Genomic DNA, 55,515 nt, shown 5'->3' on the forward strand with positions numbered 1-55,515 from the left:
GATCACCCAGGCCATTGCCAACATCGACTCCCAGCGTGCTGACCTCGGTGCTGTACAAAACCGTTTCGACAGCACCGTGGCTAACCTGCGCAGCATCTCGGACAACTCCACCGCTGCTCGTGGTGTGGTCCAGGACGTTGACTTCGCGTCGGAAACCGCTCAGCTGACCAAGCAACAAACCCTGCAACAGGCTTCCACCGCGATCCTGTCCCAGGCGAACCAACTGCCATCCGCTGTACTGAAGCTGCTTCAGTAATCCCAGCGCTTGGTAACTGACGGAAGGGCGCGTTTACGTGCCCTTTCGTCTTTTCCGTGATGAGGAGATTTAGCATGGACATGAGCGTCAAGTTGAACCTGTCTTATCCACCCGTTGCCCCTCAGGGTCCAACGCCGATAGAGGCTGAAAAACCGGGTCAGCCCAAGACTGAACCTGTTGCGTCATCGGGTACGGAATCCAAGCGCGAGGATCTGGAGAAAGCAGTCACCGATATTCAGGAGTTCGTCCAGGCTGCACAGCGCAAACTGGATTTCTCCATTGATGATTCCTCTGGGCGGATTGTGGTCAAGGTCATTGCCACCGAAACCGGTGATGTGATCCGGCAGATCCCCTCGGAAACCGCGCTTAAATTGGCGCAAAGCCTGTCGGACGCCAGTCACTTGTTGTTTGACGACAGGGTCTAAGCTGGCATGATTTTTGTTGTTGTCGCTGTTTAAGGCGATTTTAGTCAAAATAGCGGCGGCTACTGGATATGGAGAAGGATGATGGCGGGTACAACGGTTAGTGGTATTGGTTCGAATATCGATACTCAGGCGATCGTGGCGTCTTTGGTAGCTGCCGAAAAGGCGCCGAAGCAGACGCAGATCAACAACCAGACGTTGAAAGCGACCACCTCGCTGTCGTCTATCGGCAAAATCCAGGCGGCGCTGGACGCTTTCCGTGGTGCGTTGGACAACATGAAAACTGCGTCCAGCTTCAGCGGGCTGACCGGTTCGTCGTCCGATGAAAAAGTCGCTACGGTCACCACGAGCAATGGCGCGGCAGCCGGTAGCTTTGCGCTGGTGGTCGACAAATTGGCCACGGCGTCGAAGATTTCCACCAAGGTTTTTGCGACGGGGGCTTCTTCGGTGGTTAACGCCGGTGCCACGCCTACCACGCTGAACATAAAGCAGGGCAGCGACACGTTTACCGTCAGTGTGGCTGCCGGCGCGACGTTGCAGCAGGTCCGCGATTCGATCAACTCCCAGTACGCCAACAAGGGCTTGAGTGCCAACATCGTGACCGATGCCAGTGGCTCGCGAATGGTGCTGACATCGACCACTACCGGTGTGGGTTCGGATTTGACCTTGACCGGTGATTCGGGCCTGGAAACCGGGACGTCGGTCTTGGGTGTACCGCAGAATGCCCAGTACAAACTCGATGGGCTGGCGATGGAGTCCAAGACCAACACCATCGCCGACGCGGTGAGCGGCGTAACCCTCAAGCTGACGGGGGTTTCGGTGGTTCCCTCTGGCGGTACGGCAACACCTGCCACCATTTCGGTGACGGCCAGTGGCGCGACACTGAAGTCGTCCGTGAAGGGGTTTGTCGATAGCTACAATGCTTTGATCAAGGCTGCCAACGCTGAGACGCAAGTCACCACCAATGCCGACGGCACGGTGACGTCCGGTGCGCTGACGGGGGATGCTTCGCTGCGTTCGATGTTGTCGGCGGTGCGCACCGAGTTGAATTCGATGGCGGGCACAGGCCAGTTGAAAGCACTGTCCCAGTTCGGCGTCCAGACCGACCAGAAGACCGGCATGCTGTCGATCAATGACAAGCTGTTTGATGCAGCGGCATTGACCAATGCGGCTGACATCAATGGGATCTTCTCGGGCGATACCGGTTTGTTGGCGCGCATGAAGTCGGCCACTGACAGCTTCGCCCTGAGCAAGACCGGTGTTTTTGCCGCGCGTTCGGCGAGCCTGAGCGATAGCCTGACGGCTTTGAAAAAGCAGCAGGATGCGCTGGATGCTCGAATGGCCAGCCTGCAAACTAGCCTGTCCGCCAAATACACCGCCATGGACTCCCTGGTTGCCAGGCTGCGGGCGCAGGGTGATAGCGTCATGGCTACCCTCAATGCGCTCAATAAGTCATCGAAGGACAGCTGATCCAGGTCCGGCGTAGAGACCCAGGCAGACTGCTGGAGCAGTGCCTGGGTTTTTTATGGGTGGTGGGTTTTCGTTAAAGTTATGGTTTGCTCAGTCGACATAAAGAACAGAGCGTCCCTTTCAGTTGTTGTCTGTCACGAGGTAGAAACATGAATCCCATGAGAGCCCTTCGCCAGTACCAGAAGGTTAATTCCCATGCTCAGATCTCTGAAGCCAACCCCCATCGCCTGGTACAGATGTTGATGGAAGGTGGGCTGGATCGCATGGCTCAGGCCAAGGGCGCCTTGGAGAGAGGGGATGTCGCACTCAAGGGGCTGCTGTTGGGCAAGGCTGTGGACATCATCATCGGCTTGCGTGATGGCCTGAACCCGGAAAAAACCGAGGATCCGGCGTCTCTCCAGCAACTCGACAATCTGTATGCCTACATGATGACGCGCCTGATGGAAGCCAATCGCAATAATGATGCAGCGATCATCGATGAAGTCTCGGGCTTGCTCGGCACGTTGAAAAGTGGTTGGGATGCCATTGCCGATCATGCGGTTGCCAATCAATAGGCCGATGGGCCAGAGGATGACGTGATGACTCAAGCGCTGCAGCGAATCGAACAAACCCGTGACGCCTTGGTCGATGCGCTGGCCGAGCGTGATTGGGAGGCGATCAGTCAACTGGACATGGCCTGTCGTTCCTGCATGGAAGACGTCTTGAGCGAAGCTGGCGTAGATGAGGCGGCGCTGCGGACAAACCTTGAGGCGTTGCTGGGGGTCTATCGGCAATTGCTGGAGGCGGCGACGGGAGAGCGTCAATCAATCGTCGACGAGATGCAACAGATCAATCAAGCGCAAAACGCGGCAAAGGTTTACCATCTGTTCGGTTAATACTCAGTTAATCCGAATCTGGTGCGCCATAAATTTGACTGTGCACGGTTTTTTGACTTAACTAGTAGCTGTTTACTGATTTCAGGCGTCTACAGGCGTGACAAGTCTGCAAGCGTCGAGCTTGCCCCCTAATTTCGGGTATTGAGTTGACTAGGGAAGTTGCTATTGCATGTGGCGTGAAACCAAAATTCTCCTGATCGATGACGATAGCGTCCGCCGCCGCGACCTGGCGGTGATACTGAATTTTCTTGGTGAAGAAAATTTGCCCTGTGGCAGCCATGATTGGCAGCAGGCTGTCGGCTCCTTGTCATCCAGCCGTGAAGTCATTTGCGTCCTGATCGGGACCGTAAATGCGCCGGCCACTCTTTTGGGCTTGCTAAAGACACTCTCAACCTGGGATGAGTTCCTTCCGGTTTTGTTAATGGGCGAAAATTCTTCCCTTGACCTGCCTGAAGACCAGCGCCGCCGGGTGCTTTCCACCCTGGAAATGCCGCCCAGCTACAGCAAGCTGCTCGATTCGCTGCACCGCGCCCAGGTGTATCGCGAGATGTATGACCAGGCTCGCGAGCGCGGCAGGCACCGCGAACCCAACCTTTTCCGCAGCCTCGTCGGCACCAGCCGGGCGATCCAGCACGTGCGCCAGATGATGCAGCAGGTGGCCGACACCGACGCCAGTGTGCTGATCCTGGGCGAGTCGGGCACCGGCAAGGAAGTGGTAGCGCGCAACCTGCACTATCACTCCAAGCGTCGCGAGGCCCCGTTCGTGCCGGTCAACTGCGGCGCGATTCCCGCCGAGTTGCTCGAGAGCGAGCTGTTCGGGCACGAAAAGGGTGCCTTTACCGGCGCAATCACCAGCCGTGCCGGGCGCTTCGAGCTGGCGAACGGTGGCACGCTGTTTCTCGATGAAATCGGCGACATGCCGCTGCCGATGCAGGTCAAGCTGTTGCGTGTCCTGCAGGAGCGCACCTTCGAGCGCGTGGGCAGCAACAAGACCCAGAGCGTGGACGTGCGAATCATTGCTGCGACCCACAAGAATCTCGAGAGCATGATCGAGATCGGCAGCTTCCGCGAAGACCTTTATTACCGCCTCAACGTGTTCCCGATCGAGATGGCGCCGCTGCGTGAGCGGGTCGAGGACATCCCGTTGCTGATGAACGAGTTGATCTCGCGCATGGAGCACGAAAAGCGCGGCTCGATCCGCTTCAACTCGGCGGCGATCATGTCCCTGTGCCGTCACGGCTGGCCGGGCAACGTCCGGGAGCTGGCCAACCTCGTGGAGCGCATGGCGATCATGCACCCGTACGGGGTGATTGGCGTGACCGAGCTGCCGAAGAAATTCCGCTACGTCGACGATGAAGACGAGCAGATGGTCGATAGCTTGCGCAGCGACCTGGAAGAGCGTGTGGCGATCAACGGCCATACCCCGGATTTTACCGCCAGCGCCCTGTTGCCGCCGGAAGGCCTGGACCTCAAGGATTACTTGGGTGGCCTGGAACAAGGGCTTATCCAGCAGGCGCTGGACGACGCCAACGGCATCGTGGCCCGCGCAGCGGAGCGCTTGCGCATCCGGCGTACCACCCTGGTGGAAAAGATGCGCAAGTACGGGATGAGCCGTCGCGAAGGAGATGAACAGGCGGATGATTGACGCCTGTTTTGCAACCACCTGATTTACAGGTGGTTTTTTTTCGGCACGGGTATTGCTACACCCCTCGCAACGTTCCGTTTAACTGACGGTCAGCCAAGCGAGAGAGCACGATGACCCACGCCGCCCAGATGTCTGTTGTCCCCGAGCTGGAGCGCCTGCCGTCCGCCGAGCAGGCGAGCCGGCTCGGACTTGAGCAGGCGTTTTCGCTGTTCAACCAGATGTCCAGTCAGTTGACGGATTCCTACAGCCTGCTCGAGGCCCGCGTCACTGAGCTCAAGGGTGAGCTGGCGGTGGTCAGTGCCCAGCGTATGCAAGAGCTGGCAGAGAAGGAGCGTCTGGCGAATCGTCTGCAAAACCTCCTCGATCTGTTACCTGGTGGCGTCATCGTCATCGATGCCCATGGCCTGGTGCGCGAAGCCAACCCGGCGGCCTGCGAACTGCTCGGTCTGCCACTCGAAGGCGAGCTGTGGCGACACATCATTGCGCGCTGCTTTGCCCCCCGTGAAGATGACGGTCACGAAGTCTCTCTCAAGGACGGTCGACGCCTGTCCATTTCGACGCGTTCGTTGGACGCCGAGCCTGGGCAGTTGGTACTGCTCAACGACCTGACCGAAACCCGTCACCTTCAAGACCAATTGGCCCGCCATGAACGCCTGTCCTCCCTGGGGCGGATGGTGGCGTCATTGGCTCATCAGATTCGTACCCCCTTGTCTGCCGCTCTGCTGTACGCCAGTCATCTGACGGAGCAGGCGTTGCCGATGGAAACCCAGCAGCGCTTCGCCGGGCGCTTGAAAGAACGCTTGCATGAGTTGGAGCACCAGGTGCGCGACATGCTGGTGTTCGCGCGTGGCGAATTGCCCCTGACCGATCGAATGACCCCCAATGCCTTGTTGCAAGCCTTGCAGGCTGCGGCATTGACCCATGTACAGGATCTGCCGATCCGTTGGCAATGCGACAGCCACGTCGGTGAAGTGCTGTGCAACCGCGACACGCTGGTGGGGGCGTTGTTGAACCTCATTGAAAACGCGATCCAGGCCAGTGAGGGCGATGTCCGGCTGAAGGTGCACGTCTATGCCCGCGGCAGCACGTTGCGTGTGTGTGTCAGCGACAATGGCTGCGGCATCGAGCCGACGGTACTGGCGCGCCTGGGCGAGCCGTTTTTTACCACCAAGGCCACCGGGACGGGGCTCGGCCTGACCGTGGTCAAGGCCGTGGCACGGGCCCACCAGGGCGAGTTGCAGCTGCGTTCGCGACCTGGGCGCGGCACCTGTGTGCAGGTGCTGTTACCGCTGTTTTCCAGTGCGCCGGAGGGAGAGTGACGGCAATGGCGATCAAGGTGTTGCTGGTGGAAGATGATCGAGCCTTGCGCGAGGCACTGGCCGATACGCTGCTGTTGGCCGGGTACGACTACACCGCCGTCGGTTCGGCGGAAGAGGCGTTGCTGGCGGTGGGTCGGGAGTCGTTTGGCCTGGTGGTCAGTGACGTCAACATGCCGGGCATGGACGGCCATCAATTGCTCGGCCTGTTGCGAGCCCGCCAGCCTCAACTGCCGGTCTTGCTGATGACTGCCCACGGCGCCGTCGAACGCGCGGTGGATGCCATGCGCCAGGGCGCAGCGGATTACCTGGTCAAGCCGTTCGAGCCCAAGGCATTGCTGGAATTGGTCGCGCGCCACGGGTTGGGCGGTGTTGCTGTCGAAGGCGAAGGGCCGGTAGCCATCGAGCCGGCCAGTGCGCAATTGCTGGAGCTGGCTGCGCGGGTGGCTCGCAGCGATTCGACCGTATTGATTTCCGGCGAGTCCGGAACGGGCAAGGAAGTGTTGGCGCGCTATATCCACCAACAATCGCGGCGCGCCAACGAACCGTTCATTGCCATCAATTGCGCAGCAATCCCTGACAACATGCTCGAAGCGACGTTGTTCGGTCATGAGAAAGGTGCCTTCACCGGCGCCATTGCGGCCCAGGCCGGCAAGTTCGAACAGGCCGACGGCGGCACTATTCTGCTCGATGAAATTTCCGAAATGCCCCTGGGCCTGCAGGCCAAGCTGTTGCGTGTCTTGCAGGAGCGGGAAGTGGAGCGGGTCGGTGCGCGCAAGCCCATCACCCTGGACATTCGCGTGCTGGCAACCACCAACCGTGACCTGGCGGGTGAAGTGGCGGCAGGGCGTTTTCGGGAAGACCTTTATTACCGGCTGTCGGTGTTTCCGCTGGCCTGGCGCCCGTTGCGCGAGCGCACCGCCGATATCCTGCCGCTGGCCGAGCGCCTGCTGAACAAGCACGTCAATAAAATGAAGCACGCGATGGCGACGCTGTCGCCCGAGGCCCAGGCTTTCCTGGTGGCCTACCCTTGGCCTGGCAACGTGCGGGAGTTGGACAATGCGATCCAGCGTGCGTTGATCCTGCAGCAGGGCGGTTTGATCCAGCCGGAAGATTTTTGCCTGGCCGGGCCGGTCGCTTGCGCGCCGTTGCCGACGCCGTCTTCGAGCCCGATGCCCGTGCCGTTGGTAGAAGTGGAAGGCGAATCGGCCGGGGGGCTGGAAGATGACCTGCGTCGCCGGGAGTTCCAGATGATCATCGATACCCTGCGCGCCGAGCGCGGCCGTCGCAAGGAGGCCGCCGAGCGCCTGGGGATCAGCCCGCGCACGCTGCGCTACAAGCTGGCGCAGATGCGTGATGCCGGCATGGATGTGGAGGCTTATCTCTTCGCCAGTTGAATCGTTGAAACCCGAACACCGTCAGGTCCTGTGGGAGCGAGCCTGCTCGCGAAAGCCTATTCAGGCGATGCAGATGTTGCGCGGCTGATGGCTATCGCGAGCAGGCTCGCTCCCACAGAGGGAGTCGGGCGCGCATTTGTTTCTTGTTGCCATGGAGCTGGCACCCTTGTTGCTAATACCTGAATACCCGCTGAGCAAGTGTCAAAAAAATGCGGGCCGCCAGAGAGAATAGACCATGAGCCAAGGTATTGAATTTAATCGGTTGATGTTGGACATGCGGGCCATGCAGATGGACGCCATGGCCCAGCCTAAATCGGTCGCGGTCCCCCAGGTGGGTGGCAGCAGCTTTTCCGACATGCTCGGTCAGGCCGTCAATAAAGTGAACGACACCCAGCAGGCGTCGAACCAGTTGGCCAGTGCTTTTGAAATTGGCAAAAGTGGCGTCGACCTGACGGACGTAATGATCTCCTCGCAAAAAGCCAGTGTCTCGTTTCAGGCGTTGACCCAGGTTCGCAACAAGCTGGTTCAGGCTTACCAAGACATCATGCAGATGCCGGTTTAAGGAAATTATTGAGTCATGGCAGAAGCAGCCGTTGATAACGTTCCAGCCAAGGCCACTCTGGTAGACGGCGGCAAACCGCCGTTGTTCGGTCTGTCTTTCCTGGAAAATCTCTCTGAGATGACCATGCTGCGTCAGGTCGGCCTGTTGGTCGGCCTGGCGGCCAGCGTGGCGATTGGTTTTGCCGTGGTGCTTTGGTCCCAGCAGCCGGACTACCGTCCGCTGTACGGCAGCCTGGCGGGCATGGACGCCAAGCAAGTCATGGAAACCCTGGCTTCCGCCGACATTCCTTATACCGTCGAGCCCAACTCTGGCGCCTTGCTGGTCAAGGCGGACGACGTTGCCCGTGCGCGCCTCAAGCTCGCTGCGGCTGGCGTGACGCCTACCGATGGCAACATCGGTTTCGAGATTCTCGACAAGGACCAGGGCCTGGGCACGAGTCAGTTCATGGAAGCGACCCGTTATCGTCGCGGCCTGGAAGGTGAGCTGGCACGTACCATTTCCAGCCTGAACAATGTCAAGGGCGCTCGCGTGCACTTGGCGATCCCGAAAAGCTCGGTCTTCGTGCGTGATGAACGCAAGCCGAGTGCTTCGGTGCTGGTGGAGCTGTACCCGGGCCGTTCCCTGGAACCGGGTCAGGTCCTCGCCATCGTCAACCTGGTGGCGACCAGCGTTCCCGAATTGAGCAAGTCGCAGATTACCGTGGTCGACCAGAAGGGCACGCTGTTGTCCGATCAGGCGGAGAACTCCGAACTGACCATGGCCGGCAAGCAGTTCGACTACAGCCGTCGCATGGAAGGCATGCTGACCCAGCGGGTGCACAACATCCTGCAACCGATCCTGGGCAATGACCGCTATAAAGCCGAAGTTTCCGCGGACGTGGATTTCAGCGCCGTCGAGTCGACGTCCGAGCAGTTCAACCCGGATCAGCCGGCGTTGCGCAGCGAACAGTCGGTGAATGAACAACGTACCGCCAGTAATGGCCCGCAAGGCGTGCCGGGTGCCCTGAGCAACCAACCGCCGACGCCGGCCAGCGCTCCGCAGACCACCGGTGGGGCAGGCGCAGCCGCCGGCATGGTGCAACCCGGCCAGCCGCTGGTTGATGCCAACGGCCAACAGATCATGGACCCGGCCACCGGCCAGCCAATGCTGGCACCGTACCCGGCCGACAAACGTCAGCAGTCGACCAAGAACTTCGAACTGGACCGTTCCATCAGCCACACCAAGCAACAGCAGGGTCGTTTGAGTCGCCTGTCGGTTGCGGTGGTGGTGGACGATCAGGTCAAGGTCAACCCGGCCAATGGCGAAACCAGCCGTGCGCCGTGGAGCGCCGACGAATTGGCGCGCTTCACTCGCCTGGTGCAGGACGCCGTCGGTTTCGACGCCAGCCGTGGCGACAGCGTCAGTGTGATCAACGTGCCGTTCTCTTCGGAGCGCGGGGAAGTCATCGCCGATATTCCGTTTTATTCGCAACCCTGGTTCTGGGATGTGGTCAAGCAAGTATTGGGCGTGCTGTTCATCCTGATACTGGTGTTTGGTGTACTGCGTCCGGTGCTCAACAACATTACCAATGGCGGCAAGAACAAAGAGCTGGCCGCGTTCGGCGATGTCGAGCTGGGAGGCATGGGTGGCCTGGATGGCGAACTGGCTAACGATCGCGTCAGCCTCGGCGGGCCGCAGAGTATTCTGCTGCCAAGCCCGAGTGAAGGTTATGACGCCCAGTTGAACGCCATCAAGAGTCTGGTGGCAGAAGATCCGGGTCGCGTGGCCCAGGTCGTGAAAGAGTGGATTAACGCAGATGAGTGATAATCGAGCCGCTGTTGCCAAACTGACCCGGGTCGACAAAGCCGCGATCCTGCTGCTGTCCCTGGGGTCGACCGACGCCGCCCAAGTGCTGCGCCACATGGGGCCCAAGGAGGTCCAGCGGGTGGGCGTGGCCATGGCCCAAATGGGCAACGTGCACCGCGAGCAGGTCGAGCAGGTCATGAGCGAGTTCGTCGATATCGTCGGCGACCAGACCAGCCTGGGCGTCGGCTCCGACGACTACGTGCGCAAGATGCTGACCCAGGCCCTGGGCGAGGACAAGGCCAACGGCCTGATCGACCGGATCCTGCTGGGTGGCAATACCAGCGGCCTGGACAGCCTCAAGTGGATGGAACCGCGTGCGGTTGCCGACGTGATCCGTTACGAGCACCCGCAGATCCAGGCGATCGTGGTGGCTTACCTCGACCCGGACCAAGCCGGTGAAGTGCTGGGCAACTTCGACCATAAAGTGCGCCTGGACATCATTTTGCGCGTGTCCTCGCTCAATACCGTGCAACCGGCGGCCCTGAAGGAATTGAACACGATCCTCGAGAAGCAGTTCTCGGGCAACTCCAATGCCTCGCGCACCACCTTGGGTGGTATCAAGCGCGCGGCGGACATCATGAACTTCCTCGACAGTTCGATCGAGGGCCAACTGATGGACTCGATCCGCGAGTTCGACGAAGACCTGTCCGGTCAGATCGAAGACCTCATGTTCGTGTTCAACAACCTGGCCGATGTCGACGACCGTGGCATCCAGGCGCTGTTGCGCGAAGTGTCCTCCGACGTGCTGGTCCTGGCCCTCAAGGGTTCGGACGAAGGCGTCAAGGAAAAGATCTTCAAGAACATGTCCAAACGGGCGGCCGAACTGTTGCGCGACGACCTCGAGGCCAAGGGCCCGGTGCGCGTCAGCGACGTGGAAACCGCACAGAAGGAAATCCTCACCATCGCCCGCCGTATGGCCGAAGCCGGAGAAATCGTGCTCGGTGGCAAGGGCGGCGAAGAGATGATCTAAGGTCGTTATGTCTGCCAAGAGTGAAGATTCACCCAGCGACCTGATCCGTGCCCGTGACGTTGCTGGCTTCGACCTCTGGTCGTTGCCCAGCTTCGATCCCCATGTGCCCGAGCCTGAACCTGAGCCGGTGGAGGAGTTGCCCGAAGAAATCGAGGAAGTGCCGCTGGAAGAAGTCCAGCCGCTGACCCTCGAGGAAGTCGAGAGCATTCGCCAGGAAGCCTATAACGAAGGCTTTGCCGTGGGTGAAAAGGAAGGCTTTCACAGTACTTCACTCAAGGTTCGCCAGGAAGCCGACGTGGCGTTGACGGCCAAGCTGCGGGCGTTGGAATCGTTGATGCTCAATCTGTTCGATCCCATCGCCGAGCAGGATACCCAGATCGAAAAATCCCTGCTGGGCCTAGTGCAGCACCTTACCCGAGAAGTGATCCAGCGCGAGCTGGCGATCGACTCGAGCCAGATCGAACAGGTCATGCGTGAAGCCCTCAAGCTGCTGCCGCTGGGCGCAGGTAACGTGCGGTTGTACATCAATCCCCAGGACTTCGAGCTGGTCAAGGCCTTGCGCGAGCGCCACGAGGAAACCTGGCGCATCGTCGAGGACGCCTCGTTGCTGCCGGGCGGTTGCCGGGTCGAAACCGAGCACAGTCGGATCGATGCAAGCGTCGAGACCCGCATCAGCCAGGCCATGGCGAAATTGTTCGACCAGTTGCACGAGCAGGCCTTGCATCCGGCCGCGGCCGATTTGAGCCTGGAATTGCCGGACGAACCCGAGGTTGCCGCCAGCGCCGCCCCGGATGTCGCTCCCATCAATGCCCTTGAGCCGGACGACCGCGATGCGCCTTGAGCGAACCAGCTTTGGCAAGCGCCTGGGCAGTTACGCCGAGGCCGTTGAACTGGCGGGGCAGCCGATCCTTGAAGGACGCCTGCTGCGCATGGTCGGCCTGACCCTCGAAGCCGAGGGCTTGCGTGCCGCCATGGGCAGTCGCTGCCTGGTGATCAACGACGACAGCTATCACCCGGTGCAGGTCGAAGCGGAAGTCATGGGTTTCTCCGGCACCAAGGTTTTCCTGATGCCTGTGGGCAGCGTGGCCGGCATTGCGCCCGGTGCGCGCGTGGTGCCCCTGGCGGACAACGGTCGGTTGCCCATGGGCATGAGCATGCTCGGACGCGTGCTGGACGGGGCCGGACGCGCGCTGGACGGCAAGGGTGGCATGAAGGCCGAAGACTGGGTGCCGATGGATGGCCCGACCATCAACCCGCTCAAGCGTGACCCCATCAGCGTACCGCTGGATGTGGGGATCCGCTGCATCAACGGTTTGTTGACGGTAGGGCGGGGCCAGCGCTTGGGTCTGTTCGCTGGTACGGGGGTGGGCAAGAGTGTGCTGCTGGGCATGATGACCCGGTTTACCGAGGCCGACATCATCGTGGTGGGGCTGATCGGCGAACGGGGCCGCGAGGTGAAGGAGTTCATCGAGCACATCCTGGGCGAGGAGGGCCTCAAGCGTTCCGTCGTCGTCGCTTCGCCGGCGGACGATGCACCGCTGATGCGCCTGCGGGCGGCCATGTATTGCACGCGTATCGCCGAGTATTTCCGCGACAAGGGCAAGAACGTCCTGCTGCTGATGGATTCGCTGACTCGTTTCGCCCAGGCCCAGCGGGAAATCGCCCTGGCCATTGGTGAGCCGCCCGCTACCAAGGGCTATCCGCCCTCGGTGTTTGCCAAGCTGCCGAAACTGGTGGAGCGCGCCGGCAACGCGCAAAAGGGTGGGGGTTCGATTACCGCGTTCTACACCGTGTTGTCCGAGGGCGACGACCAGCAGGACCCCATCGCCGACTCGGCGCGGGGGGTGCTCGACGGCCACATCGTGCTGTCCCGGCGCCTGGCCGAGGAGGGGCATTACCCGGCCATCGACATCGAGGCTTCCATCAGCCGGGTCATGCCGTCGGTCATCAGTGCCGAACATCTCAAGCGTGCCCAGCAATTCAAGCAATACTGGTCGCGCTACCAGCAAAGCCGTGATTTGATCAGCGTCGGCGCCTACGTAGCGGGTGGCGACCGCGAGACCGACACGGCGATCAGCTTGTATCCGGCCATGTCGGTCTACTTGCGCCAGAGCCTGAACGACAACATTGGCATGGGTGCCAGCGAAGCGCACTTGCAAACCCTCTTCGCCCCGATTGCCGGCGGATAACCGGCCATGGCCACGAGTCGTGCGGCACGCCTGACGCCGGTGGTGGACATGGCGGAAAAAGCCGAGAAAGCCGCGGTTCAGCGGCTGACTTATTTCCAGGGCCAGGTGGCGGTGGCCGAAAGCAAGCTGGCAGACCTGGAAAACTTCCGCCTCGAATACCAGGAGCAATGGATCGCCCGTGGCAGTCACGGGGTGTCCGGCCAGTGGCTGTTGGGTTACCAGGGGTTCCTGGCGCAATTGGGGACCGCCATCGACCAGCAGCGCCAGAGCCTGGTCTGGCACCAGAACAACCTGGAAAAGGCCCGCGTGGCCTGGCAAGAGGCCTTCGCCCGGGTCGAAGGGCTGCGCAAACTGGTGCAGCGCTATATCGACGAGGCGCGGCAGTTGGAGGACAAACGCGAGCAAAGACTGCTGGATGAGTTGTCCCAGCGCTTGCCGCGCCAGGACCCCTTCTGACCGTGCGGGTCATTTTGGCGGGAAATGATCTAAAACCTTGCTCATAGCTCTACCAGATGCTAAACCTTGTACACGTATGTCCATGACAAGGAAGCCGATCATGTCAGTTGTTACCGAAGTTTCTCCCGATGGGCAAAAGCTGACGATTTCGATCAAGGGTCGTTTCGACTTCGGTCGGCATCAGGAGTTTCGCGAGTCTTATGAGCGGCTCAATAAGACCCCCGAAGCCATTGTGGTGGATTTGAAAGACGCCACTTATCTCGACAGCTCCGCCTTGGGAATGCTCCTGCTGCTGCGCGATCACGCCGGTGGCGACGAATCGAATATCCGGGTCGTCAACAGCAACAGCGACGTCAAGAAAATCCTCGCGATCTCCAACTTCGACAAACTGTTCGATATCAGTTGATCGCCATGCAATCGTCGTCGGAGTCGCTGACGGTCCTGATTGCCGAAGACAGCGCCGCTGATCGACTGCTGTTATCGACCATCGTCCGCCGCCAGGGCCATCATGTGCTGACGGCGGCCGACGGTGCCGAGGCCGTCGAGGTCTATCTGGAGCAGCGTCCGCACCTGGTGTTGATGGACGCGATGATGCCCGTGATGGACGGCTTCGAGGCGGCGCAGAAGATCAAGCAGTTGGCCGGGGACCAGTTGGTCCCGATCATTTTCCTTACCTCGTTGACCGAAAGCGAAGCCCTGGCCCGCTGCCTGGAGGCCGGTGGTGACGATTTCCTGGCCAAACCCTATAACCAAGTGATACTGGCCGCCAAGATCAAGGCCATGGACCGTTTGCGCCGCTTGCAGGCCACGGTCGTGGAGCAGCGCGACCAGATCGCCCGGCACCATGACTACCTGCTCAACGAGCAGCGGGTCGCCAAGGCAGTGTTCGACAAGATCGCCCATTCCGGCTGCCTGAGCGCGCCGAATATCCGCTACCTGCAATCGCCTTATGCCTTGTTCAACGGCGACCTGCTGTTGGCGGCGTTCAACCCGTCGGGCGACATGCATGTTCTGCTCGGAGATTTCACTGGGCACGGCCTGCCGGCGGCGGTCGGCGCGATGCCGCTGGCGGAGGTGTTCTACGGAATGACCGCCAAAGGCTACGGCCTGGCGCAGATCCTGCGGGAGATGAACGCCAAGCTCAAACGTATCCTGCCGGTGGACATGTTCTGCTGCGCGACGCTGTTGTGTCTGAGCTTCCAGCGTCGCACGGTGGAAATCTGGAACGGTGGCATGCCCGATGGCTACCTGCATGACAGCCTCACCGGCGTGCGCACGCCATTGCCAGCACGACACCTGCCGTTGGGAGTGCTCTCGCCCCAGCTGTTCGATGACCGCACCGAAGTGCACGCCATGTCGCTGGGGGACCGGGTGTTCCTGTTGTCCGATGGCGTAATCGAGACCAGTGACGACCATGACCGGCCGTTCGGCGTGGAAGGGCTGCAGCAGGTCTTTGCCACCAACCGGGAGCCTGATCTTCTTTTCGAGGATATTCAGCAGGCCCTGCGGGATTTTCGCGGCGAAGCCCGGGACGATTTCAGCATGGTCGAGGTGCGGCTGGTCGCGCCGACGCAACTCAATCCACCGCCGCCGGTCTATTCCGATAGCGGTCAGTCCAGCCCGCTGGATTGGTCGGTGAGCTTCGAATTCCGGGCGCAGACGCTCAAGCGTTTCAACCCGATGCCGTACCTGATGCAGTTGTTGCTTGAAGTGCATGGCCTCAGGGCCCAGAGTGGCGCCCTTTACAGCGTCATGTCGGAGCTCTACTCCAATGCGCTGGAGCACGGGGTGCTGGGGCTTGATTCGAGCCTCAAGCGTGACGCATCGGGCTTCGCCCGCTATTACCGCGAGCGCAGTACGCGCCTGGATGAACTCGACAGCGGTTATGTGCGGGTGCATTTGCAGGTCTCCCCCCAAGGGGACGGCGGCAGTGGTGGCAGCCTCGTCATCGAAGTCGAAGACAGTGGCGAGGGGTTCGATGTCGCCCGGGTCCTGGCCCGGCCGGTGGACAGTGATCGGTTGTCGGGGCGTGGCGTAGGCCTGGTGCGTCAACTGTGTCATCGGGCTTCGTGGTCCGACGATGGTCGTAGGGCACGCGTGGAGTTTTTCTGGGAGGCTCTGGCATAATCGGAGCCGTTCTTGATCAGGGAGCGAACAAGTGAGTGAGATTCATCTGGATCGCGATGTGCTCAGCACGTTGAAGGAAGTCATGGAGGAAGGTTATCTGGAGCTGCTGGATACATTCCTCAATGATTCCGAAGCCCGCCTGCGGGTGCTGCACGAAGCGCGCGACGCTGAAAAGCTGAGTGCCACGGCCCACAGCTTCAAGGGCAGCAGCAGCAACATGGGCGCCATTCGCCTGGCGGAGCTGTGCGGTGAGCTGGAGCAGCGTGCCAAGCAGCCGTCGTTGGGTGGTATCGAGAAGCTGGTCAGCGAAATCGACAGCGAATTTGCTCACGTCCGGACCCTGTACCGGGAAGAGCGTGAAGGTTTCCACTGCTGAGTTCCGACTGCCCGGCGGACGTTGGCCCATCCCTTGCATTGACTTGTCTCGACTGTACCTATGACTCAGTGCAGCGGAGACCTTTTTTATGCCCGTAACCCCCAATACACTGCTTCAGGCCGCTGCCCAGGCCAAGCCTCAGGCCGCCGTCAATTCACCGGCAGTGGCCCCGGACCGCGGGGATAGAGCCTCCAGCTTCGCTCAGGTGTTTGCCGGGCAGACCCCCGCCAAATCGCCGGCGGCCCCTGAGCCGACGATGAAACCGGAGCGCGACAAGGCCTCCGACAACGCCGTCAAAAAAGACACCGACGATCAAACGGCTGCCGCTTCGCCACCTGTGGTTGCCGATAGCGGCAAAGCGTTGCCTGCCGACAAGTCGGCCGTGACCGATGATCCGTCGGCTTCCGACGACGACTCCGACACCACGCAAAGCCCTCTGGCAGACGCTGCGCCCCAGGATCCGACGCTTGATCCTGCGCTGCTGCCTGATGCCGTCGTGCCAGTGGTGACCGTCGATGCGCCGCCCGCTCCCGCTCCCGTGGATGTCGCGCCTCAAGTGGCTGCTGCGGTGGTGGCTCCGACCATTGCGGCGGCGACGCCGGCCCCGGTGGCCAGCGCCCCGGTCGATCCCCAATTCGATCCCGAGGCGGACCCGCTCGACGCCATGCCGACCTTACGCCTGGCCATGGAGCAGGGCGGCCACGTCTCCGCTACCAGCCAGGCACAGCCCAAGGCTGCTCCTCCAGCGGCCCTCGACAGCGAGCCCACCTCAGCCCAGGCTTTCGCCGCCGGGATGGCCAGCATGCTGACGGTACAAGCTGACCAGGACAGCACTGCCCCTGGCAGCCAGGGTGGTGACAAAGCCTTCGGTGGCCTGATCAGCGAGGGCCTCAAGGACCTGACCGCTGCCTCCAGCGACACCCGCGTGGACGACTTCGCCAACCGCCTGGCGGCGTTGACCCAGGCTGCCACGCCCAAGACCGCCAATGCGGTGCCGGTCAATCAGCCGATTGCCATGAACCAGAACGGCTGGACCGAGGAAGTGGTCAACCGGGTGATGTACCTGTCGAGCGCCAATCTCAAGGCGGCCGACATCCAGTTGCAACCCGCCGAGCTCGGGCGCCTGGATATCCGGGTCAATATGGTTCCGGACCAGCAGACCCAGGTCACGTTCATGAGTGCCCACGCCGGTGTTCGCGAAGCCCTGGAAGGCCAGATGCATCGCCTGCGGGACAGCTTCGCCCAGCAAGGCATGGGGCAGGTCGACGTCAGCGTGTCCGATCAATCCCGTGGTTCGCAGAACCAGGGGCAACAGGCCCAGCAACAGGCCCAGGCGGGACGCACTTCGTCGTCTGGCGGGCGGGTGGACTCGATGGATGAAAGCCTGCCGGCGAGCGTTGCCGACGTGGCGGCCAGTACCGTCAGCGTCATCGGCAGCAGTGCGGTCGATTACTACGCCTGATGCCTTGAAACCCTCTGTGGGAGCGAGCCTGCTCGCGATAGCGGTGGATCAGATCCCACAAGGGCTGACTGACACGCCGCTATCGCGAGCAGGCTCGCTCCCACATTGGTTTCTGGGTTCCTATCCAGTACATCTGATTCCGTCCTTCCTTTTCTGGCATAACACTTGCTCCTGCCTTGCCATGCAACAGTGAACCCCCCGATTAGTGACGGATTATTGGCATGGCGAAGAGCGACGCAGCAGCTGTAAAAGACCCTGCAACCAAAGGCAAACTCAAGATGATCATTCTGATCGTGGTGGGTCTGCTCCTGGCTATCGGGGTGTCCGTGGGGGCGACCTGGTATTTCATGCACAGTGCTCAAAGCAAGCCGGCGGCCGCGGTCGAAGCTGCGCCGGTGGGCAAGCAACCAGCGATTTTCGAGCCGATGGCGCCCGCCTTCGTGGCCAACTACACCCAGAATGGTCGCCAGCGCTACATGCAGGTGAGCATCACCCTGATGGGGCGCAACCAGGCCGACCTGGAAGCACTGCGGGTGCACATGCCGCTGATCCGCAATAACCTGGTGATGCTGTTTTCGGGACAGAATTTCGACACCCTGGCGACGCCGGTCGGCCAGGAAATGCTGCGTCAGAAAGCCACGGCCAGTGTGCAGGAAGTGGCTCAGAAAGAACTCGGCAAAGTGGTGATCGAACAGTTGCTCTTCACTAACTTCGTATTGCAGTAGGAACACGACATGGCCGTGCAGGATCTGTTGTCCCAGGACGAAATCGACGCGCTGCTGCATGGTGTCGACGATGGCCTGGTGCAAACCGAAAACGCTGCTGATCCGGGCAGCGTCAAAAGCTACGACCTGACCAGCCAGGATCGCATCGTTCGCGGACGCATGCCGACCCTGGAAATGATCAACGAGCGTTTTGCCCGCTATACGCGCATCAGCATGTTCAACATGCTGCGCCGCTCGGCCGACGTGGCCGTCGGTGGCGTACAGGTGATGAAGTTCGGTGAGTACGTGCACTCGCTGTACGTGCCCACCAGCCTCAACCTGGTGAAGATCAAGCCGTTGCGCGGCACCGCATTGTTCATCCTCGACGCCAAGCTGGTGTTCAAGCTGGTGGACAACTTCTTCGGCGGTGACGGTCGTCACGCCAAGATCGAAGGGCGGGAATTCACCCCGACCGAGCTGCGGGTGGTGCGCATGGTGCTGGAACAGGCCTTCGTCGACTTGAAGGAGGCCTGGCAGGCGATCATGGAAGTGAACTTCGAGTACATCAACTCGGAAGTGAACCCGGCCATGGCCAACATCGTCGGCCCGAGCGAGGCCATCGTGGTCTCGACCTTCCATATCGAACTCGACGGCGGCGGTGGCGACCTGCATGTGACCATGCCGTACTCGATGATCGAGCCGGTGCGCGAAATGCTCGATGCCGGTTTCCAGTCGGACCTCGATGACCAGGACGAGCGCTGGATCAACGCCTTGCGCCAGGACGTGCTGGATGTCGACGTGCCGATTGGCGCGACGGTCGCCCGGCGTCAGCTGCGCCTGCGCGACATCCTGCACATGCAACCTGGGGATGTCATCCCGATCGAGATGCCTGAAGACATGATCATGCGCGCCAATGGCGTGCCGGCCTTCAAGGTCAAGATGGGCTCTCACAAAGGCAACCTCGCGTTGCAAGTGATCGAGCCGATCGAACGCCGCTGAGCGGTGTCGGATTTTTAAGTTCCTAACTGATTTTTTGCCCGCCGAGGACAAATGATGGCTGACGATATGAATAACCAGGAAGACCAGGCGCTGGCCGACGAGTGGGCTGCGGCCCTGGAAGAGGCCGGTGAATCCGGGCAGGCTGACATCGATGCGCTGCTGGCTGCCGACACGGGCTCCCACGCCTCCGATCGCTTGCCGATGGAAGAATTTGGCAGTGTGCCAAAGAGCAATGAGCCGGTGACGCTGGACGGTCCGAACCTGGACGTGATCCTCGATATCCCGGTGTCGATTTCCATGGAAGTGGGCAGCACCGACATCAACATCCGTAACCTGCTGCAACTGAACCAGGGTTCGGTGATCGAGCTCGATCGTCTCGCTGGCGAGCCGCTGGATGTGCTGGTCAACGGCACGCTGATCGCCCATGGCGAGGTAGTGGTGGTCAACGAAAAGTTCGGCATTCGCCTGACGGACGTGATCAGCCCGAGCGAACGCATCAAGAAGCTGCGCTGAATGAAAGGGTTTTTTGCAGCCATCCTGATGATGCCGCTCAGTGTGCTGGCGGCCGAACCGGCGACCACTGCGGCCGCTGCGCCGGCGGTGGGCGGCGGCATGGCAGGGCAATTGGCGCAACTGGTGCTCGGCCTGCTGCTGGTGCTGGGCTTGATCTTCTTTCTTGCCTGGCTGCTGCGGCGAGTGCAACAGGCCGGGCCGGCCGGCAAGGGGCAGGTCATCGACATTGTCGGTTCGCGCGCCCTGGGGCCGCGGGACCGGTTGGTCCTGGTCCAGGTCGGTGGCGAGCAGATCCTGCTGGGCTTGAGCCCTGGCACCATCACGGCCTTGCACGTGCTCAAGGAGCCGGTGCAAGTGCCCTCCAGTGCCGAGCAGGCCACCCCTGAATTTGCCCAGCGCCTCATGGAACTACTGGGTAAAGACCAGAAGGATAAAAAGTAATGCCGTTGCGCATTCTGTTGGCGCTGGCCTTGATGCTGGCTGCGCCGTTGGCGTTCGCTGCCGACCCGCTGTCGATCCCGGCCATTACCTTGGGCACCAATGCCCAGGGCGCACAGGAATACTCGGTCAGCCTGCAGATCCTGCTGATCATGACCGCGCTGAGTTTCATCCCGGCGTTCGTCATGCTGATGACCAGTTTTACCCGGATCATCATCGTGTTTTCGATCCTGCGCCAGGCCCTGGGGCTGCAGCAGACGCCGTCGAACCAGATCCTCACCGGCATGGCGCTGTTCCTGACCATGTTCATCATGGCCCCGGTCTTCGACCGCGTGAACCAGGACGCCCTGCAACCCTACCTGGCGGAAAAACTCAGCGCCCAGGATGCCGTGGCCAAGGCCGAGGGGCCGATCAAGGACTTCATGCTGGCCCAGACTCGCAGCAGCGACCTTGAGCTGTTCATGCGCTTGTCCAAGCGCACTGACATCGCCAGTGCCGACCAGGCCCCGCTGACGATCCTGGTGCCAGCGTTCGTGACGTCCGAGCTCAAGACCGCGTTCCAGATCGGTTTCATGATCTTCATTCCGTTCCTGATCATTGACCTGGTGGTCGCCAGTATCCTGATGGCCATGGGCATGATGATGCTGTCGCCACTGATCATTTCCCTGCCGTTCAAGATCATGCTGTTCGTGCTGGTGGACGGCTGGGCATTGATCATCGGCACCCTGGCCGGCAGTTTCGGCGGTGTTTAGGCCTTTTGTGCGGGTAGCAAGATATGACGCCTGAAGTAGCGGTAGACCTGTTCCGCGATGCGCTCTGGCTGACGACCATGATGGTCGCCATCCTCGTGGTCCCCAGCCTGCTGGTGGGCCTGCTGGTGGCGATGTTCCAGGCCGCGACCCAGATCAACGAACAGACCCTGAGCTTCCTGCCGCGCCTGCTGGTCATGCTGGTGACCCTGATTGTCGCCGGTCCCTGGCTGGTGCAAACCTTCATGGAATACATCCTGCAGCTGTACGGCAGTATTCCGCAGTTGATCGGCTGAACGGATGTCGATGCTTGCGCTGACCGACACCCAGATCAGTTCCTGGGTCGCGTCTTTCGTCCTGCCGCTGTTTCGCGTCACCGCCGTGCTGATGAGCATGCCGGTCTTCGGCACGACCCTGGTGCCCCGGCGAGTGCGCCTGTATTTCGCCCTGGCGATCACGGTGGTCATCGCGCCCGGGTTGCCACCGATGCCGGCGGTTCATGCGCTGGACCTCAGTGCGCTGATGCTGGTGGCCGAGCAGATTCTCATCGGCGCCTTGATGGGCTTCTCGTTGCAACTGTTTTTCCAGGCATTCGTGGTCGCCGGACAGATCATTTCGATTCAGATGGGGATGGCGTTCGCGTCCATGATCGACCCGACCAACGGCGTTAACACCGCCGTGATCGGCCAGTTCCTGACCATGCTGGTGACCCTGTTGTTTCTCGCCATGAACGGTCATCTGGTGGTGTTCGAAGTGCTGACCGAGAGCTTCACGACCATGCCGGTGGGCAGCGCCTTGCTGGTCAATCATTTCTGGGAAGTGGCCAGCAAGCTCGGCTGGGTCCTGGGGGCGGCGATGGTGCTGGTATTGCCGGCGATTACCGCGTTGCTGGTGGTCAACATCGCCTTTGGCATCATGACCCGGGCAGCGCCGCAGCTGAACATCTTCTCCATCGGTTTCCCGCTGACCCTGGTGTTGGGCATGGTGATTTTCTGGGTCAGCATCGGGGATATCCTCAATCAGTATCAGCCCCTGGCCACCGAAGCCTTGCAGCTGCTACGCGACATGGCACAGGCGCGCTGAACCATGGCCGAAAGCGAGAGTGGTCAGGACAAGACGGAAGACCCCACGGACAAGCGCAAGCGCGAGTCTCGGGAGAAGGGTGAGATCGCTCGCTCCAAGGAACTCAACACCCTGGTGATCATGCTCGTCGGCGCAGGCGGTCTGCTGATCTACGGTGGCGGGTTGGCCTTGGACCTGCTGGAAATCATGCGGCTGAATTTCTCGCTGCCTCGCGAGGTGCTGCTCAGTCCGGGCTCCATGGTGCAGTATCTGTTGCATTCGGGCCAGATCGCGTTTGTGTCGGTGCAGCCTGTGCTGATCTCGTTGTTGCTGGCTGCCTTGATCGGCCCGATTTCCTTGGGGGGGTGGCTGTTTTCCGGCAGTACCATGGCGCCCAAGTTCAGCCGGATGAACCCGGCAGCCGGCCTCAAGCGCATGTTCTCCACCAGCGCCGTGATGGAGCTGCTCAAGGCCCTGGGCAAGTTTTTCCTGGTTCTTTTTGTCGCGTTGACGGTGTTGAAGGCCGACATCGACGACCTGCTGCGCATCGCCCACGAGCCGCTTGAGCAGGCCATCATTCACAGTCTGCAACTGGTGGGTTGGAGCACCTTGTGGATGGCCTGTGGCTTGATCCTGATCGCGGCTATCGATGTGCCGATCCAGCTGTATCAGAGCAAGCAGAAGCTGATGATGACCAAGCAGGAGGTTCGCGACGAGTACAAGGAGCAAGAGGGCAAGCCGGAGGTCAAGCAGCGGATCCGGCAACTGCAGCGTGAAGTGTCCCAGCGCCGGATGATGGCCGCGGTCCCGAGCGCCGACGTGGTCATCACCAACCCGACCCACTATGCCGTGGCGCTCAAGTACGACCCCGAGAAGGGCAGTGCCCCGGTGCTGCTGGCCAAGGGCAGCGACTTCCTGGCCTTGAAGATCCGCGAAATTGCCGTGACCAACGAAGTGATGCTGCTCGAATCCCCGGCCCTGGCGCGGTCGATCTACTACTCCACTGAACTCGAGCAGGAAATCCCTGGCGGCTTGTACCTGGCCGTCGCCCAGGTCCTGGCCTACGTCTACCAGATCCGCCAGCACCGCGCCGGCAAGGGCAAGCGCCCCGAACCCCTCAAGGACTTGCCGATCCCGCCGGATTTGCGGCGTGATTCCTGAGTCGAGCCGACACAAAATCCTGTGAGCGAACCTGCTCGCGATCGGGAGATCCAGTCGATACCGATGTTGACTGACAAACCGTAATCGTCGGATCGCCGCCCGGGGCACGCTCGCTCCCAGCCGGCAGAAATCGCTACAGCCCCTCTATTTCGGCCTCCGGCAAAAGTTGGAAAGCTTCTTGCAATACCCCGCCTGCGCCCCCTCCGGGCGTCAAAAGTTTGCTTCACAGGAACGGGGATTATTGGTGGATCGCTCTCAGTTACTCAGCGCCGCGCGCAGCAATGTCGTAGACCTCAGCCGGGGTAATCTGGGCGTGCCGCTGCTGCTGCTGGTCATGCTTGCCATGATGATGCTGCCGGTGCCGCCGTTCCTGCTGGACGTGTTCTTCACGTTCAACATCGCCCTGTCGATCGTTGTGCTGCTGGTGTGCGTATACGCCCTACGGCCGCTGGATTTCGCCGTGTTCCCCACCATCCTGCTGGTGGCGACGTTGCTGCGCCTGGCGCTGAACGTGGCGTCCACGCGGGTGGTGATGCTTCATGGCCAGGAAGGTCACGCCGCGGCGGGTAAGGTGATCCAGGCCTTCGGCGAGGTGGTGATCGGCGGTAACTACGTGGTCGGTATCGTGGTCTTCGCGATCTTGATGATCATCAACTTCGTGGTGGTGACCAAGGGTGCCGGGCGGATTTCCGAGGTGAGTGCGCGGTTCACCCTCGATGCGATGCCGGGCAAGCAAATGGCGATCGACGCCGACCTCAACGCCGGTTTGATCGACCAGAACCAGGCCAAGACCCGGCGTCTGGAAGTGGCCCAGGAAGCCGAGTTCTACGGCTCCATGGACGGTGCCAGCAAGTTCGTGCGCGGTGACGCCATCGCCGGCCTGCTGATTCTGTTCATCAACCTGATCGGCGGCATGGCCGTGGGTATCTTCCAGCACGGCATGTCCTTCGGTGATGCGGGCAAGGTCTACGCCTTGCTGACCATCGGTGACGGTTTGGTGGCGCAATTGCCATCACTGCTGTTGTCCACTGCTGCGGCGATCATGGTGACCCGTGCTTCCGGTTCGGAAGACATGGGCAAGCAGATCAACCGGCAGATGTTCGCCTCGCCCAAGGCCCTGGTTGTTGCGGCCGGCCTGATGGCGGTCATGGGCCTGGTGCCGGGGATGCCCCATATTTCCTTCCTGACCATGGCGGCCGTGGTGGCGGGTGGTGCCTACCTGTTCTGGAAGAAAGAAAACACCAAGAAGGCCTTGGCCCTGCAAGAGGTCAAGCGTCAGCAGGAGCTGCTGCCGTCGCCGGCTCGCGCCCTGGAAACCAAGGAGCTGGGTTGGGATGACGTGACGCCGATCGACATGATCGGCCTGGAAGTCGGTTATCGCTTGATTCCCCTGGTCGACCGCAACCAGGGTGGCCAGTTGTTGGCGCGAATCAAGGGGGTGCGCAAGAAGTTGTCCCAGGACCTGGGCTTCCTGATGCCTACCGTGCATATCCGCGACAACCTCGACCTGGCGCCGAGTGCCTACCGCCTGACGCTCATGGGCGTGATCCTGGCCGAGGCCGAGATCTATCCGGACCGCGAGCTGGCGATCAATCCGGGGCAGGTCTACGGCACGCTCAACGGCATCACCGCCAAGGATCCGGCTTTCGGCCTGGAGGCCGTGTGGATCGAGATCAGCCAGCGGGCGCAGGCCCAGTCCCTCGGCTATACCGTCGTAGACGCCAGCACCGTGGTGGCGACTCACTTGAACCAGATTCTGTACAAGCACTCCAGCGAGCTGCTCGGTCATGAAGAAGTCCAGCAATTGCTGCAAGTGCTGGCCAAGGGCTCGCCAAAATTGGCCGAAGAGCTGGTGCCCGGTGTGCTGTCGTTGTCGCAGTTGCTCAAGATCCTGCAGGCGCTGTTGGCCGAGCAGGTGCCGGTGCGTGACATTCGCAGTATTGCCGAAGCCATCGCCAACAACGCTTCCAAGAGTCAAGATACCGCCGCGATGGTGGCTGCGGTCCGTGTTGGCGTATCCCGCGCAATCGTCCAAAGCATTGTAGGCACTGAGTCTGAGCTGCCTGTGATCACGCTGGAACCAAGGTTGGAACAGATATTGCTCAATAGTTTGCAGAAGGCAGGGCAAGGCTCGGAAGAGGGTGTTCTGCTGGAGCCAAGCATGGCCGAGAAGCTGCAGCGTTCGCTGATCGATGCAGCCCAGCGGCAGGAGATGCAAGGTCAACCGGTGATCCTGCTGGTGGCCGGTCCGATTCGCGCGATGCTCTCGCGATTCGGGCGCCTCGCGGTTCCGGGGTTGCACGTGCTGGCTTACCAGGAAATACCGGACAACAAGCAAGTGACTATCGTTGCGACAGTAGGGCCCAACGGCTGAGGTAGTGGTTTATGCAAGTGAAGCGTTTTTTCGCCGCCGATATGCGTCAGGCCATGAAGCTGGTTCGTGACGAGCTGGGCGCTGAAGCCGCCATCATCGGTAATCGCCGGATCGCCGGCGGTGTCGAGTTGACTGCGGCCCTGGATTACAAGTTGTCGGCGCTGGCCCCACGTGTTCCGAACATGGAGCTCGAGGATGAGCTGCGCAAGACCCAGTCGCGCATCGCCAGCGCCCAGGCCGAACTGAGCCTGCGCAGCAGCGAAGGCGAGGCCGCTGCGGGCACCAATCGTCAATTGTTCGCCGGTCAGCCGCTGACTGCCGGCCTGCCGCTGACGGCTGCCGAACCCCTGGTCGAGCAGGTCCAGGCCGAACCGCGTCGTCCGCAACCTGAGCCTGCAGCACCGGCCCGAGGTGTCGATCCGCGTGCCCTGGACTCGATGCGCTTCGAACTCAACAGCCTGCGCGAACTGATGGAAGTCCAGTTGGGCTCCCTGGCCTGGAACCAGTTGCAAGGTAGCCGGCCGGCGCAAGCCAACCTGTGGCGCCGCCTGCAACGCATCGGTCTGTCCGGCCCGTTGTCCCGGGACCTGCTGGCGTTGATCAACGGCATCGAAGAACCTCGCCAGGCCTGGCGCATGTTGCTGGCCCACCTGGCGCGCATGATCGCTACCCCGGAAGTCGAGCCGCTGGAAGAGGGCGGAGTGATTGCCATGGTCGGCCCTGCCGGCATGGGCAAGACCACCACCCTGGCCAAGCTCGCCGCCCGTTATGTACTCAAGTACGGTGCCCAGAGCATTGCCCTGGTGAGCATGGACAGCTTCCGCATCGGTGCCCAGGAGCAACTCAAGACGCTGGGCCGCATCCTCAATGTGTCGGTGACCCATGTGGATCCGGGCCAATCCCTGGCCCAGGCGCTGGAGCCGTTGCTGCGCAAACGTGTTGTGCTGATCGATACCGCCGGCCTGCAAGCCAGCGATCCAGCCCTGCGCATGCAGCTCGAAAGCCTGGCCGGCCGCGGTATCAAGTCAAAAAATTATCTCGTGTTGGCAACCACCAGCCAGAAACAGGTTCTAACCGCCGCCTACCACAGCTACAAACGCTGCGGGCTAGCCGGCTGCATCCTGACTAAGCTGGACGAAACGGCAAGCCTGGGCGAGGTGTTGAGCCTGGCCATCGGTCATGAACTGCCGGTGGCTTACCTGACCGACGGGCCGCGGATCCCGGATGATTTGCATCTGCCGCGCCGTCATCAACTGGTCAGTCGTGCCGTGAGTGTGCAAATGCAGGAAGAACCCAGCGAAGAAGCCATGGCTGACATGTTCGCTGATATTTACCACAGTCCAACCAAACAGGTCGGCTGAGGTAATATGAATATTTTTTGTACCTACATCGATGGTCTGCCATGCATTGTTCCGTGTGTGAACGCGCAGCCAGTAATGTGGCCTCCGTCTAAGAAGACAAGGTAAAGAACGAACATGGGCAGCATGCATCCCGTACAGGTGATCGCGGTGACCGGCGGCAAAGGTGGCGTCGGCAAGACTAACGTGTCAGTGAACTTGTCCCTGGCTCTGGCAGAGCTTGGCCGACGGGTCATGCTACTGGACGCCGACCTGGGCCTGGCGAACGTCGACGTGCTATTGGGGCTGACCCCCAAACGCACGTTGGCGGACGTGATCGAGGGCCGCTGTGAACTGCGCGACGTGCTGCTGCAGGGGCCTGGCGGGATTCGCATCGTGCCGGCCGCCTCTGGCACCCAGAGCATGGTTCATCTGTCTCCGGCTCAGCACGCAGGCCTGATCCAGGCCTTCAGCGACATTGGCGACAATCTCGATGTGCTGGTGATCGACACCGCTGCCGGCATCGGCGATTCGGTGGTCAGCTTCGTCCGCGCGGCCCAGGAAGTACTGCTGGTGGTCTGCGACGAGCCTACCTCGATCACCGATGCCTACGCCCTGATCAAGCTGTTGAATCGCGACTACGGCATGAACCGCTTCCGAGTCCTGGCCAACATGGCGCAGAGCCCGCAGGAAGGGCGCAACCTGTTTGCCAAGCTGACGAAGGTCACGGACCGTTTCCTGGACGTCGCCCTGCAATACGTCGGCGCAGTGCCTTACGACGAAAGCGTGCGCAAGGCCGTCCAGAAGCAACGTGCCGTCTATGAAGCTTTCCCACGTTCCAAATGTGCACTGGCGTTCAAGGCGATCGCCCAGAAGGTCGATACCTGGCCGCTGCCGGCCAACCCGCGCGGGCATCTGGAATTTTTCGTCGAGCGTCTCGTGCAACAAACAGCAGGGCCCGTGTTATGACAGCCAGCAGTTACAACCATCTCTACAAGAAATCGGCACGGGACGCCCAATACGAGTTGATCGAGCGTTACGCACCACTGGTCAAGCGAATCGCCTATCACTTGCTGGCCCGGTTGCCGGCCAGCGTGCAGGTCGAGGACCTGATCCAGGCGGGCATGATTGGCCTGCTCGAGGTTTCGAGCAAATACGACGCGAGCAAAGGGGCCAGTTTCGAGACCTATGCCGGTATCCGCATTCGTGGCGCGATGCTCGACGAGGTCCGCAAGGGTGACTGGGCGCCGCGTTCGGTGCACCGCAATACCCGCATGGTCAGCGACGCGATCCGTGCAATTGAAGCGAAAACCGGGCGCGACGCTAAAGATCATGAGGTTGCGGCCGAACTCCAATTGAGTCTCGATGATTATTACGGGATTTTGAACGATACCTTGGGCAGTCGCCTGTTCAGTTTCGACGACCTGTTGCAGGACGGCGAACACGAAGGGCTGCACGAGGATGGCGCGAGTGCTCACATGGAGCCGGCGCGTGACCTGGAAGACGAACGCTTCCAGAGTGCGCTGGCGGATGCGATTGCCAATTTGCCGGAGCGTGAGCGACTGGTCTTGGCGCTGTACTACGACGAAGAGCTGAACCTCAAGGAAATCGGTGAGGTCCTGGGGGTCAGCGAATCGCGGGTCAGCCAGTTACACAGCCAGTGCGCGGCCCGCTTGCGGGGGCGTTTGGGGGAGTGGCGAGCGCGTTGATGGCAGTGTTGGGGCGCTGCGAACGAGGTTGGCCTGGCGTGCGCTGTACCAGTCCTTGTCTGTCGTGTTCCATACCGTTGTCGAGCGTTGTGCCGGATTGATTGAAATGGCGCGCCCAGGTTGCTGGACGCGTTTAAGACTGTTTGGAGGTCGAATTGGACAAGAACATGAAAATCCTCATCGTTGATGATTTCTCAACGATGCGGCGGATCATAAAAAACCTGTTGCGTGACCTTGGGTTCACCAACACGGCCGAAGCAGATGACGGGATCACTGCGCTCCCGATGTTGCACAGCGGCAATTTCGATTTCCTGGTCACCGACTGGAACATGCCTGGCATGACCGGTATCGACTTGCTGCGCCAGGTACGTGCCGACGACAAACTCAAGCACCTTCCGGTGCTGATGGTCACTGCCGAAGCCAAGCGCGAGCAGATCATCGAAGCGGCCCAGGCCGGTGTGAACGGCTATGTGGTCAAACCCTTCACGGCCCAGGCGTTGAAAGAGAAGATCGAAAAAATCTTCGAACGCATCGGTTAACGGCGCCACGGGGGAGCTATGGAGCATAACGAATCTTCAATGGGCGATTTCGAATTGACCCTGAAAAAACATGCCCGCGAACTCGTCGACAGCCTTGAAAAAGGCCGTTTCGGCGATGCTGTTCAAATGATCCATGAGCTCAACCAGACCCGTGACCGCGGTCTGTATCTGGAAGTCGGCAAGCTGACGCGTGAACTGCACAGCGCGATTGTCAATTTCCAGATCGACCCGCACATGCCGCAGGCCGAGGAAGTCTCGCAGATCACTGACGCCACCGAGCGTCTGGGTTACGTGGTCAGACTGACCGAAGCTGCGGCCAACCGCACCATGGACCTGGTGGAAAGCGCAACGCCGCTGGTCAACGGCCTGGGTGAAGAAGCCCAGGCCTTGAGCGCCGACTGGGGACGTTTCATGCGTCGTGAAGTCGGTGCTGAAGAATTCCGGGAGCTGGCCCGTCGGGTCGACGGTTTCCTGGCGCGCAGCAGCGCCGATAACCGCGCCGTGGCCGGCAACCTCAACGACATTCTGCTGGCCCAGGACTACCAAGACCTGACCGGTCAGGTGATCAAGCGCGTGACCCAGCTGGTCACCGAAGTCGAAAGCAATTTGCTCAAGCTCGTGCTCATGGCCAGTCAGGTGGACCGCTTTGCGGGCATCGAACATGACCGTGCGGCAATACTCGCTGAAAAAGATCCACAAAAACATCTCTCTCAGGGTGAAGGTCCGCAGATTCATGCCGATAAAAGAGAAGACGTTGTGTCAGGTCAGGACGATGTGGACGATCTGTTGTCCAGCCTTGGGTTCTGAGTTTTAGAGTATTAGCCCTGTTTAGGAGCATCCATTAATGAGCTTCGGCGCCGATGAAGAGATCCTTCAGGATTTCCTGGTTGAGGCCGGCGAGATTCTAGAGCAACTGTCCGAGCAACTGGTCGAGCTGGAAAGCCGGCCTGATGATGCGGACTTGCTCAATGCAATTTTTCGCGGTTTCCACACTGTAAAAGGAGGCGCCGGCTTCCTCCAGCTCAACGAGCTGGTGGAGTGCTGTCACATTGCCGAAAACGTGTTCGACATCCTGCGCAAGGGTGAGCGTCGCGTTGATGCGGAATTGATGGACGTGGTGCTTGAGGCGCTGGATGCGGTCAACGGCATGTTCAGCGAAGTGCGCGAGCGCTCGCCCATTACCGCTGCCACCCCTGAGCTGCTCGCCGCGCTGTCGCGCCTGGCCGAGCCGCAGTCGGCCGATGAGGCCGCACCGATCGTGGAGGCTGTCGAAGAGCCCGCGGTCGAGGAACCGGTCGCCGAAGCTTCTGGCGACGTCACCGATAACGAATTCGAACAACTGCTGGACTCACTGAGCGCGGTCAAGGCCGAGGCCCAGGCTCAGGCGGCACCTGCCGCTCCGGCTGCCTCGACGGGCGATGCTGCCAGCGACGAGATCACCGATGCCGAGTTCGAGTCGTTGCTCGACCAGCTCCACGGCAAAGGCCAGTTCGCTGCCGATGCGCTCGCTCCGGCGGCTGCACCTGTCGCAGCGAAGGTCGAGGGCGACAGCTCCGACATTACCGATGACGAATTCGAAGCCTTGCTCGATCAGTTGCATGGCAAGGGTAACTTTGCCGTCGAGGCCCTGGATTCGGCCATCGCTTCGGCACCGACCCCGGCCAAGCCTGCTGCCGCTGCGGCGGGCAGTGACCTGATCACGGACCATGAGTTCGAGTCGCTGCTGGACGATCTGCATGGCAAGGGCAAGTTCAGCGAAGTCGGTACAGCCACGGCTGCGCCTGCCGCTGCTGCGACCGCAGCCGCTGCGCCGGCGGCCAAGGCTGTGCCAAAACCTGCTGCCAAGGCACCTGAGCCAAAGGCCGAGTCCGCCAAGCCAGCCGCTGCGGCTGCGGCGCCTGCCCGTGCTCCGGCCGCTGCGCCGGCGGAAAAACCGACCAGCGAAGCCGAGACGACCGTTCGGGTCGACACCGCACGCCTGGACGAGATCATGAACATGGTCGGCGAACTGGTGCTGGTGCGTAACCGTCTGGTGCGCCTGGGCCTTAACAGCCAGGACGAGGCCATGTCCAAGGCCGTGTCGAACCTCGACGTGGTCACGGCCGACCTGCAGACCGCGGTGATGAAGACCCGGATGCAGCCGATCAAGAAAGTCTTCGGGCGCTTCCCGCGCCTGGTTCGAGACCTGGCTCGCCAGCTCAAGAAAGAAATCAACCTGGAACTGGTGGGTGAAGAGACCGACCTCGACAAGAACCTCGTCGAGGCCCTGGCCGACCCGCTGGTCCACTTGGTGCGCAACGCAGTCGACCACGGCATCGAGTCGCCGGAGGAGCGCGAAGCCTCGGGCAAGTCCCGCAGCGGCAAGGTCGTGCTGGCTGCCGAGCAGGAGGGCGACCACATCCTGTTGTCGATCTCCGACGACGGCAAGGGCATGGACCCGGACGTGTTGCGTGCCATCGCGGTGAAACGCGGTGTGATGGACAAGGACGCCGCCGATCGCCTGAGCGACACCGAGTGCTACAACCTGATCTTCGCCCCGGGCTTCTCCACCAAGACCGAGATTTCCGACGTGTCGGGCCGTGGCGTGGGCATGGACGTGGTGAAAACCAAGATCTCCCAGCTCAATGGCTCGATCAATATCCATTCGGTCAAGGGCTCCGGTTCGAAGATCCTGATCAAGGTTCCGTTGACCCTGGCAATCATGCCGACCCTGATGGTGATGCTGGGCAACCAGGCGTTCGCCTTCCCGTTGGTCAACGTCAACGAAATCTTCCACCTCGACCTGTCGCGCACCAACGTGGTGGACGGCCAGGAAGTGGTGATTGTGCGGGACAAGGCGCTGCCGCTGTTCTACCTCAAGCGCTGGCTGGTCAGCTCTGCGGTCCATGAGGAGCAGGGTGAAGGCCACGTGGTGATCCTTTCGGTGGGCACCCAGCGGATCGGCTTCGTCGTCGACCAGTTGGTGGGCCAGGAAGAAGTGGTCATCAAGCCGTTGGGCAAGATGCTCCAGGGCACACCGGGCATGTCCGGCGCCACCATCACCGGTGACGGCCGCATCGCCTTGATCCTCGATGTGCCCAGCATGCTCAAGCGCTACGCCGCACGGCGTATTTGATTCTGGAGGGGCGTGGCCCAGGGCCGCGCCTCGCCTAACGGAGTGTTTATGGTAGTTAAAGTCCTCGTGGTGGACGATTCGGGGTTCTTCCGCCGCCGCGTCTCGGAAATTCTTTCAGCGGACACGAGCATTCAGGTGGTCGGTACGGCGACCAACGGCAAGGAAGCAATCGATCAGGCACTGAGTCTCAAGCCAGACGTGATCACCATGGACTACGAGATGCCGATGATGGATGGCATCACGGCCGTGCGGCATATCATGCAGCGCTGTCCAACCCCGGTATTGATGTTCTCGTCCCTGACCCACGAAGGCGCGCGGGTGACCCTCGATGCGCTGGACGCCGGGGCAGTGGATTTCCTGCCGAAGAATTTCGAAGACATTTCGCGCAACCCCGACAAAGTCCGGCAGTTGCTTTGCGAAAAGGTCCACAGCATTTCCCGCAGTAACCGGCGTTTCGGCACCTTCAGCGCGCCGGCACCGACACCTGCGGCTGCTCCGAGCCCCGCGCCAGCGCCTGCGGCGCCGTCGAGCAGCTTCAATCCAGCACCGGCGCGCAGTGCACCGACGCCTGCGCCTGCCCGTCCGGCCGCTGCGGCACCTGCCCCGACGCCCTCTGCTTCGTCGTCCCCGGCACCCAAGCGCAAACCCTACAAGTTGGTGGCTATCGGTACTTCCACGGGTGGCCCCGTGGCATTGCAGCGGGTCCTGACCCAACTGCCGGCCAACTTCCCGGCACCCATCGTGCTGATCCAGCACATGCCGGCCGCCTTCACCAAGGCGTTTGCCGAGCGCCTGGACAAGCTGTGCCGCATCAGCGTCAAGGAAGCCGAGGATGGCGACATTCTGCGTCCTGGCCTGGCGCTGCTGGCGCCAGGGGGCAAGCAGATGATGGTCGATGGCCGTGGCGCGGTGAAAATCCTGCCGGGCGATGAACGTTTGAACTACAAGCCTTGCGTGGACATTACCTTCGGTTCCGCCGCCAAGTCCTACGGTGACAAGGTCCTGGCGGTGGTGCTCACCGGCATGGGCGCCGACGGTCGCGAAGGCGCGCGCCTGCTCAAGCAGGGGGGCAGCTCGATCTGGGCGCAGGACGAAGCCAGTTGTGTGATCTATGGCATGCCGATGGCCATCGTCAAGGCGGACCTCGCCGATGCGGTGTACAGCCTGGATGACATCGGTAGACACCTCGTCGAGGCGTGCCAGTAATGGATGTGCTCAGCCTGATCGGCATCATCATGGCGTTCGTCGCCATCATTGGTGGCAATTACCTGGAGGGCGGTCACCTCGGGGCCTTGGCCAATGGCCCGGCGGCATTGATCGTGCTCGGCGGCACCATTGGCGCTGCGCTGTTGCAGTCGCCCATGAGTGCCTTCAAGCGTGCCATGCAAGTGCTGGCCTGGATCCTGTTCCCGCCGCGGGTCGACCTCGCCGGCGGCATCGATCGCGTGGTGAACTGGAGCCTGACCGCACGCAAGGAAGGCTTGTTGGGCCTGGAAGGGGTGGCTGACGCCGAACCTGACAATTACTCGCGCAAGGGCCTGCAATTGCTGGTCGACGGCGCTGAGCCAGAGGCCATCCGCAGCATTCTCGAGGTGGATTTCTACACCCAGGAAAGCCGTGACATCGAAGCGGCCAAGGTGTTCGAAAGCATGGGTGGTTATGCCCCCACCATCGGCATCATCGGTGCGGTGATGGGGCTTATCCATGTGATGGGCAACCTGGGCGATCCATCGCAACTGGGCAACGGCATCGCCGTGGCTTTCGTCGCCACGATCTATGGCGTGGCCAGTGCGAACCTGGTGTTGCTGCCGATCGCTGCCAAGCTCAAGTCCATCGCGTTGCGCCAGTCGCGTTATCGCGAAATGCTGCTGGAAGGGATCCTGTCCATCGCCGAGGGTGAAAACCCGCGTTCCATTGAGTTGAAGCTCCAGGGCTTCATGGACTGATGGGAGAAATGGAGCATGGCACGTCGCAGGCATCATGACGAACACGTCAACCATGAACGCTGGCTGGTTTCCTACGCCGACTTCATCACACTGTTGTTCGCCTTCTTCGTGGTCATGTATTCGATCTCGTCGGTCAACGAAGGCAAGTACAAAGTCATTTCCGAGGCATTGATCGGCGTCTTTACCGATTCCGACCGCGCCCTCAAGCCCATTCCCATCGGCGATGAGCGCCCCAAGAGCAGCACGCCGGCCAAGCCGTTGATCAAGGACAGCGAGCAGGTCGATGCCGGCATCGCCGGTGGCAGCGATCCGCTCAAGAGCATCGCCGACGACATCAGCGCAGCCTTCGGCGACCTGATCAAATCCAACCAGATGACCGTGCGCGGCAACGAACTGTGGGTCGAGATCGAACTCAATTCCAGCCTGTTGTTCGGCAGTGGCGACGCGATGCCCAGCGACATGGCGTTCAATATCATCGACAAGGTGGCGGCGATCCTGAAGCCGTTCGACAACCCGATCCATGTCGAAGGCTTCACCGACGACCAGCCGATCCGGACCTCGCAGTACCCGACCAACTGGGAACTGTCCTCGGCCCGCTCGGCCAGCATCGTGCGCATGCTGGCGATGCAGGGTGTGAACCCTGGCCGCCTGGCCTCGGTGGGATACGGCGAATTCCAGCCGGTGGCCAACAATGCCACCGTCGAGGGGCGAGCGCGCAACCGCCGCGTGGTGTTGGTGGTGTCGCGCAACCTCGACGTACGGCGCAGCCTGACCGGTACAGGCACCGCCAATGCAACTCCGGATGCCGCATTGAAGCGGGCTGGCACACAAACTGCACCGTCCCCGGTCAAGTCGCCGGGAAGACAGAGTGCCGTCAATTCTCCGTCACCCGCCTTATAACCGAGCTATTTCTCGGTCGAGCCTGTTTCGACCGGGAGGAACGATCCGAATGAGAGTCTGGGCAGTCGCCAATCAAAAAGGTGGTGTGGGCAAGACCACATCTTCCATCGCTTTAGCCGGCTTGCTGGCCGAGGCGGGCAAGCGCGTCGTTATCGTCGATCTGGACCCCCATGGTTCGATGACCAGCTATTTCGGCTACGACCCCGACAGCCTTGAGCACAGCAACTACGACCTGTTCCTGCACAGGGGCAGCGTGCCTGAGGGGTTGCCGGGGCAGTTGTTGCTGTCCACCAGCGACGAGCGGATTTCCCTGTTGCCGTCGAGCACCGCGCTGGCCACCCTCGAACGCCAGTCGCCGGGGCAGGGCGGCCTGGGCCTGGTGATCGCCAAGAGTCTGGCGCAGCTTTGGCAGGATTTCGACTACGCGATCATCGACAGCCCACCCTTGCTGGGCCTGCTGATGGTCAATGCCTTGGCAGCCAGCCAGCAACTGGTGATCCCGGTGCAGACCGAACACCTGGCGGTCAAGGGCCTGGAGCGCATGGTCAATACCCTGGCGATGGTCAACCGCTCGCGCAAGCAGTCGCTGGCCTTCAATATCGTGCCGACCTTGTTCGACCGTCGCACCCAGGCATCCCTGGGCACCCTGCGGGTGTTGCGGGACAAATACCCGGACGACATCTGGCAGGGCTACATTCCGGTCGATACCCGCCTGCGCGATGCCAGTCGCGCTGGTGTGACCCCTTCGCAATTCGATGGCAAGAGCCGTGGCGTGCTGGCTTACCGGGCGCTGCTCAAGCACCTGCTGGCCCAGCAGCTCGTCCCGCAGCAGGTGGCGTGAGGTGATGAGGCCAGCCACCGGCATCGCAGCTGCCTGCGCGTGCTCAAGTCCTGAGGTATCCGTGCCGATAACCTTTTCAAGGGGCGCATTGTTTCCATGAACCGCCCGATAAAGACAACCTCGCGCCCGCAACTGGCCTTGCAGTCCTACCTGGACGGGCTGTTGCAGGAAGCGACTGAAGAACTGCCACCGCAACCGAGCGTGGTCGAGGCATTGCCCGACCCCGTCGAGGCCGACGGTGTGCAGGATGAGTTCCAGGCGGCTGTGCTCGAAGAGCAGGCCCGTGATGCGAAGAAGTCTGTGATTGCCGCAGCGGCCCCGGCGCCGTTCATCAAGCCGTCGGTGGCGGTACTGGAAGCACCCGTGCCGATCCTGGCTCCGGTGTCGACCGTCGCCCCGTTGTTGCAGGGCCTGGCGACGCCCGTGGTGGAAGTCCACCTGCCGCCGAGCAACACACCGCCGCCGGTGCAGGTCGATGATCGTCCGGCCTGGGCCGCCGAGCCGTTCGAATGCCTGTTGTTCGATGTGGCCGGGTTGACCCTGGCGGTGCCGCTGGTGTGCCTGGGGTCGATCTACTCCCTGGAGGGCCATGAGTTGACGCCGTTGTTCGGCCAGCCGGAATGGTTCCTCGGGATCCTGCCGAGCCAGGCCGGCAACCTGAAGGTGCTGGACACGGCGCGGTGGGTGATGCCGGACCGCTATCGCGATGATTTTCGCCAAGGCTTGCAGTACGTGATTTCGGTGCAAGGTTACGAGTGGGGGCTGGCGGTGCATCAGGTCAGCCGCTCGTTGCGCCTGGACCCGAACGAGATCAAGTGGCGCAGCCATCGAGGACAACGGCCATGGCTGGCCGGCACGGTGATCGAGCACATGTGCGCCTTGCTGGACGTTTCCGAACTGGCCGAGCTGATTGCCAGTGGCGGGGCAAAACACCTGGCCGGCGCCAAGCCGGCCCGGAAACCGAAATAAGACAGCCGTTGACGCTCAGCGTTGCCGGACAGAACACACACCGCCACAGGCGGTTTTTCGAGGGGTCAGGGTATGAATGATAAGGCGTCGTCTCTCAAGGGTTCCGAAGATCCGATCTTGCAATGGGTGACCTTCAAGCTCGATAACGAAACCTACGGCATCAACGTGATGCGCGTTCAGGAAGTGTTGCGCTATACCGAGATCGCTCCGGTACCGGGCGCACCCAGCTATGTGCTGGGGATCATCAACCTGCGCGGCAACGTCGTCACGGTGATCGATACGCGCCAGCGCTTCGGCCTGCACTCCACCGAGGTCAACGACAACACCCGTATCGTGATCATCGAGGCCGACAAGCAAGTGGTCGGTATCCTCGTCGACAGCGTCGCCGAAGTGGTTTACTTGCGTCAGTCGGAAATCGAAACCGCACCTAACGTGGGTAACGAAGAGTCGGCCAAGTTCATTCAGGGCGTTTGCAACAAGAACAACGAGTTGCTGATCCTGGTCGAGCTGGAAAAAATGATGAGTGAAGAAGAGTGGTCGGAACTGGAGAGTATCTGATTGATTCTTGAGGTAGCAGTCATTGTCCTGTTCCTGTTCTGGGCAGGCACGCTGGCGATGTTCCTGGCGTACATTCGTGGCCAGCGGCAGGTCGCCGCTCAGCAGGCCCAGGGCGATGCGCTGCGCGATCAGCGCATCAAGGACCTGGCCAAGCGCGTCGACGATTACCAGAACGGTACCGTGCGCATGGGCGAAGCCATCCATGAGCTGCGCGCCGTGCTCGCGCCGTTGCCAGACAAACTCGCCCAGCTGGAACAGCGCGACCCTTCGAGCCTGTCCTTCGCCCAGGCCGCTCGCCTGGTGGGCATGGGGGCGAGCGTCGACGAACTGACCCAGGCCTGCGGCTTGACCCAGGCTGAAGCGGAGTTGATGAGCAAGTTGCACAGGGGCGGTTGATCGCTTTCGCCCTGATCCAATTGTGGGAGTGAGCAAGCTCGCTCCCACAGGTTTTTCTGGCACTCGGAAATATTCATTCCAGCCCAGCCCCCTGTGGCGAGGGGTCAGTGATCAGTAATCGTCCCCACGTTCCGTCACGTCTTTCTCGACACTTTGCGCATGCGGGTCGAAACCCTGTGGGAACTTGCCCTTGAGGTTCCAGGCAAACGCGATGATCTCGGCGATCGTGCGGTACAACTCCTCCGGGATGCTGTCCCCCAGTTCCAGGCGCGCCAACAACTTCACCAGCTCGGCATTTTCGTAGATCGGCACTTCGCTGTCCCGGGCGATGCGCAGGATTTCCTCGGCCAGGGCTTCGTCGCCCTTGGCGGTAAGGGTCGGAGCGTGATGGCCGTCGTACTTGAGGGCGATGGCCTTGCGTGGTTCGGTGTGGTGGGTCATGCGGTCTCGTCCACCCAGCGTTGTTCCAGGCGAGTCTTGGGGCCTTGGGGAGGTGTGCCGAGGTGGCAATCCAGGTCGCCGACGTCCAGGCCGCAGGTCACCAGGCGCTCACGCAAGGCCGCCAGGTTTCTTTCGATCAGGCTGGCGGTGTACGGCCGTTCTGCCCACAACTGGCTGGACAGGCTGCCGCTGAGCAACTGGGCCTGAACCTGCAACGGTCCGAGCGGTTCCATGTCGAACGCCAGCTCCACCCGCCAGAGTTGCTGTTTCGGCTCGCGCTCACGCTCTTCCTTGCGCTCATGGGGTTGCTCGCGGGAGGGGGTATCCTCGCGCTGGAATTTGACCTGCAACGGCACGATGTCCTGCAGGTTGCGCATTGGGATCTCCAGTTGCCAGGTGCTCATCAACCGGCCGTCATCGGTCAGGCCGGTCTGTTCCAGGCTCGACAGCTGGTGGCTCTGCAGGCGTGACACCGCCGCGGCGGCCAGGCGCAACAGGTGCTCCAGATCGCCTTCTTCGTGCTGCTCCTTGAGCGGGCGCGAGGGCAGGGGGAAGCCGGTGGGTTGTGGTTTGGCGCTGACCTGGCCAAGCATCCCCAAGGCGCTGCGAACGAAGTTGGGCAGCGCCTGGGCCAGGGTGTTGGCGGCGATGATGGCGCCAAGGTTGGTGGAGGCGGGCAGGGCCGGGGTCAGTTGGGCGATCAGTTTCAGCAGGTCGCCTTTCATGTCCGGTGCCAGGCCCGGAGGCTGCCCCGGCGGCTGACCGGCCAGCAGTTTGCTTTCCAGGAACACGCCGCTGGCGGCCATGGCCTGGGCCAGGCCTTTGGGCGAGCTCAGTTGCTGGACATCCGGCAGGCCGGCCAGCAGGCGTGTCACTGCGGCGCGCAGCTCGGTGCCAGTGTCGTCAGTGGCCGGCAGGTTTTGCAGGGCGTTGATCAGGCTGTCCAGTGAACCCTGGCGACTGACTTGAGTGACCAGTTGCTGGCTCACCGCCAATTGCTCCTGGCGGTTGCTCAGCGGAACGAATTTCAGCGTCTGTGCGTCTTGCACCTGGGCGCTGAGCAGCGTGCCGATGCGCAGCGGTTGGGGGCTGTCGATGTCCAGCGTACTGCCGGCCTGGGCGGTGTTGACCAGGCTCACCAATGACCGATAGACCACCGGCTGCCCCGGCACTGGCGGCAACGCCTGGCTGGTCAGCACTTTGCCTTGCAGCAGCGTGCCTACCGGCATTTGCGCCGTGTCGATGCGGGTGAGGGTGGCAACGCTGGAAGCAATGGCCTGTTGCACCGTAATCGCCAGGTTGCTGGGCGATGGCTGGGTCACGGCCAGGCTGGTGCCCTGGGGCAGCGGCTGGGTGCTGGTGGCTTGCACGGTGGTCTGACGGCCGCTCTCCAGGGTGACTTTGAGCAGCAGCTGGAAAGTCTGGTCGGCCTGCTTGAGCGACAGCACTTCGGCCTGTGCGGTCTGGCCCGTGCTGATCAGGCCTTCGGCCGGTACCAGCAGCTTGAGCAGCTCGCCGCTGATCGCTGGCATGCGCGGCGCTGCCGTGGGCTGGGGCAGCGGCGGGATGTTCATGTCGCCTGTCATCTAAGCGCTTACCTTGGAGAAAAATGCCCTCATTAGAGTAGGGCATCGCATGTATAATGCCGCCCGTCTTTCAGGGTGTGGCGAAAACCTTGCAATTGTTTGACGCAGCTCTGTGGAACAGACCGTCAATGCATCTATGCTGCATCTCTTTAACGGCCGCAGCACCGCCGACTTGAACCGTATAAGGCCCGCAATCCCTTGACCAGTCCTCTTTTGCAAACCGTCGGCCTCGCCTGTGAGCGAGACTTGCGGCTGCTTTTCGAACACCTCGAATTGAGACTCTCACCTGGCGATATGGTGCAGATCAGCGGGCCCAACGGCAGCGGCAAGACCAGTCTGTTGCGCCTGCTGGCCGGATTGATGCAACCCACGGCTGGCCAAGTGCTGCTCAACGGCCAACCGTTGCATGGCCAGCGCGGCGAGCTGGCCCGCAACTTGCTCTGGATCGGCCATGCCGCCGGCATCAAGGACTTGCTGACCCCCGAAGAAAACCTCAGTTGGTTGTGCGCGCTGCATCAGCCGGTGGGGCGCGAGGCGATCTGGCAGGCGTTGGCGACGGTAGGGCTGCGGGGTTTCGAAGACGTGTCGTGTCACACCCTCTCCGCCGGCCAGCAGCGTCGTGTGGCCCTGGCTCGGTTGTACCTCGACGGCCCGCCGCTGTGGATCCTCGATGAGCCGTTCACGGCCTTGGACAAGCAAGGGGTGGCGCAGCTTGAAGAGCACCTGGCCCGGCACTGCGAGACGGGGGGCATGGTGCTGTTGACCACCCACCACACCTTGACGCGGATGCCGTCCGGCTATCGCAACATCGATCTGGGGAATTGGGCCGTATGAGTGTGTTTGGCCTGTTGCTCGCCCGCGAGGCGCGCCTGTTGTTCCGTCGTCCGGCCGAGTTGGCCAATCCACTGGTGTTCTTCGCGATCGTCATTGCCATGTTCCCGCTGGCGGTCGGGCCGGAGACTCAATTGTTGCAAACCTTGTCGCCGGGGCTGGTGTGGGTGGCGGCGCTTTTATCGGTCCTGCTCTCGCTGGACGGGCTTTTCCGCAGTGATTTCGAAGACGGTTCCCTGGAGCAGTGGGTCCTTTCGTCGCACCCCCTGGCCCTTCTGGTTTTGGCCAAGGTACTGGCACACTGGGTTTTTTCCGGTCTGGCGCTGGTGCTGCTCTCGCCGCTGCTGGCAATGATGCTGGGCTTGCCCGCCGCCTGCATGCCGGTGCTGCTGGTCTCGTTGCTGCTGGGCACGCCGGTGTTGAGCCTGCTCGGTGCGGTGGGCGCGGCGTTGACGGTGGGCTTGAAGCGTGGCGGGCTGCTGCTGGCGCTGTTGATCCTGCCGCTGTACATCCCGGTGTTGATCCTGGGCAGTGGCGCCTTGCAAGCCGCCCTGCAAGGCATGCCGGCAACCGGTTATCTGCTGTGGCTTGGGAGCCTGACCGCCCTGGCGATAACCCTGACACCCTTTGCAATAGCCGCTGGCCTGAAGATCAGCGTCGGCGAATAATAACGAGGCCTGGTCAAGAAACGACCACTTCTGCGTGAAGTAAAGGCAGACCCGGCGGTTCGCGATGGCGAGCCGCAACCGTGATGGAAACAGCAATGAACTGGACCTGGTTTCATAAGCTTGGCTCACCCAAGTGGTTCTACGCTATCAGCGGCAAGCTGCTGCCCTGGTTGAGCCTCTTCGCTGTGCTGCTGATTGGCTGCGGCGTGATCTGGGGGCTGGCCTTCGCCCCGCCGGATTACCAGCAGGGCAACAGCTTTCGCATCATCTATATCCACGTGCCCACGGCGATGTTGGCCCAGTCCATCTACGTCATGCTGGCGGTGTGTGGGGTGGTCGGGCTGGTGTGGAAGATGAAGCTGGCCGACGTCGCCCTGCAGTGCGCCGCGCCCATCGGCGCCTGGATGACCGCCGTGGCGCTGGTCACCGGCGCGATCTGGGGCAAGCCGACCTGGGGTTCATGGTGGGTCTGGGATGCCCGACTGACGTCGATGCTGATCCTGCTGTTCCTGTACTTCGGTCTTATTGCGCTGGGCAACGCCATCAGCAATCGTGACAGCGCCGCCAAGGCCTGCGCGGTGCTGGCGATCGTCGGCGTGATCAACATCCCGATCATCAAGTATTCGGTGGAGTGGTGGAACACCTTGCATCAGGGCGCGACATTTACCCTGACCGAAAAACCGGCGATGCCTGTCGAAATGTGGCTGCCGCTGTTGCTCTGCGCGCTGGGTTTCTACTGTTTCTTCGGCGCCGTGCTGTTGCTGCGCATGCGCCTGGAAGTGCTCAAGCGCGAATCCCGGGCCAGCTGGGTAAAAGCCGAAGTACAGAACAGCCTGGAGGTCGCTCGATGAGTTTTGCTTCATTCGGCGATTTCCTCGCCATGGGCCATCATGGCCTGTATGTCTGGTCAGCCTACGGCATCTGCCTGGCGGTGCTGGCCCTCAACGTGGCGGTGCCGATCCTGGCCCGCAAGCGGTATCTGCAACAAGAGGCGCGTCGTCTGCGCCGGGAGAACGGTCAGTGAATCCGCTGCGCAAAAAACGTCTTGTCATCATTCTTGCGATCCTGGTCGGTGTTGGCGCTGCGGTCGCCCTGGCCTTGAGCGCCCTGCAGCAGAACATCAACCTGTTCTACACCCCGACCCAGATCGCCAATGGCGAAGCGCCGAAGGACACCCGCATCCGCGCCGGCGGCATGGTTGAAAAGGGCTCGCTGGTGCGTTCCGGGGATTCGTTGGACGTGACGTTCAACGTCACCGATTTCAACAAGACCGTGACCATCACCTACCGCGGCATCCTCCCGGACCTGTTCCGCGAAGGCCAGGGCATCGTCGCCCTGGGCAAGCTCAATGCCGACGGTGTGGTCGTGGCCGACGAAGTGCTGGCCAAGCACGATGAAAAATACATGCCGCCGGAAGTGACCAAGGCCTTGAAAGACAGCGGCCAGTCGGCGCCTGCCCCAGCGAAGGAGGGTTGAGTGATGACGGCTGGTATCTTTATTCCCGAATTGGGTCACCTGGCGATGATCCTGGCCTTGTGCCTTGCGTTGGTACAGGCCGTGGTGCCGTTGCTCGGTGCCTGGCGCGGCGACCGTCTGTGGATGGGCGTGGCCCGTCCGGCGGCGTGGGGGCAGTTTGCGTTCATGGTGTTCGCCTTCGGCTGCCTGACCTACGCCTTCATGACCGACGATTTTTCCGTCGCTTATGTGGCCAGCAACTCCAACAGTGCCTTGCCCTGGTACTACAAGTTCAGCGCCGTGTGGGGTGCCCATGAAGGCTCGCTGCTGCTCTGGGCATTGATTCTTGGCGGCTGGACCTTTGCCGTCTCGGTGTTCTCCCGGCAGTTGCCGCAGGTGATGCTGGCCCGGGTGCTGGCGGTGATGGGCATGATCAGCAGCGGTTTCCTGCTGTTCCTGATCGTCACTTCCAACCCGTTCGAGCGCATCTTGCCCCAGATGCCGACCGATGGCCGCGACCTCAACCCGTTGCTGCAGGACATCGGCCTGATCGTCCACCCGCCGATGCTCTACATGGGCTATGTCGGTTTTTCCGTGGCCTTCGCCTTCGCCATCGCCGCGTTGCTCGGCGGTCGTCTCGATGCCGCGTGGGCGCGCTGGTCGCGTCCGTGGACCATCGTCGCCTGGGCCTTCCTGGGCATCGGCATCACCTTGGGGTCTTGGTGGGCCTACTACGAACTCGGCTGGGGCGGTTGGTGGTTCTGGGATCCGGTGGAAAACGCGTCCTTCATGCCCTGGCTGGTGGGCACGGCGTTGATTCACTCACTGGCCGTCACTGAAAAGCGCGGCGTGTTCAAAAGCTGGACGGTACTGCTGGCCATCGCGGCGTTCTCCCTGAGCCTGCTGGGCACCTTCCTGGTGCGCTCCGGCGTGCTGACCTCGGTGCATGCGTTCGCCTCCGACCCTGAGCGCGGCGTGTTCATCCTGATGTTCCTGCTGTTCGTGGTCGGCGGCTCGCTGACGTTGTTCGCCTTGCGCGCGCCTGTGGTGAAAAGCCAGGTCGGCTTCAACCTCTGGTCGCGCGAGACCCTGTTGCTGGGCAACAACCTGGTGCTGGTGGTGGCCGCGTCGATGATCCTGCTGGGGACACTGTACCCGCTGGTACTCGATGCACTGTCCGGCGCCAAGCTTTCGGTGGGACCACCTTACTTCAACGCGTTGTTCATCCCGCTGATGGCGATCCTGATGGTGGTGATGGCCGTCGGCGTGCTGGTGCGCTGGAAAGACACACCGGTCAAATGGCTGCTGGGCATGTTGACCCCGGTGCTGTTGGGCACGGCGGTCCTGGCGGTGGTGGCCGGTGTCGCCTATGGCGATTTCAACTGGGCGGTGCTGGCGACCTTCGCGCTGGCGGCCTGGGTGTTGCTGGCCGGCGTGCGCGACATCTTCGACAAGACTCGACACAAGGGCCTGATCAAGGGCCTGCCGACCTTGACCCGCAGCTATTGGGGCATGCAGCTCGCGCACCTGGGCATCGCCGTCTGCGCGTTGGGCGTGGTGCTGTCCAGCCAGAACAGTGCCGAGCGTGACCTGCGCCTGGCGCCGGGAGAGTCCATGGACCTGGCCGGCTATCAATTCGTTTTCGAGGGGGCCAAGCATTTCGAAGGCCCGAACTTCACCTCCGACAAAGGCACCGTGCGGGTCATTCGTGACGGCCGGGATGTGACCGTGCTGCATCCGGAAAAACGCCTCTACACCGTGCAGGGCTCGATGATGACCGAAGCGGGGATCGACGCCGGGTTTACGCGCGACCTCTACGTGGCGTTGGGTGAATCCCTGGGCGACGGCGCCTGGGCGGTACGGGTCCACGTCAAGCCGTTCGTGCGCTGGATCTGGTTCGGTGGCCTGCTCACCGCCCTGGGCGGGATGCTGGCGGCGCTGGATCGTCGTTATCGAGTCAAGGTGAAGGCCCGGGTGCGTGAGACCCTGGGCATGACGGGAGCCACTGCATGAAACGTTGGATGATGCTGTTGCCGCTGGCGCTGTTCCTGGTGGTGGCGGTCTTTTTGTACCGAGGGCTCTTCCTCAACCCGGCGCAACTGCCATCGGCGATGATCGGCAAGCCGTTCCCGGAGTTTTCCCTGCCTTCGGTGCAGGGCGACAGGACCCTGACCCGCGCCGACCTGCTGGGCAAGCCGGCACTGGTCAACGTGTGGGGGACCTGGTGCATTTCCTGCCGGGTCGAGCACCCGGTGCTCAATAAGCTGGCGCAGAACGGCGTGGTGATCTACGGCGTCAACTACAAGGACGTCAATGCCGACGCCTTGAAGTGGCTGACCGAATTCCACAACCCGTATCAACTGGACATTCGCGACGAAGACGGCTCCCTGGGCCTGAACCTGGGCGTGTATGGGGCGCCGGAAACCTTCTTCATCGACGCCAAGGGCATTATCCGCGACAAGTACGTCGGCGTGATCGACGAGCAAGTCTGGCGCGAGAAACTGGCGGCGACGTATCAGTCCCTGGTGGACGAGGCCAAACCATGAAGCGTTGGTTAGCCGCCGCTATCCTCGGCCTGAGCCTGGTGGGCGTGGCCCACGCCGCCATCGACACCTACCAGTTCGCCAACGACGGCGAGCGTGAGCGGTTTCGCGAACTGACCAAGGAACTGCGCTGCCCCAAGTGCCAGAACCAGGACATCGCCGACTCCAATGCGCCGATTGCCGCCGACTTGCGCAAGGAAATCTTCCGCATGCTGGGCGAGGGCAAGGACAACCAGCAGATCATCGATTTCATGGTCGATCGCTACGGTGAGTTCGTGCGCTACAACCCGGCGCTGTCTTCCAAGACCGCGCTGCTCTGGTTCGGCCCGGCCGCGCTGTTGCTCGGTGGTTTCGTCGTCATCGCGGTGATCGTGCGTCGCCGTCGTGTCCAGCGCAGCGCCGCTGCGGATACGCTTTCTGTCGAAGAGCGCCAGCGCCTCGACCAACTGTTGGATAAAACCAAGCATGATTGATTTCTGGCTCGCCGCAGGTCTGCTTCTCCTGGTTGCCCTGAGTTTTGTGTTGATCCCTGTTTTGCGCGGCCGTCGTGTCCAGTTGGAAGAGGACCGGACAGCGCTCAACGTAGCGTTGTACCAGGAGCGCGTCGCTGAGCTGCAGGCCGAACGGGAAGAGGGCGTGCTCAACGCCGCGCAACTGGACACCGGTCGCGCCGAAGCGGCCCGTGAGCTGCTGGCTGACACCGACGGGGCCGAAGCACCACGCGAATCGCGCTTGGGCAAGCCGTTGCCGGTGCTCGCCGCTGTGCTGGTGCCTGTGCTGGGCCTGGCGCTGTACTTGCATTTTGGCGCCAGCGACAAGGTTGAACTGACCCGGGAATTCGCCCAGGCGCCGCAGTCGATGGAAGAAATGACCCAGCGCCTGGAGCGAGCGGTGGCGGCGCAACCGGATTCGGCCGAGGGCCTGTATTTCCTCGGACGTACCTACATGGCGCAAGATCGCCCGGCGGATGCGGCGAAGATCTTCGAGCGCACCGTGGCCGTGGCCGGCCGCCAACCGGAACTGCTTGGCCAATGGGCCCAGGCGCAGTATTTCGCCGATGGCAAGAAATGGTCGGACAAGACCCAGGCCCTGACCGACGAAGCGCTGAAGCTCGATCCGAAAGAAGTCACCAGCCTCGGCCTGTTGGGCATCGCCGCGTTCGAAGGCGAGCGTTATCAGGCGGCGATCGACTACTGGGGCCGCCTGCTCGCCGAACTGCCCGAGGGCGATAAGTCCCGTGAGGCGCTGCAGGGCGGCATCGCGCGCGCCACCGAGAAGCTGCAAGCCAGCGGTGGCAAGGTCGCTCAAGCCCAAGCCCAAGCCCAAGCCCCGGCGACCAAGGCTGCGGCACTGCTGAAAGTGCGCGTCGACCTGGCGCCGGCGCTCAAGGCCAGCGTGCAGCCAGGCGACAGCGTGTTCATCTTCGCCCGCGCCGTCTCCGGTCCTCCGGCACCGTTGGCGGCCAAGCGCCTGACGGTCGCTGACCTGCCCGCCACGGTCGAGCTGGGTGACGCGGACGCGATGATGCCGCAGCTGAAACTGTCGAACTTCCCTGAAGTCCAATTGGTGGCGCGAATTTCCCGCGCCGGTCAACCGACCGCCGGCGAATGGGTCGGCCGCAGCCAACCCCTGGCGAGCAGCACCACGACGCCGCAACAATTGATCATCGACAGCCCGGACAAATAACAGGAATTCGCACCATGACCGCCATCGCTCGTCTCACCTTGCTCACCCTCGTCCTGGGCCTGAGCGCTTGTGCGGTCCAGCGCCCACCTGAGCCTTCGGCACCGCTGCCGCCGATCACGCCGTCGACCCCGACCCACAAGCCGGGCCCGTCGACCCCACCGGGCAAGCCGGTGACCCCGAACAAACCGGCCAAGCCGCTGCCGCGTACGTCCGCCAGTTTCGCCCCGCCACCGGGCGGCAACAGTCATTGGGACGCCAAGCTGGGCGTCTATGTGCTGGACAACCAGACCAACACCTTCTATCGCCAGCGCACCTACTACCGCTGGAACAACGGCTGGAGCCGCTCCGTCAGCCCGAACGGGCCGTGGGAAGAAACCACTATCGAGGGCGTGCCGGCGGGGCTTGGGCGGCAGTTTCATTAAGCCCCCAGGAATTCCCTTGGGGCCAGGGGGATTTATCTGTGGGAGCAAAGCTTGCTCGCGATATAGACGCTGCGGTCTTTCATGGATCGAGGCGCCTGCATCGCGAGCAAGCTTTGCTCCCACATGAGCTCCCTCGCCACAGATGGGGTTCGCCTCAACGGTCAGGGAAATCCGGGCTTTTTGTGTTTCTGAATATTCATTGAACGAAATTTTCACAAAACCTTACGGACAATCTCCTGCGCTTTAATTGCCGCCGGTTATTTAATGGCAATGCCATCGCCGTTCGTGCAACATTTGCCCTCTCGCGCAAGCCCCGGGGTCATGCATTGGCCAACAGAGGGCGCGCCGTTGTTTCTTTTTGTCACTTCAACTCCAATAGGTCCTTAAACGACATGGCAATCCCGGACGCCCTGAGTCAGCAGCGCACCACGCATCGCTTGCTGCAACCGACCGTCAAATCACACTTGGCCTACACGTTGCTCTGTGCCCTGGTGATGATGGTCATGTTCAGCCTGCTGCGCCTGGCGCTGCTGGTCTACAACCGCGAGATGATCCTCGATACCCCGGCCTCGACCTTCGTTGAAGCGTTCGCCAACGGCCTGCGTTTCGACCTGCGCCTGGTGGTGTACCTCAGCGTTCCGCTGCTGCTGGCCTTGTTCAGCCCCCGGACCATGGCGGCTCGCGGCTTCTTCCGTTTCTGGCTGACCGTCACCTCGAGCATCGCCTTGTTCCTGGGCTTGATGGAGATGGACTTCTACCGTGAGTTCCACCAGCGCCTCAACGGCCTGGTCTTCCAGTACGTGAAGGAAGACCCGAAAACCGTGATGAGCATGCTCTGGTACGGTTTCCCGGTGGTGCGCTACCTGTTGGCCTGGGCGGTCGGCACGCTGATCCTGAGCCTGGCCTTCAAGGGTGCCGACCGCGCGACCCGGCCACGCGGACCGTTCAGCGGTGGCAGCATCGGTGTGCGTCAGGTCGCACCTTGGTACAGCCGCGTCGCGGTGTTCGTGGTCTGCCTGCTGGTGGCGGTGACCGCGGCCCGTGGCACCCTGCGGCAGGGGCCACCCCTGCGTTGGGGCGACGTCTACACCACCGATTCGAACTTCGCCAACCAACTGGGCCTCAACGGTACGTTGTCGCTGGTGGCGGCCGCCAAGAGCCGGATGTCCGAAGACCGCGATAACATCTGGAAGGCCACCCTCGAACAGCCGTTGGCGCAACAGACCGTGCGCGACATGCTGGTGATGCCCGACGACAAGCTGGTGGATACTGCGACCGCCGCCGTGCGTCGCGACTACACGCCGCCGGCCGACAAGACGCTGCCGATCAAGAACGTTGTCGTGATCCTCATGGAAAGCATGGCCGGGCACTCGGTCGGCGCCCTGGGCGCGCCGGGCAACATCACCCCTTACCTGGACAAGCTGTCCAAGGAAGGCCTGCTGTTCGACCGCTTCTTCTCCAACGGTACCCATACCCACCAGGGCATGTTCGCCACCATGGCGTGCTTCCCGAACCTGCCGGGCTTCGAATACCTGATGCAGACGCCTGAGGGCAGCCACAAGCTGTCGGGCCTGCCGCAACTGCTCAGCGCTCGCAACTACGACGACGTCTATGTCTACAACGGTGATTTCGCCTGGGACAACCAGTCGGGTTTCTTTAGCAACCAGGGCATGACCAATTTCATCGGGCGCAACGATTTCGTGAACCCGGTGTTCTCCGACCCGACCTGGGGCGTGTCTGACCAGGACATGTTCGACCGTGGCCTGATCGAGCTCAAGGCGCGGGAAAACGGCAAGCCGTTCTATGCCTTGCTGCAAACCCTGTCCAACCACACGCCGTATGCGCTGCCGACACCCTTGCCGGTGGAGCGGGTCACCGACCGTGGCAGCCTGAACGAACACCTGACGGCCATGCGCTACGCCGACTGGGCCCTGGGCCAGTTCTTCGAGAAGGCCCGCAAGGAGCCTTACTTCAAGGAGACCCTGTTCGTCGTGGTCGGCGACCATGGCTTTGGCAACGAACGGCAGATCACCGAAATGGACCTGGGTCGTTTCAACGTACCGATGCTGATGATCGGCCCGGGCATCCAGGAAAAATTCGGCCAGCGTAGCCACACCGTCGGCACCCAGGTCGATATCGTTCCGACCATCATGGGCCGGATCGGTGGCGAGGTGCGCAACCAGTGCTGGGGCCGCGACCTGTTGAACCTGCCGCAGGGCGATACCGGTTTTGGTGTGATCAAGCCGTCGGGCAGTGAACAGACCACGGCGATCGTGCGCGATGACCAGATCCTGGTGCTGCCGAAGGACAAGGAAATGCCACCGAAGATGTACCGCTATGAACTCGGTGCCAACCCGCATGCGGAAATTATCCCGGACGCACCGGGCACCACGCAGATGAAACTCCAACTGGAGTCGTTCCTGCAGACTGCCACCAAGAGCCTGCTGGATAACACCGCCGGCGTGGTTGATGGCAAGCCGGACTGATTACCGGTGAATATAAAAAAGAGGCCTGTGAAGGCCTCTTTTTTTTACCCCGTGGTTTATATCTTGCCCAGTAATAGCAGGATCAACAGCACCACCAACACTACGCCAATAATACCGGACGGGCCGTAGCCCCAACTTCTGGAATGCGGAAAGACCGGCAGACCACCGATCAGCAAGAGGATCAGGATAATGATAAGTATTGTGCCCATCGTTGATTTCCTTATTGGTCAGTTCTGGGGATACAACAATTAACTGCCAGCGCGCAGGCGTTTAAATCCGGGCGGCTTAAACAGTCGACCGTAACGTCCTGTAAAAAATTCAACGTTTTTGTCGGCGCTCCTACCCACTCCGGTTTGCCCCCGCCATTCAGCACTCTGATGGAGCGTGGGTCCGGGAAAGTCCTTCGCTACACTCGGCCCATCTCTCCCGAACAAGGCTGTCTGCTATGCAAAATCGCATGATGATCACCGGTGCCGGCTCCGGCCTGGGTCGCGAAATCGCGCTGCGCTGGGCCCGCGAAGGCTGGCGGCTGGCGTTGTCGGACGTCAACGAGCCCGGCCTTGCGCAAACCCTCAAGTCAGTGCGCGCCGCCGGTGGCGACGGCTTTATCCAGCGTTGCGATGTGCGTGACTACAGCCAGCTGACTGCGTTCGCCCAGGCGTGCGAAGAAAAACTGGGCGGCATCGACATCATCGTCAACAACGCCGGGGTGGCCTCGGGCGGGTTCTTCAGCGAGCTGTCCCTGGAAGACTGGGACTGGCAGATCGCGATCAACCTGATGGGCGTGGTCAAGGGCTGCAAGGCGTTCCTGCCCTTGCTGGAGAAAAGCCGTGGCAAGATCATCAACATCGCCTCCATGGCGGCGCTGATGCAGGGCCCGGCCATGAGCAACTACAACGTGGCCAAGGCCGGTGTGGTGGCTTTGTCGGAAAGCCTCCTGGCCGAGCTGGCGTATCAGGAAATCGGCGTGCACGTGGTCTGTCCCTCCTTTTTCCAGACCAACCTGTTGGATTCCTTCCGTGGCCCGACCCCGGCCATGAAAGCCCAGGTTGGCAAATTGCTGGAAAGCTCACCGATCACCGCGGCGGACATTGCCGATTACATTTACCAGCAGGTCGGCCAGGGCCAGTTCATGATCCTGCCCCACGAGCAGGGGCGGGCGGCCTGGGCCATGAAGCAGAAGGACCCCCAGTTGTTGTATGCCGAAATGACCACCATGGCCGACAAGATGCGCGCCAAGGCGCGGCAGAATCCCAGTTGACCTCGATGAGTTGACCTCGATGCCCGGTGTCCTCAGGATGGCGCCCTTCGGTCTTCCTGATGGACACCCGCATGCTCAATTACCTGTGGTTCTTTCTTGCCGCGCTGTTCGAAATTGCCGGCTGCTACGCCTTCTGGCTGTGGTTGCGCCAGGGCAAGAGCGCTTGGTGGCTGGTGCCGGCGCTGCTCAGCCTCACGCTGTTTGCCGTGTTGCTGACCCGGGTCGAAGCGACCTATGCCGGCCGCGCCTACGCCGCCTATGGCGGGATCTATATCATCGCCTCGATTGGTTGGCTGGCCGTGGTGGAGCGAGTGCGGCCATTGGGTTCCGACTGGATCGGCGTGGCGCTCTGTGTGTTGGGAGCGAGTGTGATTCTGTTCGGGCCACGATTCTCTGCGTCGTGAAATAAACAGGGTATGAGCAGGTTTTGCAGGAAGTTTCCTTCAGGCGTTGGAGCTTTGCTTGTAGGGGGTTACTGATTTGTCGTCGGTGTCTTGAGAACCTGAAACAGGCCGGGCATGGTCAGGGTCCAGACATTCTTAAGGACAAGAACCATGCTCGTACTCAGTCGTGCAGTAGGTGAATTGATCTCCATCGGTGACGATATTTCCGTCCGTGTGCTGTCGGTCAGCGGCAGCACCGTGCGCTTTGGCGTGGAAGCGCCGCGGCACGTCGACGTCCATCGCTCTGAAATCTACGAAAAAATCCAGCGCAAGAAAGCCCAGGCTGCACGCAAAGTCTGTTCAGTCGAATAGGTGCTTGGGCACGTCGTGCTTGAGCATCAACTGGCACTGTTCGCTTTCCGGGTCGAAGACGATCATCGCCTGGCCTTTGGTCAACGCCTGCCTGACCCGCAATACACGGGTTTCCAGAGGCGTTTCGTCACCGTTGTCGGTGCCGTCGCGGGTCACGAAATCCTCGATCAGGCGGGTGAGCGTGTCGACTTCGAGTTGGTCGTGGGGGATGAGCATGGAGGGGCCTCGGCTAGACAATGTGGCGATGCTACGGCCATTGAGGGTTTGCGGCTAGCCTGGGTTTTGCGGTGTCTGTTCTGGCCTTATCGCGAGCAGGCTCGCTCCCACAGAGTTCTGAGCTGCGCTGAAGGCTCCATGTGGGAGCGAGCCTGCTCGCGATGGCGATATTCGTGGCGGCGAAAATGTTGGATCAGCTATCCGAGCGCTGCCCCACCAGGCTGTCCACCGAAGGCACCCGGGTATCGCTTTCCATCTGTGCATCATGCTCGATCTGGTGGCTGAAGCGGTCCAGCGAGCCTTGCGCCGGCTGTGCGTCGCTGGCGAAAACCGCCGGGCTGAGGATATAGGCACTGAGCAGGCGGCTGAGGGCGGCGAGGCTGTCGATGTGGGTGCGTTCGTAGCCGTGGGTGGCGTCGCAGCCGAAGGCGAGCAGGGCGGTGCGGATGTCATGGCCGGCGGTAATGGCGGAGTGGGCGTCGCTGAAGTAGTAGCGGAACAGGTCGCGGCGTGCCGGCAACTCGTTTTCCTTGGCCAGCGCCAAGAGATGGCGCGACAGGTGATAGTCGTAGGGGCCTCCGGAATCCTGCATCGCCACACTGACGGCATGCTCGCTTGAATGCTGGCCGGGCGCAACGGGGGCAATGTCGATGCCGACGAATTCACTGACGTCCCAAGGCAGCGCGGCCGCTGCGCCGCTGCCGGTTTCCTCGGTGATGGTGAACAGGGGGTGGCAATCGATTTGCAGTTGCGCACCGCTGTCGACAATGGCCTTGAGCGCCGCCAGCAGCGCGGCGGCCCCGGCCTTGTCGTCCAGGTGCCGGGCGCTGATGTGGCCGCTCTCGGTGAACTCCGGCAAGGGATCGAAGGCCACGTAGTCGCCGATGGCCACGCCGAGGGTTTCGCAATCGGCGCGGGTGGCGCAGTAGGCATCCAGGCGCAGCTCGATGTGGTCCCAACTGATGGGCATTTCATCCACGGCGGTGTTGAACGCGTGCCCGGACGCCATCAAGGGCAACACGCTGCCGCGGATCACGCCGGTGTCGGTGAACAGGCTGACCCGGCTGCCTTCGGCAAACCGGCTGGACCAGCACCCCACCGGCGCGAGGGTCAGGCGGCCGTTGTCCTTGATCGCCCGCACGGAGGCGCCGATGGTGTCCAGGTGCGCCGATACGGCCCGGTCGGGGCTGTTCTTGCGGCCCTTGAGCGTGGCCCGGAGGGTCCCGCGCCGGGTCATTTCGAAAGGAACGCCGAGTTCGTCAAGTCGCTCGGCGACATAACGCACGATGGTGTCGGTGAACCCGGTGGGGCTGGGAATGGCGAGCATTTCCAGCAGGACTTTTCGCAGGTATTCGAGGTCCGGTTCGGGAATTTTACTGATCATGGAAACTCCTCGCGGAACATAAAATTGAAGTAGAGGAACCCTGTGGTGAGGCTCAGGCCACCGCCTGGCTATGGGGAAACAACAAATCCACAAAGCGCTCGGCGGTGGGTTGGGGGTCATGGTTGGCCAGGCCGGCGCGTTCGTTGGCTTCGATGAACACATAGGTGGGCTGGTCGGCTGCGGGCACCAACAGGTCGAGGCCGACCATGGGGATGTCCAGCGCGCGGGCGGCGCGTACCGCGGCATCGGCCAGGGACGGATGGAGGATGCCGGTAACGTCTTCCAGGATGCCGCCCGTATGAAGGTTCGCCGTGCGCCGTACGAACAGATGCTCACCCGCCGGCAGCACGCTGTCGTAGTCGTACCCTGCGGCGCTCAGCGTGCGTTGGGTTTCGGCGTCCATCGGGATCTTGCTTTCGCCGCCGGTGGCCGCTTGTCGGCGGCGGCTCTGGGCTTCGATCAGGGCACCGATGGTGTGTTGTCCGTCGCCGATCACTTCCGCCGGACGCCGGATCGCTGCCGCCACCACCTCATAGCCAATCACCAGGATCCGCAGGTCCAGCCCCTCGTGAAAGCTTTCCAGCAACACCCGGCTGTCGAACTGCCGGGCTGTTTCGATGGCGCTCTGCACCTCTTCGATGGTGCGCAGATCCACCGCCACGCCTTGGCCCTGCTCACCGTCCAGCGGCTTGACCACGACCCGCTCGTGCTCATCGAGAAAAGCCAGGTTGTCATCGGCATTGCCCGCCAGTTGCTGGGCCGGCAGGTTCAGGCCGGCGTTTTTCAGCACCTTGTGGGTCAGGCTCTTGTCCTGGCACAAGGTCATGCTGATGGCGCTGGTCAAATCGCTCAGGGACTCGCGGCAACGCACCCGCCGACTGCCGTGGACCAAGGTGAACAAGCCGCCTTCGGCGTCGTCCACCTGCACGTCGATGCCGCGCCTGTGAGCCTCCTCGACGATGATCCGCGCGTAGGGGTTGAACGCCGCCTCCGGTCCCGGCCCGAGGAACAGCGGCTGGTTGATGCCGTTCTTGCGCTTGATGGCGAACGTCGACAGATTGCGAAAACCGAGCTTGGCGTAGAGGTTCTTCGCCAGCCGATTGTTATGCAGCACCGACAGGTCGAGATAGCTCAGGCCGCGACTCATGAAGTGCTCGATCAGATGGCGCACCAGCACTTCACCGACTCCGGGCCGTGGGCATTGCGGGTCCACGGCCAGGCACCAAAGGCTGCTGCCGTTCTCTGGATCGTTGAAGGCTTTCTGATGATTCAGGCCCATGACGCTGCCGATCACCGCGCCGGTGTCGTCGTCTTCGGCCAGCCAGTAGACCGGACCGCCTTCGTGACGCGGGGTCAGCCGTTTATGGTCGATGGGCAGCATGCCCCGGGCCTGGTAGAGCTGGTTCATGGCCTGCCAGTCGGCTTCGCTCTGGGCCCGGCGAATCCGGAAGCCGCGAAACACCCGCGTGGCCTGGCGATAGTCGCTGAACCACAAACGCAAGGTGTCGGACGGATCGAGGAACAACTGCGCCGGTTCCAGGCCGAGCACTTGCTGGGGCGCGGCGACGTACAGGGCAATGTCGCGCTCGCCGGGTTGTTCGTTGAGCAGCTCCCGCGCCAGGCTGGCCGGATCGGGGAAGGTATGGCCGATCAGCAGGCGGCCCCAGCCGCAATGCACCGCGATCGGGTCGGCGCCCAGCTCGCTGCCGTCTTCGGCCAGGCGCGCCTGCAAGCGTTCATAGGAGGGCGCCTGGCCGCGCAACAGGCGTTGGTTGTGAACCGTAGGGTTGGCTTTCATCGATCAGATTCCTTGCTCGCTGAGCCACAGGTTCAGCGCCGCCAGTTGCCACAACCTCGAGCCGCGCAGCGGGGTGAGTTGGCCGTTGGGGTCGGTCAGCAGGCGATCGAGCATGGCCGGGTTGAACAGGCCACGATCCTGGCTCGGATCCAGCAGCAGCTCGCGGACCCAGGCGAGGGTGTTGCCTTCCAGGTGCTTGAGGCCCGGCACCGGGAAATAGCCCTTCTTGCGGTCGATCACTTCACTGGGAATCACTCGCCGGGCCGCTTCCTTGAGCACCTGCTTGCCGCCGTCGGGCAGCTTGA

61 protein-coding genes (2 of these 61 running past the window's edge) are annotated in these 55,515 nt (G+C 61.8%); 54 read left to right on the plus strand and 7 right to left on the minus strand.

The window, feature by feature from the left end; translation table 11 throughout:
• The 40 genes from ACODSJ_RS13335 to ACODSJ_RS13530 all read left to right on the plus strand — a co-directional run.
• A protein-coding gene (locus tag ACODSJ_RS13335) for a flagellin N-terminal helical domain-containing protein (RefSeq protein ID WP_489102169.1) crosses the window boundary here: on the plus strand, positions 1-256 show its end. It extends 1,190 nt beyond the left edge of the window; 256 of the gene's 1,446 nt are visible here — the last part of the coding sequence; its start codon lies beyond the left edge, outside the window; its stop codon occupies positions 254-256.
• A 74-nt stretch (positions 257-330) separates the two neighbouring features.
• Positions 331-681, plus strand: a complete 351-nt coding sequence (locus ACODSJ_RS13340) for a flagellar protein FlaG (RefSeq protein ID WP_489102170.1) — start codon at positions 331-333, stop codon at positions 679-681.
• 81 nt (positions 682-762) lie between these two features.
• Positions 763-2,148, plus strand: coding sequence for a flagellar filament capping protein FliD (gene fliD, locus ACODSJ_RS13345; protein ID WP_489102171.1), 1,386 nt, complete (start codon positions 763-765; stop codon positions 2,146-2,148).
• Between the two features lie 149 nt (positions 2,149-2,297).
• The gene (fliS, locus tag ACODSJ_RS13350; RefSeq protein ID WP_489102172.1) at positions 2,298-2,702 is read left to right on the plus strand and encodes a flagellar export chaperone FliS; all 405 of its coding nucleotides are present in this window, start codon (positions 2,298-2,300) and stop codon (positions 2,700-2,702) included.
• 24 nt (positions 2,703-2,726) lie between these two features.
• Entirely contained in the window at positions 2,727-3,023 is a 297-nt protein-coding gene (gene fliT / locus ACODSJ_RS13355) for a flagellar protein FliT (protein WP_489102173.1), read from the plus strand.
• A 169-nt stretch (positions 3,024-3,192) separates the two neighbouring features.
• On the plus strand, positions 3,193-4,668 hold the full coding sequence (locus ACODSJ_RS13360) for a sigma-54 dependent transcriptional regulator (protein WP_260955426.1): 1,476 nt from the start codon (positions 3,193-3,195) through the stop codon (positions 4,666-4,668).
• Positions 4,669-4,778: 110 nt separating this feature from the next.
• Positions 4,779-5,987, plus strand: coding sequence for a sensor histidine kinase (locus ACODSJ_RS13365; protein ID WP_489102174.1), 1,209 nt, complete (start codon positions 4,779-4,781; stop codon positions 5,985-5,987).
• A 5-nt stretch (positions 5,988-5,992) separates the two neighbouring features.
• Positions 5,993-7,381, plus strand: a complete 1,389-nt coding sequence (locus tag ACODSJ_RS13370; RefSeq protein ID WP_489102175.1) for a sigma-54-dependent transcriptional regulator — start codon at positions 5,993-5,995, stop codon at positions 7,379-7,381.
• A 235-nt stretch (positions 7,382-7,616) separates the two neighbouring features.
• Positions 7,617-7,943: a flagellar hook-basal body complex protein FliE gene (gene fliE, locus ACODSJ_RS13375; protein WP_003199082.1), complete on the plus strand. Its 327-nt coding sequence runs from the start codon at positions 7,617-7,619 to the stop codon at positions 7,941-7,943.
• Positions 7,944-7,958: 15 nt separating this feature from the next.
• On the plus strand, positions 7,959-9,746 hold the full coding sequence (gene fliF / locus ACODSJ_RS13380) for a flagellar basal-body MS-ring/collar protein FliF (protein WP_489102176.1): 1,788 nt from the start codon (positions 7,959-7,961) through the stop codon (positions 9,744-9,746).
• Positions 9,739-10,758 carry a flagellar motor switch protein FliG gene (fliG, locus tag ACODSJ_RS13385; protein ID WP_489102177.1) on the plus strand — a complete coding sequence of 340 codons (1,020 nt, stop codon included), beginning with the start codon at positions 9,739-9,741 and terminating at the stop codon, positions 10,756-10,758. Before fliF ends, fliG begins: the two co-directional genes overlap by 8 nt.
• Before the next feature lie 7 nt (positions 10,759-10,765).
• A complete protein-coding gene (gene fliH, locus ACODSJ_RS13390) occupies positions 10,766-11,599 on the plus strand; it encodes a flagellar assembly protein FliH (RefSeq protein WP_489102178.1) in 834 nt (277 codons plus the stop codon).
• Positions 11,589-12,947 (plus strand): flagellar protein export ATPase FliI, encoded by a 1,359-nt coding sequence (gene fliI / locus ACODSJ_RS13395; RefSeq protein WP_489102179.1) that lies wholly within the window; start codon positions 11,589-11,591, stop codon positions 12,945-12,947. The genes fliH and fliI overlap by 11 nt, the downstream gene beginning before the upstream one ends.
• Positions 12,948-12,953: 6 nt before the next feature.
• Entirely contained in the window at positions 12,954-13,403 is a 450-nt protein-coding gene (gene fliJ / locus ACODSJ_RS13400) for a flagellar export protein FliJ (RefSeq protein WP_489102180.1), read from the plus strand.
• 100 nt (positions 13,404-13,503) lie between these two features.
• Positions 13,504-13,809 (plus strand): STAS domain-containing protein, encoded by a 306-nt coding sequence (locus ACODSJ_RS13405; RefSeq protein ID WP_489102181.1) that lies wholly within the window; start codon positions 13,504-13,506, stop codon positions 13,807-13,809.
• Positions 13,810-13,814: 5 nt separating this feature from the next.
• Positions 13,815-15,530 carry an ATP-binding SpoIIE family protein phosphatase gene (locus ACODSJ_RS13410; protein ID WP_489102182.1) on the plus strand — a complete coding sequence of 572 codons (1,716 nt, stop codon included), beginning with the start codon at positions 13,815-13,817 and terminating at the stop codon, positions 15,528-15,530.
• Positions 15,531-15,561: 31 nt separating this feature from the next.
• Positions 15,562-15,906 (plus strand): Hpt domain-containing protein, encoded by a 345-nt coding sequence (locus ACODSJ_RS13415; protein ID WP_489102183.1) that lies wholly within the window; start codon positions 15,562-15,564, stop codon positions 15,904-15,906.
• An 88-nt stretch (positions 15,907-15,994) separates the two neighbouring features.
• A complete protein-coding gene (locus tag ACODSJ_RS13420) occupies positions 15,995-17,368 on the plus strand; it encodes a flagellar hook-length control protein FliK (RefSeq protein WP_489102184.1) in 1,374 nt (457 codons plus the stop codon).
• Positions 17,369-17,589: 221 nt separating this feature from the next.
• Entirely contained in the window at positions 17,590-18,093 is a 504-nt protein-coding gene (gene fliL, locus ACODSJ_RS13425; protein ID WP_489102185.1) for a flagellar basal body-associated protein FliL, read from the plus strand.
• 9 nt (positions 18,094-18,102) lie between these two features.
• The gene (fliM, locus tag ACODSJ_RS13430) at positions 18,103-19,071 is read left to right on the plus strand and encodes a flagellar motor switch protein FliM (RefSeq protein WP_489102186.1); all 969 of its coding nucleotides are present in this window, start codon (positions 18,103-18,105) and stop codon (positions 19,069-19,071) included.
• A 54-nt stretch (positions 19,072-19,125) separates the two neighbouring features.
• Entirely contained in the window at positions 19,126-19,584 is a 459-nt protein-coding gene (gene fliN / locus ACODSJ_RS13435; protein ID WP_489102187.1) for a flagellar motor switch protein FliN, read from the plus strand.
• Positions 19,585-20,025: a flagellar biosynthetic protein FliO gene (gene fliO, locus ACODSJ_RS13440; RefSeq protein ID WP_489102188.1), complete on the plus strand. Its 441-nt coding sequence runs from the start codon at positions 19,585-19,587 to the stop codon at positions 20,023-20,025.
• Positions 20,025-20,774 carry a flagellar type III secretion system pore protein FliP gene (gene fliP / locus ACODSJ_RS13445; protein ID WP_489102189.1) on the plus strand — a complete coding sequence of 250 codons (750 nt, stop codon included), beginning with the start codon at positions 20,025-20,027 and terminating at the stop codon, positions 20,772-20,774. Before fliO ends, fliP begins: the two co-directional genes overlap by 1 nt.
• Before the next feature lie 23 nt (positions 20,775-20,797).
• Positions 20,798-21,067: a flagellar biosynthesis protein FliQ gene (gene fliQ / locus ACODSJ_RS13450; RefSeq protein ID WP_260955393.1), complete on the plus strand. Its 270-nt coding sequence runs from the start codon at positions 20,798-20,800 to the stop codon at positions 21,065-21,067.
• 4 nt (positions 21,068-21,071) lie between these two features.
• Positions 21,072-21,854, plus strand: a complete 783-nt coding sequence (gene fliR / locus ACODSJ_RS13455) for a flagellar biosynthetic protein FliR (protein ID WP_489102190.1) — start codon at positions 21,072-21,074, stop codon at positions 21,852-21,854.
• Positions 21,855-21,857: 3 nt separating this feature from the next.
• Positions 21,858-22,994 (plus strand): flagellar biosynthesis protein FlhB, encoded by a 1,137-nt coding sequence (flhB, locus tag ACODSJ_RS13460; RefSeq protein WP_489102191.1) that lies wholly within the window; start codon positions 21,858-21,860, stop codon positions 22,992-22,994.
• 244 nt (positions 22,995-23,238) lie between these two features.
• Entirely contained in the window at positions 23,239-25,368 is a 2,130-nt protein-coding gene (gene flhA, locus ACODSJ_RS13465) for a flagellar biosynthesis protein FlhA (RefSeq protein WP_489102231.1), read from the plus strand.
• Between the two features lie 11 nt (positions 25,369-25,379).
• Entirely contained in the window at positions 25,380-26,729 is a 1,350-nt protein-coding gene (gene flhF, locus ACODSJ_RS13470) for a flagellar biosynthesis GTPase FlhF (RefSeq protein WP_489102192.1), read from the plus strand.
• Positions 26,730-26,843: 114 nt separating this feature from the next.
• Positions 26,844-27,674, plus strand: coding sequence for a flagellar synthesis regulator FleN (gene fleN, locus ACODSJ_RS13475; protein ID WP_003222917.1), 831 nt, complete (start codon positions 26,844-26,846; stop codon positions 27,672-27,674).
• Positions 27,671-28,414 carry an RNA polymerase sigma factor FliA gene (fliA, locus tag ACODSJ_RS13480; protein ID WP_489102193.1) on the plus strand — a complete coding sequence of 248 codons (744 nt, stop codon included), beginning with the start codon at positions 27,671-27,673 and terminating at the stop codon, positions 28,412-28,414. Before fleN ends, fliA begins: the two co-directional genes overlap by 4 nt.
• A 167-nt stretch (positions 28,415-28,581) precedes the next feature.
• On the plus strand, positions 28,582-28,953 hold the full coding sequence (locus ACODSJ_RS13485) for a chemotaxis response regulator CheY (protein WP_489102194.1): 372 nt from the start codon (positions 28,582-28,584) through the stop codon (positions 28,951-28,953).
• A gap of 18 nt (positions 28,954-28,971) precedes the next feature.
• Complete coding sequence (locus tag ACODSJ_RS13490) at positions 28,972-29,760, plus strand: protein phosphatase CheZ (RefSeq protein ID WP_489102195.1); 789 nt, start codon at positions 28,972-28,974, stop codon at positions 29,758-29,760.
• Between the two features lie 37 nt (positions 29,761-29,797).
• Entirely contained in the window at positions 29,798-32,068 is a 2,271-nt protein-coding gene (locus ACODSJ_RS13495; RefSeq protein WP_489102196.1) for a chemotaxis protein CheA, read from the plus strand.
• A gap of 48 nt (positions 32,069-32,116) precedes the next feature.
• Positions 32,117-33,274 (plus strand): protein-glutamate methylesterase/protein-glutamine glutaminase, encoded by a 1,158-nt coding sequence (locus ACODSJ_RS13500; RefSeq protein ID WP_489102197.1) that lies wholly within the window; start codon positions 32,117-32,119, stop codon positions 33,272-33,274.
• Positions 33,274-34,014, plus strand: a complete 741-nt coding sequence (locus ACODSJ_RS13505; RefSeq protein WP_489102198.1) for a flagellar motor protein — start codon at positions 33,274-33,276, stop codon at positions 34,012-34,014. Before ACODSJ_RS13500 ends, ACODSJ_RS13505 begins: the two co-directional genes overlap by 1 nt.
• A gap of 15 nt (positions 34,015-34,029) precedes the next feature.
• Entirely contained in the window at positions 34,030-34,914 is an 885-nt protein-coding gene (gene motD, locus ACODSJ_RS13510; RefSeq protein ID WP_489102199.1) for a flagellar motor protein MotD, read from the plus strand.
• 49 nt (positions 34,915-34,963) lie between these two features.
• Positions 34,964-35,755 (plus strand): ParA family protein, encoded by a 792-nt coding sequence (locus ACODSJ_RS13515; RefSeq protein ID WP_489102200.1) that lies wholly within the window; start codon positions 34,964-34,966, stop codon positions 35,753-35,755.
• Between the two features lie 96 nt (positions 35,756-35,851).
• On the plus strand, positions 35,852-36,724 hold the full coding sequence (locus ACODSJ_RS13520; protein ID WP_489102201.1) for a CheW domain-containing protein: 873 nt from the start codon (positions 35,852-35,854) through the stop codon (positions 36,722-36,724).
• A 72-nt stretch (positions 36,725-36,796) separates the two neighbouring features.
• Positions 36,797-37,282 carry a chemotaxis protein CheW gene (locus ACODSJ_RS13525; RefSeq protein WP_489102202.1) on the plus strand — a complete coding sequence of 162 codons (486 nt, stop codon included), beginning with the start codon at positions 36,797-36,799 and terminating at the stop codon, positions 37,280-37,282.
• Complete coding sequence (locus ACODSJ_RS13530; protein ID WP_260955339.1) at positions 37,283-37,678, plus strand: DUF2802 domain-containing protein; 396 nt, start codon at positions 37,283-37,285, stop codon at positions 37,676-37,678. It begins immediately after the preceding gene.
• Positions 37,679-37,789: 111 nt separating this feature from the next.
• Here ACODSJ_RS13530 and ACODSJ_RS13535 read toward each other — a convergent pair whose 3' ends face one another.
• Entirely contained in the window at positions 37,790-38,119 is a 330-nt protein-coding gene (locus ACODSJ_RS13535) for an EscU/YscU/HrcU family type III secretion system export apparatus switch protein (protein WP_489102203.1), read from the minus strand.
• Positions 38,116-39,705 (minus strand): flagellar hook-length control protein FliK, encoded by a 1,590-nt coding sequence (gene fliK / locus ACODSJ_RS13540; RefSeq protein WP_489102204.1) that lies wholly within the window; start codon positions 39,703-39,705, stop codon positions 38,116-38,118. Before fliK ends, ACODSJ_RS13535 begins: the two co-directional genes overlap by 4 nt.
• Before the next feature lie 198 nt (positions 39,706-39,903).
• Between fliK and ccmA the strand changes: the two genes are divergently transcribed.
• From ccmA to ACODSJ_RS13595, 11 genes are all read left to right on the plus strand, one after another.
• Positions 39,904-40,539: a cytochrome c biogenesis heme-transporting ATPase CcmA gene (ccmA, locus tag ACODSJ_RS13545; protein WP_489102205.1), complete on the plus strand. Its 636-nt coding sequence runs from the start codon at positions 39,904-39,906 to the stop codon at positions 40,537-40,539.
• The gene (gene ccmB, locus ACODSJ_RS13550; protein ID WP_489102206.1) at positions 40,536-41,204 is read left to right on the plus strand and encodes a heme exporter protein CcmB; all 669 of its coding nucleotides are present in this window, start codon (positions 40,536-40,538) and stop codon (positions 41,202-41,204) included. The genes ccmA and ccmB overlap by 4 nt, the downstream gene beginning before the upstream one ends.
• Before the next feature lie 95 nt (positions 41,205-41,299).
• Positions 41,300-42,055: a heme ABC transporter permease gene (locus ACODSJ_RS13555; RefSeq protein ID WP_489102207.1), complete on the plus strand. Its 756-nt coding sequence runs from the start codon at positions 41,300-41,302 to the stop codon at positions 42,053-42,055.
• Positions 42,052-42,228 carry a heme exporter protein CcmD gene (ccmD, locus tag ACODSJ_RS13560; RefSeq protein ID WP_042729135.1) on the plus strand — a complete coding sequence of 59 codons (177 nt, stop codon included), beginning with the start codon at positions 42,052-42,054 and terminating at the stop codon, positions 42,226-42,228. Before ACODSJ_RS13555 ends, ccmD begins: the two co-directional genes overlap by 4 nt.
• Positions 42,225-42,680: a cytochrome c maturation protein CcmE gene (ccmE, locus tag ACODSJ_RS13565; RefSeq protein ID WP_489102208.1), complete on the plus strand. Its 456-nt coding sequence runs from the start codon at positions 42,225-42,227 to the stop codon at positions 42,678-42,680. The genes ccmD and ccmE overlap by 4 nt, the downstream gene beginning before the upstream one ends.
• Before the next feature lie 3 nt (positions 42,681-42,683).
• Entirely contained in the window at positions 42,684-44,672 is a 1,989-nt protein-coding gene (locus tag ACODSJ_RS13570; RefSeq protein ID WP_489102209.1) for a heme lyase CcmF/NrfE family subunit, read from the plus strand.
• Positions 44,669-45,205: a DsbE family thiol:disulfide interchange protein gene (locus tag ACODSJ_RS13575; RefSeq protein WP_489102210.1), complete on the plus strand. Its 537-nt coding sequence runs from the start codon at positions 44,669-44,671 to the stop codon at positions 45,203-45,205. Before ACODSJ_RS13570 ends, ACODSJ_RS13575 begins: the two co-directional genes overlap by 4 nt.
• Positions 45,202-45,675 carry a cytochrome c-type biogenesis protein gene (locus ACODSJ_RS13580; protein WP_489102211.1) on the plus strand — a complete coding sequence of 158 codons (474 nt, stop codon included), beginning with the start codon at positions 45,202-45,204 and terminating at the stop codon, positions 45,673-45,675. Before ACODSJ_RS13575 ends, ACODSJ_RS13580 begins: the two co-directional genes overlap by 4 nt.
• Positions 45,668-46,888, plus strand: a complete 1,221-nt coding sequence (gene ccmI / locus ACODSJ_RS13585; protein WP_489102212.1) for a c-type cytochrome biogenesis protein CcmI — start codon at positions 45,668-45,670, stop codon at positions 46,886-46,888. Before ACODSJ_RS13580 ends, ccmI begins: the two co-directional genes overlap by 8 nt.
• 14 nt (positions 46,889-46,902) lie before the next feature.
• Positions 46,903-47,310, plus strand: a complete 408-nt coding sequence (locus ACODSJ_RS13590) for a hypothetical protein (protein WP_489102213.1) — start codon at positions 46,903-46,905, stop codon at positions 47,308-47,310.
• A 392-nt stretch (positions 47,311-47,702) separates the two neighbouring features.
• Positions 47,703-49,796, plus strand: coding sequence for an LTA synthase family protein (locus ACODSJ_RS13595; protein ID WP_489102214.1), 2,094 nt, complete (start codon positions 47,703-47,705; stop codon positions 49,794-49,796).
• 56 nt (positions 49,797-49,852) lie between these two features.
• Here ACODSJ_RS13595 and ACODSJ_RS13600 read toward each other — a convergent pair whose 3' ends face one another.
• Complete coding sequence (locus ACODSJ_RS13600; RefSeq protein ID WP_018606531.1) at positions 49,853-50,005, minus strand: DUF3309 family protein; 153 nt, start codon at positions 50,003-50,005, stop codon at positions 49,853-49,855.
• Between the two features lie 236 nt (positions 50,006-50,241).
• On the opposite strand from ACODSJ_RS13600, the gene ACODSJ_RS13605 reads away from it, so the two are divergent.
• The 3 genes from ACODSJ_RS13605 (at position 50,242) to csrA (ending at position 51,812) form a co-directional block, all read left to right on the plus strand.
• Positions 50,242-51,057 carry an SDR family oxidoreductase gene (locus ACODSJ_RS13605; RefSeq protein WP_489102215.1) on the plus strand — a complete coding sequence of 272 codons (816 nt, stop codon included), beginning with the start codon at positions 50,242-50,244 and terminating at the stop codon, positions 51,055-51,057.
• A 71-nt stretch (positions 51,058-51,128) separates the two neighbouring features.
• A complete protein-coding gene (locus ACODSJ_RS13610; protein ID WP_489102216.1) occupies positions 51,129-51,461 on the plus strand; it encodes a YnfA family protein in 333 nt (110 codons plus the stop codon).
• A gap of 150 nt (positions 51,462-51,611) precedes the next feature.
• Positions 51,612-51,812: a carbon storage regulator CsrA gene (gene csrA, locus ACODSJ_RS13615; RefSeq protein ID WP_489102217.1), complete on the plus strand. Its 201-nt coding sequence runs from the start codon at positions 51,612-51,614 to the stop codon at positions 51,810-51,812.
• Here csrA and ACODSJ_RS13620 read toward each other — a convergent pair.
• The 4 genes from ACODSJ_RS13620 to ACODSJ_RS13635 all read right to left on the minus strand — a co-directional run.
• Positions 51,801-52,028: a YheU family protein gene (locus ACODSJ_RS13620; RefSeq protein ID WP_489102218.1), complete on the minus strand. Its 228-nt coding sequence runs from the start codon at positions 52,026-52,028 to the stop codon at positions 51,801-51,803. The two genes, csrA and ACODSJ_RS13620, sit on opposite strands and share 12 nt — an antisense overlap.
• Positions 52,029-52,221: 193 nt before the next feature.
• A complete protein-coding gene (locus tag ACODSJ_RS13625; RefSeq protein WP_489102219.1) occupies positions 52,222-53,412 on the minus strand; it encodes an osmoprotectant NAGGN system M42 family peptidase in 1,191 nt (396 codons plus the stop codon).
• A gap of 52 nt (positions 53,413-53,464) precedes the next feature.
• Positions 53,465-55,210: an N-acetylglutaminylglutamine synthetase gene (ngg, locus tag ACODSJ_RS13630; protein ID WP_489102220.1), complete on the minus strand. Its 1,746-nt coding sequence runs from the start codon at positions 55,208-55,210 to the stop codon at positions 53,465-53,467.
• 3 nt (positions 55,211-55,213) lie between these two features.
• Positions 55,214-55,515, minus strand: the 3' end of a protein-coding gene (locus ACODSJ_RS13635; RefSeq protein ID WP_489102221.1) for an N-acetylglutaminylglutamine amidotransferase. It continues 1,471 nt past the right edge of the window; the window shows 302 of its 1,773 coding nt (coding positions 1,472-1,773); the start codon falls outside the window, past its right edge — the gene reads right to left on this strand; the stop codon is at positions 55,214-55,216.

It is taken from the genome of Pseudomonas sp. FG6 (assembly GCF_057809015.1).

Bases quoted from the DNA above. Each gene is read 5' to 3' on its own strand.
- ACODSJ_RS13340 (WP_489102170.1), top strand. From the start codon at position 331: ATGGACATGAGCGTCAAGTTGAACCTGTCTTATCCACCCGTTGCCCCT.
- fliD (WP_489102171.1), top strand. From the start codon at position 763: ATGGCGGGTACAACGGTTAGTGGTATTGGTTCGAATATCGATACTCAG.
- fliS (WP_489102172.1), top strand. From the start codon at position 2,298: ATGAATCCCATGAGAGCCCTTCGCCAGTACCAGAAGGTTAATTCCCAT.
- fliT (WP_489102173.1), top strand. From the start codon at position 2,727: ATGACTCAAGCGCTGCAGCGAATCGAACAAACCCGTGACGCCTTGGTC.
- ACODSJ_RS13360 (WP_260955426.1), top strand. From the start codon at position 3,193: ATGTGGCGTGAAACCAAAATTCTCCTGATCGATGACGATAGCGTCCGC.
- ACODSJ_RS13365 (WP_489102174.1), top strand. From the start codon at position 4,779: ATGACCCACGCCGCCCAGATGTCTGTTGTCCCCGAGCTGGAGCGCCTG.
- ACODSJ_RS13370 (WP_489102175.1), top strand. From the start codon at position 5,993: ATGGCGATCAAGGTGTTGCTGGTGGAAGATGATCGAGCCTTGCGCGAG.
- fliE (WP_003199082.1), top strand. From the start codon at position 7,617: ATGAGCCAAGGTATTGAATTTAATCGGTTGATGTTGGACATGCGGGCC.
- fliF (WP_489102176.1), top strand. From the start codon at position 7,959: ATGGCAGAAGCAGCCGTTGATAACGTTCCAGCCAAGGCCACTCTGGTA.
- fliG (WP_489102177.1), top strand. From the start codon at position 9,739: ATGAGTGATAATCGAGCCGCTGTTGCCAAACTGACCCGGGTCGACAAA.
- fliH (WP_489102178.1), top strand. From the start codon at position 10,766: ATGTCTGCCAAGAGTGAAGATTCACCCAGCGACCTGATCCGTGCCCGT.
- fliI (WP_489102179.1), top strand. From the start codon at position 11,589: ATGCGCCTTGAGCGAACCAGCTTTGGCAAGCGCCTGGGCAGTTACGCC.
- fliJ (WP_489102180.1), top strand. From the start codon at position 12,954: ATGGCCACGAGTCGTGCGGCACGCCTGACGCCGGTGGTGGACATGGCG.
- ACODSJ_RS13405 (WP_489102181.1), top strand. From the start codon at position 13,504: ATGTCAGTTGTTACCGAAGTTTCTCCCGATGGGCAAAAGCTGACGATT.
- ACODSJ_RS13410 (WP_489102182.1), top strand. From the start codon at position 13,815: ATGCAATCGTCGTCGGAGTCGCTGACGGTCCTGATTGCCGAAGACAGC.
- ACODSJ_RS13420 (WP_489102184.1), top strand. From the start codon at position 15,995: ATGCCCGTAACCCCCAATACACTGCTTCAGGCCGCTGCCCAGGCCAAG.
- fliL (WP_489102185.1), top strand. From the start codon at position 17,590: ATGGCGAAGAGCGACGCAGCAGCTGTAAAAGACCCTGCAACCAAAGGC.
- fliM (WP_489102186.1), top strand. From the start codon at position 18,103: ATGGCCGTGCAGGATCTGTTGTCCCAGGACGAAATCGACGCGCTGCTG.
- fliN (WP_489102187.1), top strand. From the start codon at position 19,126: ATGGCTGACGATATGAATAACCAGGAAGACCAGGCGCTGGCCGACGAG.
- fliO (WP_489102188.1), top strand. From the start codon at position 19,585: ATGAAAGGGTTTTTTGCAGCCATCCTGATGATGCCGCTCAGTGTGCTG.
- fliP (WP_489102189.1), top strand. From the start codon at position 20,025: ATGCCGTTGCGCATTCTGTTGGCGCTGGCCTTGATGCTGGCTGCGCCG.
- fliQ (WP_260955393.1), top strand. From the start codon at position 20,798: ATGACGCCTGAAGTAGCGGTAGACCTGTTCCGCGATGCGCTCTGGCTG.
- fliR (WP_489102190.1), top strand. From the start codon at position 21,072: ATGTCGATGCTTGCGCTGACCGACACCCAGATCAGTTCCTGGGTCGCG.
- flhB (WP_489102191.1), top strand. From the start codon at position 21,858: ATGGCCGAAAGCGAGAGTGGTCAGGACAAGACGGAAGACCCCACGGAC.
- flhF (WP_489102192.1), top strand. From the start codon at position 25,380: ATGCAAGTGAAGCGTTTTTTCGCCGCCGATATGCGTCAGGCCATGAAG.
- fleN (WP_003222917.1), top strand. From the start codon at position 26,844: ATGGGCAGCATGCATCCCGTACAGGTGATCGCGGTGACCGGCGGCAAA.
- fliA (WP_489102193.1), top strand. From the start codon at position 27,671: ATGACAGCCAGCAGTTACAACCATCTCTACAAGAAATCGGCACGGGAC.
- ACODSJ_RS13485 (WP_489102194.1), top strand. From the start codon at position 28,582: ATGAAAATCCTCATCGTTGATGATTTCTCAACGATGCGGCGGATCATA.
- ACODSJ_RS13490 (WP_489102195.1), top strand. From the start codon at position 28,972: ATGGAGCATAACGAATCTTCAATGGGCGATTTCGAATTGACCCTGAAA.
- ACODSJ_RS13495 (WP_489102196.1), top strand. From the start codon at position 29,798: ATGAGCTTCGGCGCCGATGAAGAGATCCTTCAGGATTTCCTGGTTGAG.
- ACODSJ_RS13500 (WP_489102197.1), top strand. From the start codon at position 32,117: ATGGTAGTTAAAGTCCTCGTGGTGGACGATTCGGGGTTCTTCCGCCGC.
- ACODSJ_RS13505 (WP_489102198.1), top strand. From the start codon at position 33,274: ATGGATGTGCTCAGCCTGATCGGCATCATCATGGCGTTCGTCGCCATC.
- motD (WP_489102199.1), top strand. From the start codon at position 34,030: ATGGCACGTCGCAGGCATCATGACGAACACGTCAACCATGAACGCTGG.
- ACODSJ_RS13515 (WP_489102200.1), top strand. From the start codon at position 34,964: ATGAGAGTCTGGGCAGTCGCCAATCAAAAAGGTGGTGTGGGCAAGACC.
- ACODSJ_RS13520 (WP_489102201.1), top strand. From the start codon at position 35,852: ATGAACCGCCCGATAAAGACAACCTCGCGCCCGCAACTGGCCTTGCAG.
- ACODSJ_RS13525 (WP_489102202.1), top strand. From the start codon at position 36,797: ATGAATGATAAGGCGTCGTCTCTCAAGGGTTCCGAAGATCCGATCTTG.
- ACODSJ_RS13535 (WP_489102203.1), bottom strand. From the start codon at position 38,119: ATGACCCACCACACCGAACCACGCAAGGCCATCGCCCTCAAGTACGAC.
- fliK (WP_489102204.1), bottom strand. From the start codon at position 39,705: ATGACAGGCGACATGAACATCCCGCCGCTGCCCCAGCCCACGGCAGCG.
- ccmB (WP_489102206.1), top strand. From the start codon at position 40,536: ATGAGTGTGTTTGGCCTGTTGCTCGCCCGCGAGGCGCGCCTGTTGTTC.
- ACODSJ_RS13555 (WP_489102207.1), top strand. From the start codon at position 41,300: ATGAACTGGACCTGGTTTCATAAGCTTGGCTCACCCAAGTGGTTCTAC.
- ccmD (WP_042729135.1), top strand. From the start codon at position 42,052: ATGAGTTTTGCTTCATTCGGCGATTTCCTCGCCATGGGCCATCATGGC.
- ACODSJ_RS13570 (WP_489102209.1), top strand. From the start codon at position 42,684: ATGACGGCTGGTATCTTTATTCCCGAATTGGGTCACCTGGCGATGATC.
- ACODSJ_RS13575 (WP_489102210.1), top strand. From the start codon at position 44,669: ATGAAACGTTGGATGATGCTGTTGCCGCTGGCGCTGTTCCTGGTGGTG.
- ACODSJ_RS13580 (WP_489102211.1), top strand. From the start codon at position 45,202: ATGAAGCGTTGGTTAGCCGCCGCTATCCTCGGCCTGAGCCTGGTGGGC.
- ccmI (WP_489102212.1), top strand. From the start codon at position 45,668: ATGATTGATTTCTGGCTCGCCGCAGGTCTGCTTCTCCTGGTTGCCCTG.
- ACODSJ_RS13590 (WP_489102213.1), top strand. From the start codon at position 46,903: ATGACCGCCATCGCTCGTCTCACCTTGCTCACCCTCGTCCTGGGCCTG.
- ACODSJ_RS13595 (WP_489102214.1), top strand. From the start codon at position 47,703: ATGGCAATCCCGGACGCCCTGAGTCAGCAGCGCACCACGCATCGCTTG.
- ACODSJ_RS13600 (WP_018606531.1), bottom strand. From the start codon at position 50,005: ATGGGCACAATACTTATCATTATCCTGATCCTCTTGCTGATCGGTGGT.
- ACODSJ_RS13605 (WP_489102215.1), top strand. From the start codon at position 50,242: ATGCAAAATCGCATGATGATCACCGGTGCCGGCTCCGGCCTGGGTCGC.
- ACODSJ_RS13610 (WP_489102216.1), top strand. From the start codon at position 51,129: ATGCTCAATTACCTGTGGTTCTTTCTTGCCGCGCTGTTCGAAATTGCC.
- csrA (WP_489102217.1), top strand. From the start codon at position 51,612: ATGCTCGTACTCAGTCGTGCAGTAGGTGAATTGATCTCCATCGGTGAC.
- ACODSJ_RS13620 (WP_489102218.1), bottom strand. From the start codon at position 52,028: ATGCTCATCCCCCACGACCAACTCGAAGTCGACACGCTCACCCGCCTG.
- ACODSJ_RS13625 (WP_489102219.1), bottom strand. From the start codon at position 53,412: ATGATCAGTAAAATTCCCGAACCGGACCTCGAATACCTGCGAAAAGTC.
- ngg (WP_489102220.1), bottom strand. From the start codon at position 55,210: ATGAAAGCCAACCCTACGGTTCACAACCAACGCCTGTTGCGCGGCCAG.